At 74.1% G+C, this 57671-nt stretch carries 53 protein-coding genes and 1 riboswitch (2 of these 54 cut by a window edge); of the genes, 23 read left to right on the top strand and 30 right to left on the bottom strand.

All coding sequences use genetic code 11. The features are described from left to right. The 3 genes from O2W16_RS05235 to O2W16_RS05225 form a co-directional block, all read left to right on the top strand. Positions 1-146, top strand: partial view of a hypothetical protein gene (locus O2W16_RS05235; RefSeq protein ID WP_269157748.1) — the 3' end only. Its footprint begins 220 nt before the window's first position; 146 of the gene's 366 nt are visible here — the last part of the coding sequence; its start codon lies beyond the left edge, outside the window; it ends in the stop codon at positions 144-146. Then, positions 139-642 carry a hypothetical protein gene (locus tag O2W16_RS05230; protein ID WP_269157747.1) on the top strand — a complete coding sequence of 168 codons (504 nt, stop codon included), beginning with the start codon at positions 139-141 and terminating at the stop codon, positions 640-642. The genes O2W16_RS05235 and O2W16_RS05230 overlap by 8 nt, the downstream gene beginning before the upstream one ends. Before the next feature lie 75 nt (positions 643-717). Next, entirely contained in the window at positions 718-3060 is a 2343-nt protein-coding gene (locus tag O2W16_RS05225; protein ID WP_269157746.1) for a SpoIIE family protein phosphatase, read from the top strand. Between the two features lie 13 nt (positions 3061-3073). On the opposite strand, the gene O2W16_RS05220 is transcribed toward O2W16_RS05225, so the two are convergent. From O2W16_RS05220 to O2W16_RS05200, 5 genes are all read right to left on the bottom strand, one after another. After that, complete coding sequence (locus O2W16_RS05220; RefSeq protein WP_269157745.1) at positions 3074-3598, bottom strand: flavin reductase family protein; 525 nt, start codon at positions 3596-3598, stop codon at positions 3074-3076. Between the two features lie 57 nt (positions 3599-3655). Continuing rightward, positions 3656-4594 (bottom strand): hydroxymethylglutaryl-CoA lyase, encoded by a 939-nt coding sequence (locus O2W16_RS05215; protein WP_269157744.1) that lies wholly within the window; start codon positions 4592-4594, stop codon positions 3656-3658. A 74-nt stretch (positions 4595-4668) separates the two neighbouring features. Next, positions 4669-6909: an MMPL family transporter gene (locus tag O2W16_RS05210; protein WP_269157743.1), complete on the bottom strand. Its 2241-nt coding sequence runs from the start codon at positions 6907-6909 to the stop codon at positions 4669-4671. A gap of 23 nt (positions 6910-6932) precedes the next feature. Further along, positions 6933-7559, bottom strand: coding sequence for a TetR/AcrR family transcriptional regulator (locus O2W16_RS05205; RefSeq protein ID WP_269157742.1), 627 nt, complete (start codon positions 7557-7559; stop codon positions 6933-6935). Positions 7560-7686: 127 nt separating this feature from the next. Next, positions 7687-9417: a glycerol-3-phosphate dehydrogenase/oxidase gene (locus O2W16_RS05200; RefSeq protein WP_269157741.1), complete on the bottom strand. Its 1731-nt coding sequence runs from the start codon at positions 9415-9417 to the stop codon at positions 7687-7689. Between the two features lie 157 nt (positions 9418-9574). Here O2W16_RS05200 and O2W16_RS05195 point away from each other — a divergent pair, with 157 nt between their 5' ends. From O2W16_RS05195 to O2W16_RS05175, 5 genes are all read left to right on the top strand, one after another. Beyond that, on the top strand, positions 9575-10270 hold the full coding sequence (locus O2W16_RS05195; protein ID WP_269157740.1) for an IclR family transcriptional regulator: 696 nt from the start codon (positions 9575-9577) through the stop codon (positions 10268-10270). After that, a complete protein-coding gene (gene glpK / locus O2W16_RS05190; protein ID WP_269157739.1) occupies positions 10263-11765 on the top strand; it encodes a glycerol kinase GlpK in 1503 nt (500 codons plus the stop codon). Before O2W16_RS05195 ends, glpK (O2W16_RS05190) begins: the two co-directional genes overlap by 8 nt. A gap of 160 nt (positions 11766-11925) precedes the next feature. Continuing rightward, positions 11926-12663, top strand: a complete 738-nt coding sequence (locus O2W16_RS05185; protein ID WP_269157738.1) for an MIP/aquaporin family protein — start codon at positions 11926-11928, stop codon at positions 12661-12663. Positions 12664-12725: 62 nt separating this feature from the next. Next, positions 12726-14243: a glycerol kinase GlpK gene (gene glpK / locus O2W16_RS05180; RefSeq protein ID WP_269157737.1), complete on the top strand. Its 1518-nt coding sequence runs from the start codon at positions 12726-12728 to the stop codon at positions 14241-14243. A gap of 172 nt (positions 14244-14415) precedes the next feature. Next, positions 14416-15279 carry a DUF559 domain-containing protein gene (locus O2W16_RS05175; RefSeq protein ID WP_269157736.1) on the top strand — a complete coding sequence of 288 codons (864 nt, stop codon included), beginning with the start codon at positions 14416-14418 and terminating at the stop codon, positions 15277-15279. Between the two features lie 38 nt (positions 15280-15317). On the opposite strand, the gene pgm is transcribed toward O2W16_RS05175, so the two are convergent. Continuing rightward, positions 15318-16952, bottom strand: a complete 1635-nt coding sequence (gene pgm, locus O2W16_RS05170; protein ID WP_269157735.1) for a phosphoglucomutase (alpha-D-glucose-1,6-bisphosphate-dependent) — start codon at positions 16950-16952, stop codon at positions 15318-15320. A 76-nt stretch (positions 16953-17028) separates the two neighbouring features. Here pgm and O2W16_RS05165 point away from each other — a divergent pair, with 76 nt between their 5' ends. Beyond that, complete coding sequence (locus O2W16_RS05165) at positions 17029-20289, top strand: DEAD/DEAH box helicase (RefSeq protein WP_269157734.1); 3261 nt, start codon at positions 17029-17031, stop codon at positions 20287-20289. Here the strand turns inward: O2W16_RS05165 and O2W16_RS05160 are convergent. The 3 genes from O2W16_RS05160 to O2W16_RS05150 all read right to left on the bottom strand — a co-directional run bounded on the left by O2W16_RS05160 (position 20282) and on the right by O2W16_RS05150 (position 22153). Beyond that, entirely contained in the window at positions 20282-20701 is a 420-nt protein-coding gene (locus tag O2W16_RS05160; protein WP_269157733.1) for a DUF4190 domain-containing protein, read from the bottom strand. The genes O2W16_RS05165 and O2W16_RS05160 overlap by 8 nt on opposite strands. A 143-nt stretch (positions 20702-20844) precedes the next feature. Then, positions 20845-21255: a VOC family protein gene (locus O2W16_RS05155; RefSeq protein WP_269157732.1), complete on the bottom strand. Its 411-nt coding sequence runs from the start codon at positions 21253-21255 to the stop codon at positions 20845-20847. 4 nt (positions 21256-21259) lie between these two features. Further along, positions 21260-22153: a helix-turn-helix domain-containing protein gene (locus O2W16_RS05150; RefSeq protein ID WP_269157731.1), complete on the bottom strand. Its 894-nt coding sequence runs from the start codon at positions 22151-22153 to the stop codon at positions 21260-21262. 79 nt (positions 22154-22232) lie between these two features. Between O2W16_RS05150 and O2W16_RS05145 the strand changes: the two genes are divergently transcribed. Further along, on the top strand, positions 22233-24029 hold the full coding sequence (locus O2W16_RS05145; RefSeq protein ID WP_269157730.1) for a SpoIIE family protein phosphatase: 1797 nt from the start codon (positions 22233-22235) through the stop codon (positions 24027-24029). Here O2W16_RS05145 and bluB read toward each other — a convergent pair. After that, positions 24026-25756 carry a 5,6-dimethylbenzimidazole synthase gene (bluB, locus tag O2W16_RS05140; protein ID WP_269157729.1) on the bottom strand — a complete coding sequence of 577 codons (1731 nt, stop codon included), beginning with the start codon at positions 25754-25756 and terminating at the stop codon, positions 24026-24028. The two genes, O2W16_RS05145 and bluB, sit on opposite strands and share 4 nt — an antisense overlap. Beyond that, positions 25753-26595: an alpha/beta fold hydrolase gene (locus O2W16_RS05135; RefSeq protein ID WP_269157728.1), complete on the bottom strand. Its 843-nt coding sequence runs from the start codon at positions 26593-26595 to the stop codon at positions 25753-25755. The genes bluB and O2W16_RS05135 overlap by 4 nt, the downstream gene beginning before the upstream one ends. A 90-nt stretch (positions 26596-26685) precedes the next feature. Here O2W16_RS05135 and O2W16_RS05130 point away from each other — a divergent pair, with 90 nt between their 5' ends. After that, the gene (locus O2W16_RS05130) at positions 26686-28500 is read left to right on the top strand and encodes a DEAD/DEAH box helicase family protein (RefSeq protein ID WP_269157727.1); all 1815 of its coding nucleotides are present in this window, start codon (positions 26686-26688) and stop codon (positions 28498-28500) included. 1 nt (position 28501) lies between these two features. On the opposite strand, the gene O2W16_RS05125 is transcribed toward O2W16_RS05130, so the two are convergent. Next, positions 28502-28942 carry a GNAT family N-acetyltransferase gene (locus tag O2W16_RS05125; RefSeq protein ID WP_269157726.1) on the bottom strand — a complete coding sequence of 147 codons (441 nt, stop codon included), beginning with the start codon at positions 28940-28942 and terminating at the stop codon, positions 28502-28504. Between the two features lie 20 nt (positions 28943-28962). Beyond that, positions 28963-30366: an HNH endonuclease signature motif containing protein gene (locus O2W16_RS05120; RefSeq protein WP_269157725.1), complete on the bottom strand. Its 1404-nt coding sequence runs from the start codon at positions 30364-30366 to the stop codon at positions 28963-28965. 85 nt (positions 30367-30451) lie between these two features. Then, positions 30452-30545: riboswitch (TPP riboswitch) on the top strand. On the opposite strand from O2W16_RS05120, the gene thiM reads away from it, so the two are divergent. The 3 genes from thiM (at position 30539) to thiD (ending at position 32810) form a co-directional block, all read left to right on the top strand. Beyond that, complete coding sequence (gene thiM, locus O2W16_RS05115) at positions 30539-31333, top strand: hydroxyethylthiazole kinase (RefSeq protein ID WP_269157724.1); 795 nt, start codon at positions 30539-30541, stop codon at positions 31331-31333. Its footprint overlaps the riboswitch before it by 7 nt. Beyond that, positions 31330-31995 carry a thiamine phosphate synthase gene (thiE, locus tag O2W16_RS05110; protein ID WP_269157723.1) on the top strand — a complete coding sequence of 222 codons (666 nt, stop codon included), beginning with the start codon at positions 31330-31332 and terminating at the stop codon, positions 31993-31995. The genes thiM and thiE overlap by 4 nt, the downstream gene beginning before the upstream one ends. Next, the gene (thiD, locus tag O2W16_RS05105) at positions 31992-32810 is read left to right on the top strand and encodes a bifunctional hydroxymethylpyrimidine kinase/phosphomethylpyrimidine kinase (protein ID WP_269157722.1); all 819 of its coding nucleotides are present in this window, start codon (positions 31992-31994) and stop codon (positions 32808-32810) included. Before thiE ends, thiD begins: the two co-directional genes overlap by 4 nt. Position 32811: 1 nt before the next feature. Here the strand turns inward: thiD and O2W16_RS05100 are convergent, their stop codons facing one another. Both O2W16_RS05100 and O2W16_RS05095 read right to left on the bottom strand, forming a co-directional pair. Then, positions 32812-33753, bottom strand: a complete 942-nt coding sequence (locus O2W16_RS05100) for a tetratricopeptide repeat protein (RefSeq protein ID WP_269157721.1) — start codon at positions 33751-33753, stop codon at positions 32812-32814. 61 nt (positions 33754-33814) lie between these two features. Next, complete coding sequence (locus O2W16_RS05095; RefSeq protein WP_269157720.1) at positions 33815-35149, bottom strand: DNA polymerase IV; 1335 nt, start codon at positions 35147-35149, stop codon at positions 33815-33817. Between the two features lie 31 nt (positions 35150-35180). On the opposite strand from O2W16_RS05095, the gene O2W16_RS05090 reads away from it, so the two are divergent. Genes O2W16_RS05090 through O2W16_RS05080 form a run of 3 tightly spaced genes read left to right on the top strand, consistent with a single transcriptional unit; the run spans position 35181 to position 36759 of the window. After that, positions 35181-35771 (top strand): class I SAM-dependent methyltransferase, encoded by a 591-nt coding sequence (locus O2W16_RS05090; RefSeq protein WP_269157719.1) that lies wholly within the window; start codon positions 35181-35183, stop codon positions 35769-35771. After that, positions 35768-36226 carry a cupin domain-containing protein gene (locus O2W16_RS05085; RefSeq protein ID WP_269157718.1) on the top strand — a complete coding sequence of 153 codons (459 nt, stop codon included), beginning with the start codon at positions 35768-35770 and terminating at the stop codon, positions 36224-36226. The genes O2W16_RS05090 and O2W16_RS05085 overlap by 4 nt, the downstream gene beginning before the upstream one ends. An 8-nt stretch (positions 36227-36234) precedes the next feature. Then, positions 36235-36759, top strand: coding sequence for a DUF488 domain-containing protein (locus O2W16_RS05080; RefSeq protein ID WP_269157717.1), 525 nt, complete (start codon positions 36235-36237; stop codon positions 36757-36759). Position 36760: 1 nt separating this feature from the next. Here O2W16_RS05080 and O2W16_RS05075 read toward each other — a convergent pair whose 3' ends face one another. Both O2W16_RS05075 and O2W16_RS05070 read right to left on the bottom strand, forming a co-directional pair. Further along, positions 36761-37639: a GmrSD restriction endonuclease domain-containing protein gene (locus O2W16_RS05075; RefSeq protein ID WP_269157716.1), complete on the bottom strand. Its 879-nt coding sequence runs from the start codon at positions 37637-37639 to the stop codon at positions 36761-36763. A 138-nt stretch (positions 37640-37777) separates the two neighbouring features. Then, positions 37778-38389, bottom strand: coding sequence for a hypothetical protein (locus O2W16_RS05070; protein WP_269157715.1), 612 nt, complete (start codon positions 38387-38389; stop codon positions 37778-37780). A 113-nt stretch (positions 38390-38502) separates the two neighbouring features. On the opposite strand from O2W16_RS05070, the gene O2W16_RS05065 reads away from it, so the two are divergent. Beyond that, positions 38503-39282, top strand: coding sequence for a hypothetical protein (locus O2W16_RS05065; protein ID WP_269157714.1), 780 nt, complete (start codon positions 38503-38505; stop codon positions 39280-39282). Between the two features lie 126 nt (positions 39283-39408). On the opposite strand, the gene O2W16_RS05060 is transcribed toward O2W16_RS05065, so the two are convergent. The 9 genes from O2W16_RS05060 to rpsF form a co-directional block, all read right to left on the bottom strand. Beyond that, the gene (locus O2W16_RS05060; protein ID WP_269157713.1) at positions 39409-40767 is read right to left on the bottom strand and encodes a hypothetical protein; all 1359 of its coding nucleotides are present in this window, start codon (positions 40765-40767) and stop codon (positions 39409-39411) included. Continuing rightward, positions 40764-41438, bottom strand: coding sequence for an ABC transporter ATP-binding protein (locus tag O2W16_RS05055; protein WP_269157712.1), 675 nt, complete (start codon positions 41436-41438; stop codon positions 40764-40766). Before O2W16_RS05055 ends, O2W16_RS05060 begins: the two co-directional genes overlap by 4 nt. After that, positions 41435-41983 (bottom strand): PadR family transcriptional regulator, encoded by a 549-nt coding sequence (locus O2W16_RS05050; RefSeq protein WP_269157711.1) that lies wholly within the window; start codon positions 41981-41983, stop codon positions 41435-41437. Before O2W16_RS05050 ends, O2W16_RS05055 begins: the two co-directional genes overlap by 4 nt. A 72-nt stretch (positions 41984-42055) precedes the next feature. Continuing rightward, positions 42056-42586, bottom strand: coding sequence for a GNAT family N-acetyltransferase (locus tag O2W16_RS05045; protein ID WP_269157710.1), 531 nt, complete (start codon positions 42584-42586; stop codon positions 42056-42058). 21 nt (positions 42587-42607) lie between these two features. After that, entirely contained in the window at positions 42608-43978 is a 1371-nt protein-coding gene (gene dnaB / locus O2W16_RS05040; RefSeq protein WP_036333037.1) for a replicative DNA helicase, read from the bottom strand. Positions 43979-44582: 604 nt separating this feature from the next. Further along, positions 44583-45029 (bottom strand): 50S ribosomal protein L9, encoded by a 447-nt coding sequence (gene rplI / locus O2W16_RS05035; protein ID WP_269157709.1) that lies wholly within the window; start codon positions 45027-45029, stop codon positions 44583-44585. Between the two features lie 11 nt (positions 45030-45040). Next, on the bottom strand, positions 45041-45277 hold the full coding sequence (gene rpsR / locus O2W16_RS05030; protein ID WP_036333041.1) for a 30S ribosomal protein S18: 237 nt from the start codon (positions 45275-45277) through the stop codon (positions 45041-45043). Between the two features lie 32 nt (positions 45278-45309). Beyond that, positions 45310-45816, bottom strand: coding sequence for a single-stranded DNA-binding protein (locus O2W16_RS05025; protein WP_269157708.1), 507 nt, complete (start codon positions 45814-45816; stop codon positions 45310-45312). Between the two features lie 2 nt (positions 45817-45818). Continuing rightward, positions 45819-46106, bottom strand: coding sequence for a 30S ribosomal protein S6 (rpsF, locus tag O2W16_RS05020; RefSeq protein WP_269157707.1), 288 nt, complete (start codon positions 46104-46106; stop codon positions 45819-45821). 172 nt (positions 46107-46278) lie between these two features. Here rpsF and O2W16_RS05015 point away from each other — a divergent pair, with 172 nt between their 5' ends. Beyond that, positions 46279-47094, top strand: coding sequence for a deoxyribonuclease IV (locus O2W16_RS05015; protein WP_269157706.1), 816 nt, complete (start codon positions 46279-46281; stop codon positions 47092-47094). Here O2W16_RS05015 and O2W16_RS05010 read toward each other — a convergent pair. After that, complete coding sequence (locus O2W16_RS05010) at positions 47049-48485, bottom strand: glycosyltransferase family 87 protein (protein WP_269157705.1); 1437 nt, start codon at positions 48483-48485, stop codon at positions 47049-47051. The two genes, O2W16_RS05015 and O2W16_RS05010, sit on opposite strands and share 46 nt — an antisense overlap. Before the next feature lie 115 nt (positions 48486-48600). After that, a complete protein-coding gene (locus tag O2W16_RS05005; RefSeq protein WP_269157704.1) occupies positions 48601-50865 on the bottom strand; it encodes a transglycosylase domain-containing protein in 2265 nt (754 codons plus the stop codon). Between the two features lie 584 nt (positions 50866-51449). On the opposite strand from O2W16_RS05005, the gene O2W16_RS05000 reads away from it, so the two are divergent. The 3 genes from O2W16_RS05000 (at position 51450) to O2W16_RS04990 (ending at position 54089) form a co-directional block, all read left to right on the top strand. Further along, positions 51450-52070 (top strand): PadR family transcriptional regulator, encoded by a 621-nt coding sequence (locus tag O2W16_RS05000; protein ID WP_269157703.1) that lies wholly within the window; start codon positions 51450-51452, stop codon positions 52068-52070. An 87-nt stretch (positions 52071-52157) separates the two neighbouring features. Then, positions 52158-53237 (top strand): inositol-3-phosphate synthase, encoded by a 1080-nt coding sequence (locus O2W16_RS04995; RefSeq protein WP_269157702.1) that lies wholly within the window; start codon positions 52158-52160, stop codon positions 53235-53237. An 87-nt stretch (positions 53238-53324) separates the two neighbouring features. Then, entirely contained in the window at positions 53325-54089 is a 765-nt protein-coding gene (locus tag O2W16_RS04990; RefSeq protein WP_269157701.1) for a hypothetical protein, read from the top strand. 132 nt (positions 54090-54221) lie between these two features. Here O2W16_RS04990 and O2W16_RS04985 read toward each other — a convergent pair whose 3' ends face one another. Then, the gene (locus O2W16_RS04985; protein ID WP_269157700.1) at positions 54222-54893 is read right to left on the bottom strand and encodes a YqgE/AlgH family protein; all 672 of its coding nucleotides are present in this window, start codon (positions 54891-54893) and stop codon (positions 54222-54224) included. An 87-nt stretch (positions 54894-54980) separates the two neighbouring features. On the opposite strand from O2W16_RS04985, the gene O2W16_RS04980 reads away from it, so the two are divergent. Next, entirely contained in the window at positions 54981-56303 is a 1323-nt protein-coding gene (locus O2W16_RS04980; protein WP_269157699.1) for an MFS transporter, read from the top strand. Here the strand turns inward: O2W16_RS04980 and O2W16_RS04975 are convergent. Next, a protein-coding gene (locus O2W16_RS04975) for a CCA tRNA nucleotidyltransferase (protein ID WP_269157698.1) crosses the window boundary here: on the bottom strand, positions 56300-57671 show its 3' portion. 143 nt of this gene lie beyond the right edge of the window; only the last 1372 of its 1515 coding nucleotides appear in the window; the start codon falls outside the window, past its right edge; it ends in the stop codon at positions 56300-56302. The genes O2W16_RS04980 and O2W16_RS04975 overlap by 4 nt on opposite strands.

The following is a 57671-nucleotide window of genomic DNA, read 5'->3' as shown; positions in this document are numbered from 1 at the left end:
GCGTCGTGCTGCTGCCGATCGCCGGGCTGCTCTGGGCCCGTTCCGATCCCACCCGCTGGGCGGGGACGGTGCTCGGGGTCGCCGCGCTGGCCGTCGCCGTGATGCTCTGGCGGCTGCTGGACCTGTGGGAGGTCACCGGTGGCTGACGACGGTCGGGCGCCCGACGGCGGCGGCGCGCTGGGCCGGCCGGCCGCGGAGGGGACGTCCGCCGACCCGGGCACGATCCGCGGCCCGGGGCGGGTGCTGGTCGCGCTCTACGGGGTGTTCGCCCTCGCCGCAGGCGCCCGGGCGGCGGTCCAGCTGTCGACGCAGTTCGACGAGGCGCCGCTGGCCTACCTGCTGTCGGCCGTGGCCGCGGTGGTCTACGTCATCGCCACGGTCGGGCTGGCCCGCGGTGGTCGCGGTGGCCGCCACACCGCCGTGGTCGCCTGCTCGATCGAACTGGCCGGCGTGCTGGTGGTGGGCACGCTCTCCCTGCTGGACCCGGCGGCGTTCCCGGACGCCACCGTGTGGTCGGGCTACGGGCAGGGCTACGGCTACGTCCCGCTGCTGCTCCCGGTGCTCGGTCTGCTGTGGCTTCGCCACCAGTCCCGGGTCGCCGACGCGCGTCCACCGACCGGCGGGACCGCCCACGCCGGGTGACCCGCACGGGTGACACCGGCCTGGCCGACGACACTCCGTGGTGCGCAACCGATGCGCATCTCCTAAAATCACTCGGTGCCGTCAGACAGACGACCCGGGGGCCCGGGCACCCGTCAGGTGCCACCCGAGGCCGCCGCAGCGTTGACCGAGGTCCTCCCGGCCTCGTCCGACCAGGACGAGCAGAGCCGCCAGCAGGCATCGGTCGTCGGGGCCGCCGAGGCGATCGTCGCGGGCACCGACACCCACCGCGGCGCCCAGGCGGCGCTGCCCGGTGTCCTCTCCGACGTCCCGGTCGCCGTGCTGGTCATCGACCAGGCCGCTGGCACGGTGATCTACGCCAACTCCGCGGCGATCGAGCTGGCCGGGAACGTGCGCCTGCCGGTCGGCGTCGACACCTGGGGGGCCTCGGCCGGCCTCACCGACCTGTCCGGTGCACCACTGGCGCGGTCTGCCGGACCGCTGTCCGATGTCGCTGCCGGCCGGCTGGTCGCCGGCGAGGCCGTCCGGCTCAACCCCCGGCGCAGTTCGGACGAACGGCGGGCCGCCGACGAGGAGCTCGACGGCGACCAGGTGCTGTGGGTGAGCGGCTTCCCGCTGTCCCGGGACGACAGCGAACAGCGGATGTCGCTGGTGGTCTTCCTGCAGCTCGACGGGCCCACCGATGCGGCCGACCCCGAGGCCCAGCTGCAGGCGCTGCGCGAGCGCGCCGTCGTCGCCACCGACATCGCCTTCACCATCACCGACCCCCGGCAGGAGGACGACCCGCTGGTGTGGGTCAACCCCTCCTTCACCCGGATCAGCGGCTACACCTACGAGGAGAGCGTCGGGCGCAACTGCCGCTTCCTGCAGGGCCCGGCGACGGAGGAGAAGGCCATCGCCGACCTGCGCCAGGCGCTGCGCGACGAGCAGCCGGTCACCACCACGCTGCTGAACTACCGCAAGGACGGCACGGCCTTCTGGAACCAGCTGTCGATCAGCCCGGTGTTCGACGGCGAGGGCGAGCTGGTCAGCTTCGTCGGCGTGCAGACCGACGTGACCGAACGGGTGCGGGTCGAGGACGACCGCAAGGCCGCGTTCGCCGCCGAGCAGGCCGCCCGCCGCGACGCCGAAGAGGCCCACGCTGCCGCCGACGCCGCCCGGGTCGAGGCCGAGCGGGCACAGAGCCGGCTGGCGCTGATGGCCGAGGCCACCAGCACCCTCAGCGCGACCCTGGACATGGACGACCTGCTCGACCGGCTGGCCTCGCTGTGCGTGCCGCTGCTGGCCGACTGGGTCTTCCTCACGCTGGTCGACGAGCACGGCGCGGTCACCGGTACCTCCTCCGCCCACCGGCGAGGGCTGACTGAGGAGCTGCGCCGCTTCGCCGCGCTGCGCATCGCCGACCTGCCCGACGCCGCCCCCATCCGGCGGGTCCTCCGATCCAGCGAACCGGTCCTCGTCCCGGAGATCACCGACGAGATCCTGCTGGCGGCCGCCCCCGACCCCGCGCTGCGCGAGGTGATGGCCGAGCTGGGCACCTCCTCGCAGCTCACCGTGCCGCTGGTCGCCCGCCGTCGCACGCTCGGCGCACTCACCCTGGTCGCCGAGACCCAGGCGCGGCGGTTCGGCGCCGACGACGTCGACCTGGCCCGGGACCTCTCCCGCCGGGCCGCCATGGCGATGGACAACGTTCGGCTGTACCAGCAGGAGCACACCGTCGCCGAGACCCTGCAGCGGTCCCTGCTGCCGGAGCTGCCGGAGATCCCCGGCGTCGAGGCCGCGGCGCACTACCTCAGCGCGTCGAGCGCCGCCGACGTCGGCGGTGACTTCTACGACCTGCTGCACCTGCCCGACGGCAGCGTGGGGCTGGCCGTGGGCGACGTCGTCGGGCACGACGTCGCCGCGGCCGCCGCGATGGGGCACCTGCGCGGTCTGCTGCGGGCCTGCGCCTGGGACGCCGGCGAGGGCGACCCGGGGGAGATCCTCGGCCGGGTCGACCGGCTGGTGCAGGGCCTGCACGTGGCCCGGATGGCGACGATGATCTACGGCCGGGTCGAGCGGCCCAGCGCCGAGGGCGAGCCCTGGCGGCTGCAGCTGGCCAACGCCGGGCACCCGCCCCTGATGCTGCGCCACGTCGACGGCACGGTCGAGATGCTCGACGGGATCACGGGGATGCTCATCGGCGTCGACGTGCTGCACCGGCGGCAGTCCCGCGCGGTGAGCATCCCGCCCGGGGCGACGCTGGTGGCTTACACCGACGGGCTGATCGAGCGACCTGGCGAGGACCTGGACCAGGGGATCGCCGCACTGGTGCAGCGGCTGCGCGACGCGCCGGTCGACGACGACCCGGCCGCGCTGTGCCTGCACGCCGTCGGCGCGGACCCGGACCGCCGGGACGACGTCGCCGTGCTCGCCCTGCGCTTCGGCCAGCGGGTCTGAGGGCTCCTCGGGTTCAGCGCTCCTCGGGGTCCAGCCGGGCCTGCTGGAGACCGTAGGCGCCGCGGTGGAACAGCAGCGGCGTGCGAGAGGCGTCGGCGCCGAGGTCCAGCACCCGGGCGACGACGATGGTGTGGTCACCCCCGTCGTACTCGGCCCACAGCTCGCTGTCGATCCAGGCGACGACGTCGGCGAGCACGGGAGCGCCGTGCGGGCTCGGTGCCCACTGCACCCCGGCGTACTTGTCGGTGCCGGAGCGGGCGAACTGCCGGGACAGGCCGCTCTGCTCGTCGGCGAGGACGTTGACGCAGAAGCTGCCGGCCTCGCGGAGCAGCGGCCAGGTGCGCGAGGTGCGGGCCGGGGCGAAGGCGACCAGCGGCGGGTCCAGGGACAGCGAGCTGAACGACTGGCAGGTGAAGCCCACCGGGCCGTCGGTGGTCATCGCCGTCACCACGGTGACGCCGGAGACGAAGTGCCCGAGCACGTCCCGCATCACCGAGGGGTCGACCACTGCCGGGGGGACGTCCGCGCCTGGGTTCACACCGTCGATCCCATCACGCGCGACCCGGTGGGGCACCGTGCGACCGGTCACCCATGGTCAGGCCGGCAGGACCGCGCCGCGGGGCTCGTTGCGGCCCCCGGCCCGGAACAGCGAGCTGGGCAGCTCGTGGCCGACGGCCCGCTCGGTGACCGCGGCCGCGGCCAGGACGGCGTCCAGGTCGATGCCGGTCGCCACGTCGGCGTCGGCCAGCCAGTAGACGAGCTCCTCGGTGGCGATGTTGCCGCTGGCGCCAGGGGCGAACGGGCACCCACCCAGGCCGCCGACCGAGGCATCGAGCTGGGTGATGCCGGCCTGCAGGGCCGCCAGGGCGTTGGCCTGGCCGGTGCCGCGGGTGTCGTGGAAGTGCACGCCCAGCGGCACCCCCGGGCAGGCCCGGCGGACCTCGTCGAGCAGCCGGACGACGCGGGCCGGGGTGGTCGTGCCGATCGTGTCGCCCAGGCAGAGCTGGTCGGCGCCGGCGGTGACCGCGGCCCGGGTGACGTCCACGGTGCGGGCCACCGGCGTCCGCCCGTCGAACGGGCAGTCCCAGGCGGTGGCGACGATGACCTCCAGGGAGCCGCCGGCGCCGTGGGCCAGCTCGGCGATCTCCCCGACCGCGGCGACCGCCTCGGCGGTGGAGCGGCCGGCGTTGGCGCGGCTGTGCGAGTCGGCGGCGGAGACGACGTACTCCAGGTGCGCGATCCCCGCGTCGACCGCGCGGACGGCGCCCCGCGGGTTGGCCACCAGGGCGGAGAAGTGCACGCCGTCGAAACGATGCAGCTCGGCGGCGACCTGGTCGGCGTCGGCCAGGGCGGGCACCGCCTTCGGCGAGACGAAGGAGGTGACCTCGATCCGCCGGACACCGGTGGCCACCAGGGCCTCGAGCATGGCCAGCTTGCCGGCCAGGGGGACCGGATCTTCCAGCTGGAGCCCGTCCCGCATCCCGACCTCGCGGACGTCGACCGCCGTCGGCAGCACCAGATCGAACTCGTTCACGTCAGGCCTCCTCGCCGTCGGCCCCATCCTGCCCCCGGGTCCCGGTTCCACGTGGAACCGGGACCCGGGTCCGTTCAGCTGCCCACCGGCTCGGGGGTGCGCTCGACCTCGACGGTCCGGCCGAGCTTGGCACCCTCGACGTCCAGGTCGGGGAGCAGCCGGTCCAGCCAGCGCGGCAGCCACCAGGCCGAGCGACCCAGCAGGGCCAGCACCGCGGGCACCAGCGTCATCCGGACGACGAAGGCGTCCACCAGGACGCCGACCGCCAGGCCGAAGGCGATCGCCTTGACGGTCACGTCCTCGATGGTCACGAAGCTGCCGAACACCGAGAACATGATCAGCGCCGCCGCGACGACCACCCGGGACGCGTGCCGCATGCCGGCGACCACCGCCTCCCGCGGAGCGGCCCCGTGCACGAACTCCTCCCGCATCCGGGAGACGAGGAAGACCTCGTAGTCCATGGCCAGGCCGAAGAGCACCGCCATCAGCAGGATCGGCATGAAGCTGATCACCGGGCCGGTGGCCGGCACGCCGAAGACGTCCATCAGCCAGCCCCACTGGAAGACCGCGACGACGGCACCGAACGAGGCGCCCACCGAGAGCAGGAAGCCCAGCGCGGCCTTGATCGGCACCAGGATCGAGCGGAACACCAGCAGCAGGAGGACCAGCGCCAGGCCGACGACGACCAGGGTGAACGGCAGCAGGGCACCGCCCAGCCGGTCGGAGACGTCGATGGCGACGGCGGTCTGCCCGGTGACCGTCACGTCCCCGCTGGTGTCGGCCTCCAGGTCGTCCGCGAGGTCGCGCAGGTCGGCCACGAGCGCGGTCGTCGCCTCGTCCTGCGGACCGCTCTCCGGCACCACCTGGACGATCGCGGCGGTGCCGTCGGCCAGCACCTGGGGGAGCGCGTAGGCGACGTCGTCCAGCCCGCCGGTGAACTCCCCGGGCTGGTCGGTCGGCGTGCCACCGATCGCCGCCGCGGCCTGGCCGGCCGTCTGCTCGGCGGTCGCCGGGTCCAGTCCGTCGAGGAAGACGATGAGCGGGCCGTTGGCGCCCGGGCCGAAGTACTCGCTGACCGCGTCGTAGGCCTGCCGGGTGGTGCTGTCCTCGGGGGCGGTGCTGGCGTCGGGCAGGGCCAGCCGCAGCTGCAGCGCCGGGATCGCGATCACCAGCAGGCCGACGACCGTGACCAGGACGGTGAGCACCGGACGGCGGGTGACGAAGGCGGCCCACCGGGCGCCGCCGGTGCGCGCCGGTGCCCCGGCGTGCTCGGCGAGGGCGTGCTCGCGCCGGGCGGCGCGGGAACCGGGCTTGGGCACCAGCCGGGCGCCGGCGAAGCCCAGCAGCGCGGGCAGCAGGGTGAGCGCGACCAGGACGGCGACCAGCACCGTCCCCGCGGCGCCCAGGCCCATCACGGTCAGGAACGGGATGCCGACGACGGCGAGCCCGGACAGCGCGATGATCACGGTCAGACCGGCGAACACGACCGCGGAACCGGCGGTGCCGGCGGCCCGCCCGGCGGACTCCTCGGGGTCCATGCCGGCGGCCAGCTGGCTGCGGTGCCGGGACAGGATGAACAGCGTGTAGTCGATGCCGACCGCCAGGCCGATCATCAGCGCCAGCGTCGGGGCGGTCGAGGACAGCGTGATGATCCCGGACGTCGCCAGCAGCCCGGTGAGCCCGATGCCCACCCCGACCAGCGCGGTCAGCAGGTTCATCCCGGCTGCGAGCAGTGACCCGAAGGTGATCACGAGCACCAGGACGGCGACAGCGACACCGATGAGCTCCAGCGGGCCGACGGTCACCGCACCGGTGTTGAAGGCGGCCCCGCCGACCTCGACCTGCAGGCCCGCGTCCGTGGCGGCGGTGGCGGCCGCCTGCAGGTCCTCGAGCGCGTTCTCCCCGAGCTCGGGCGGCGGCACCGAGTACTGCACCGGGGCCAGGGCCGCGCGGCCGTCCGGGCTGATCGACTGGGTGGCGAAGGGGTCCTGCACGGCGGCGACCTGGTCGACCTGGCCGGCGGCGGCCACGGTCTCCGCGATCGCGGCGGCGTACTCGGGGTCGGCGACCGTGGCGCCCTCGGGCGCGACGAAGACCAGCTGTGCACCGGCCCCCGCCGCTGCGGGCGAGACGTCGTCGAGCCGGTCCAGCGCGGCCTGGGACTCCGAGCCGGGGATCGTGAACTCGTCGTCGAACTCCCCGCCGATGGTGAGGAAGAGCCCCACGACGAGCCCGAGGACCGCGAGCCAGGCCACGGAGAAGAGCCCGCGACGGCGATAGGCCGCGCGGCCGATCCGGTAGAGCAGGGTGGACATCGGTTCTCCTGGGTTCAGCCGGGTCAGGGGGTGGTCGGGGTGCTCGACACGGCACCGCGGACGAGGGAGAGCAGGGCGGTGCGGCGCAGGGGCTCGAGGTCGCCCTGCGCGGTGAGGGACATGACGGTGAGCCCGCTGAGCAACGCGGTGGCCGCCCCGATGAGGTCGGCCGCCGGCAGGGTGAAGACCAGCCCCGCCTCCGCGGCCATCCGGTCGACCAGGTCGGCGAGCCGGCTGCCGACCTGCTCGTCGTGCCGGCGCAGCACCTCGGCGGCCTCGGGGTTCCGGGCGGCGTGCAGCGTGTACTCGGTGACCACCAGCGCCCAGGTGCGGTCGCAGCGGAAGGCGCCCAGCACCCGGTCGACCGCGGCGGCGAGCGGGTCCGGCTCATCGGCCAGGCCGGTGAGGAGCTCGGCGACCCGGGCGAGGTCCCGCTCGACCTCGCGGGTCATCAGCGCCTCGAACAGCTCGTCCTTGGACGTGAAGCTGGAGTAGAAGGCACCGCGGGTCAACCCACCGCGGCTGCAGATGTCCTCGACGCTGGCCGCGGCGAAGCCCTGCTCGGCGAAGGTCTGCAGGGCGGCGTCCAGCAGCCGCTCGACGGTTGCTTCACGACGGCGCTTGGGCCGTTGCAGGTCGACGTCGCTCACGATGCAGAACTGTATTGGATACACCGATGCATCGGGAGGCGAGATGGGTCACTCTCCCGGCGCCGGACGCGACGAGGCCGCCGCCTCCCCGCAGGGAGACGGCGGCCTCGTACAGCCGCCTGCCGGGTCAGCCGAGGGCGCGGCCCACGGCGACGGCGCGGGTGTCCGGGGCGGCGATCCGGGCGGCGTCGGCCTCCTGGTCGTCGGTCGCCTCCTGTGACCGCCGCTCGGCCTCCACCCGGGCCGTGTAGCTCTGCACCTCGCTGGCGATCCGCTCCTCGTCCCAGCCGAGCACGCCGGCGACCGCCCGGGCGACCGGCTCGGCGGACTCCACCCCGCGGTGCGGGGTCTCGATGGAGATCCGGGTGCGCCGGGCCAGCAGGTCGTCCAGGTGCAGCGCGGCCTCGTGCGCGGCCGACCACACCATCTCGACCATCAGGTACTCCTCGGCACCGGGCACCGGGTCCAGCAGCTCGGGTGCGTCGGCGGCCAGGTCGAGCACCTCGGGGGTCAGCGAGCCGAACCGGTTGAGCAGGTGCTCGGCGCGGAAGCGCGGGATGCCCCAGCGGTCGGAGAGCCCGTCGAGGGAGTTGACCATCGCCGCGTAGCCCTCGGCGCCGACCAGCGGGATGTTCTCCGTGACGCTCGGCGGGACCCGGCGGGTGACGTCCTCGGCCACGGCGTCCACGGCGTCGGCGGCCATCGGCCGGTACGTCGTGTACTTGCCGCCGGCGACGGAGATCACGCCGGGCATCGGCCGGGCGACGGCGTGCTCCCGGGACAGCTGGCTCGTCGACTCGCTCTCCCCGGACAGCAGCGGGCGCAGCCCGGCGTAGACCCCGGTGATGTCGTCGTGCGTCAGCGGGACGGACAGCACCTCGTTGACGTGGGTGAGGATGTAGTCGATGTCGGCCCGGCTGGCGGCCGGGTGCGCCTTGTCCAGCTCCCAGTCGGTGTCCGTCGTGCCGATGATCCAGTGACTGCCCCACGGGATGACGAACAGCACCGACTTCTCGGTGCGCAAGATCAGCCCGGCCTCGCCGTTGATCCGGTCGCGGGGGACGACGATGTGCACGCCCTTGCTGGCCCGCACGTGGAACCGGCCGCGGCCGCCGACCAGCGTCTGGATGTCGTCGGTCCAGACCCCGGTGGCGTTGACGACCACCTCGCTGCGGACGTCGACCTCGTTCCCGGTCTCCACGTCGCGGACGCGCGCCCCGACCACCCGGCCGCCGGCGTGCTCGAAGGAGACCACCTCGGCCGAGTTGAGCACGGTCGCCCCGTAGGCCGCGGCGGTGCGGGCCACGGTCAGGGTGTGCCGGGCGTCGTCGGCCTGGGCGTCGTAGTAGCGGACGGCGCCGACGAACGCGTCGGGCTTGAGCGCGGGGAACATCCGGCGGGCGCCGGTCCGGGTCAGGTGCTTCTGCCCGGGCATCGGCTCGGACAGCGCGCCGAGTCGGGCCAGCCCGTCGTAGAGCGCGAGCCCGGCGGTGACGTAGGGCCGCTCCCAGCCGCGGTGGGTGAGCGGGTAGAGGAACGGCACCGGCTTGACCAGGTGCGGGGCGATCCGGTTGACCGACAGGTCGCGCTCGTGCAGCGCCTCCCGGACCAGCCCGAAGTCGAACTGCTCCAGGTAGCGCAGCCCGCCGTGGAAGAGCTTGGAGGAGCGCGAGGAGGTGCCGCTGGCGAAGTCGCGGGCCTCGACCAGCGCCGTCCGGAGCCCGCGGGTGGCGGCGTCCAGCGCGACACCGGCGCCGGTCACCCCGCCGCCGATCACCAGGACCTCGAAGTCGCCGGCCGCGAGGTCGGCCCAGGCCTGGGCGCGCTGCTCGGGACCGAGTGGGCGGACTGCCGTCATCGTGAACTCCTCGGTACGGGCCATCGCCGACGACGGCGCACGGTGCCACGGTAGGTCGGCGGCGGGAAGGCCGTCGACGCCCGCTGTCTGACATGGTCGGACAACCCAGGTGTGCTGGGTCACCATCGGGGCCCGCGATGGCCTAGCGTCGGGCGTCGTGCCGGGCACCGTGCAGTCCATCGAGCGGGCAGCGGCGATCCTGCGTGTGGTGGCCGGCTCCGGCGGCAGACTCGGGGTCACCGACATCGCCGCGGCGGTCGGGCTGGCCAAGACGACCGCGCACAGCCTCCTCCGCACCCTGCTGAGCGTCGGCTTCGTGGAGCAGGACCCGGCCACCGGCCGCTACGCCCTGGGCCCCGGACTGCTCCGGCTCGGCACGCCGCTCGACGTGAACGAGCTGCGGGCCCGCTCCTCGAACTGGGCCGACGCCCTGGCCGCCCGCAGCGGGCACGCGGTACGCCTGGCGACCCTCGCCGGCACGGAGGTCGTCGTTGTCCACCACGTCTTCCGCCCCGACGACTCCGCGCAGGTCCTGGAGGTCGGCACCACCCTGCCCGCGCGGAGCACCGCGCTCGGCAAGGTGCTGCTGGCGTACGCGCCCGCACCCCCGGCCGAGCTGGCCGAGGTCCGCACGCAGGGCTGGGCGGCCGAGCGGGGTGAGCACGAGCAGGGGATGGGTGCGATCGCCGCACCGGTCCGGTCCGCGGGTGGCCTGGTGGTCGCTGCGCTCGGCGTCAGCGGGCCGCTGACCTCGCTGTTCGACGGCCGCGGCGCGCCCCGCAGCCTGCTGCTGGCCATGGTCACCGACGCCGCGCACGCGGTCTCCCGCGAGCTGGGGCACAGCAGTGCCTGACCGGTACGTGCTCGCCGTCGACCAGGGGACGACGTCGACGCGGTCGCTGGTCTTCGACCGGGGCGGCCGGATGGTCGCCGTCCGCCAGCGCGAGCACCACCAGTACTTCCCCCGCCCCGGCTGGGTCGAGCACGACCCGATGGAGATCTGGGCGAACACCCAGCGGACCGCCGCGCAGGTGCTCGGCGACGTGCCGGACGCCGGGGACGTCGTGGCCCTGGGCATCGCCAACCAGCGGGAGACCACCGTGGTCTGGGACCGGGTCACCGGCCGGCCGGTCACCCGGGCGCTGGTCTGGCAGGACACCCGCACCGCCGACCTGGTGACCGAACTGGCCGCCCGACCCGACGCCGGCCTGGTCGCCGAGCGCAGCGGGATGGCGATCGCCGGCTACTTCTCCGGCCCACGGCTGCGCTGGATCCTCGACCACGTGCCGCGCGCCCGCGAGCGCGCCGAACGCGGTGAGCTGCTGTTCGGCACGATGGAGACCTGGCTGATCTGGAACCTCACCGGCGGGCCGGACGGCGGCGTCCACGTCACCGACGTGACCAACGCCAGCCGCACCCTGCTGATGGACGTGCGCAGCTGCCGATGGGACCCCGACCTGCTGGCCTTCTTCGACATCCCGGCGGAGATGCTGCCGGAGATCCGGCCCTCGGTCGGCATCCTGGGGCAGGCGACCGCGCTCAACCGGTCCCTGCCCATCGCCGGGGCGCTGGGCGACCAGCAGGCGGCGCTCTTCGGTCAGGCCTGCTTCGCGCCCGGGGAGGCCAAGTGCACCTACGGCACGGGCAGCTTCCTGCTGCAGAACACCGGCACCGAACTGGTGCGCACCCGGTCCGGGTCGATCAGCACGGTGGCCTACCAGCTGGCCGGGGAGGCGCCGCGCTATGCACTGGAGGGGTCGGTCGCCGTCGCCGGGGCGCTGGTGCAGTGGCTGCGGGACGGGCTCGGCCTGATCGGCTCGGCCGCAGAGGTGGAGACCCTGGCGCGCACGGTCGCCGACAACGGCGGCTGCTACGTCGTCCCGGCGTTCTCCGGCCTGCTGGCCCCGCACTGGCGGGGCGAGGCCCGCGGCCTGGTCGCCGGGCTGACCTCCTACGTCACCAAGGGGCACCTGGCCCGGGCGGTGCTGGAGGCCACCGGCTGGCAGACCCGCGACGTGGTGCAGGCGATGGCGGCCGACTCCGGCCTCTCACTGCCGGCCCTGCGGGTGGACGGCGGGATGACCACCAACAACCTGCTCATGCAGTTCGTGGCAGATGCGCTGGACACCCCGGTGGTGCGGCCGATGGTGGGGGAGACGGTGTCCCTGGGCGCGGCCTACGCGGCCGGCCTCGCCGTCGGGGTGTGGTCGGACATCGAGGCGCTGCGCCGGAACTGGCACCGGTCCGCGCAGTGGACGCCCAGCCCCGAGCGGGCCCAGGCACTGACCGCGGAGTACCGGTGCTGGGAGCGCGCGGTGGAGCTCAGCATCGCCTGGGGAGCGCCCTGATCTGACCAGTACGACCATGTCGGACTCCGACTGTTGTCCAGCTCACATCCAGGCTCCTACGGTCCTCGCACGACGGGACGTGTGGTGATCGCCACCACAGGCCCGTCACCGATCCGCCCGGTCCGCGATGCCGCGGGCCCGTCGTGAGGAGCGCCTACTCGTGGACACCGTCGGTCTGTGGACCGTCTTCGGCAGTGAAGTACTCGGCACCGGGATCCTGCTGCTGCTCGGCGTCGGCGTGGTCGCCAACGTCGTGCTGCCCAAGACCAACGGCAACGGCAGCGGCTGGATCGTCATCATCTTCGGCTGGGGGCTCGCCGTCTTCGCCGGCGTCTTCGCCGGGGCGACCTCGGGGGCACACATCAACCCGGCCGTCACCGTCGGCCTGCTCGTCAGCGGGACCGACACGTACGCCCCCGGCGTCGAGGTCAGCGTCGCGAGCACGTTCGTCTACTTCGCCGGGCAGTTGGTCGGCGCCTTCCTCGGCGCCGTGGTGGCCTACCTGGCCTACTACGGCCACTACAACGACCCGGACGCCGCCGGCACCCAGCTGGGCACCTTCGCGACCGGGCCGGCCATCGGCACGGTCAAGGACAACGTGGTGACCGAGATCGTCGGCACGTTCGTCCTCGTCTACATCATCCTGCGGTTCGGCGACACCCCCAGCCAGCTCGGCCCGCTGGCCGTCGCCCTGCTCGTCGTCGGCATCGGCGCCTCGCTCGGTGGCCCGACCGGGTACGCGATCAACCCGGCCCGTGACCTGGGGCCGCGCATCGCCCACGCCGTCCTGCCGATCCGTGGCAAGACCAACAGCAACTGGGGCTACGCCTGGGTGCCGATCGTCGGCCCGCTCATCGGCGCCGTCCTCGCCGGCCTGCTCTCCCACGTCAACGTCTGACCCGACCCCTTCCGGGGGCCAAAGTCGCGATTTTGGCCCCTCCTTCTGTAGGAGGAACTCGCATGGCCCAGTACGTAGCCGCCATCGACCAGGGCACCACCAGCACCCGGTGCATGATCTTCGACCACGACGGCGCCGTCGTGTCCGTCGGCCAGAAGGAGCACGAGCAGATCTTCCCGCGCGCCGGGTGGGTCGAGCACGACGCGATGGAGATCTGGCGGAACACCCGCGAGGTGGTCGGCCAGGCGCTGGCCCGCAGCGACGCCGGCACCTCCGACATCGTCGCCGTCGGGATCACCAACCAGCGGGAGACCGCGGTGGTCTGGGACCGCGCGACCGGGGAACCGGTCTACAACGCGATCGTCTGGCAGGACACCCGCACGGGCAAGATCTGCGAGGAGCTCGGCGCCCTCGGTGGCGGCGCCGACCGGTACAAGGACAAGGTGGGCCTGCCGCTGGCCACCTACTTCGCCGGCCCCAAGGTCCGCTGGATCCTGGACAACGTCGACGGCGCCCGGGAGAAGGCCGAGCGCGGCGAGCTGCTCATGGGCACCATCGACTCCTGGCTGATCTGGAACATGACCGGCGGGGCCGACGGCGGGCTGCACCTCACCGACGTCTCCAACGCCTCCCGCACCATGCTGATGGACTACCGGAAGCTCGCCTGGGACGCCGACATCGCCGAGGAGATGGGCATCCCGATGTCCATGCTCCCGGAGATCCGCTCCAACTCCGAGGAGTACGGCAAGGGCCGCAAGGCCGGCTTCCTGGCCGGGGTGCCGATCGCCGGCTCGCTCGGTGACCAGCAGGCGGCGACGTTCGGCCAGGTCTGCTTCACCAAGGGCATGGCCAAGAACACCTACGGCACCGGCAACTTCATGCTGCTCAACACCGGCGAGGAGGCCGTCCCGTCGGAGAACGGGCTGCTCACCACGCTGTGCTACCAGCTCGGGGACGCCAAGCCGGTGTACGCCCTGGAGGGGTCGATCGCGGTCACCGGCTCGCTGGTGCAGTGGGTCAGGGATAACCTGGGGATGATCAAGACCGCCCCGGAGATCGAGGACCTGGCCCGCTCGGTCGACGACAACGGCGGCTCCTACTTCGTCCCGGCGTTCTCCGGGCTGTTCGCCCCGCACTGGCGCTCTGACGCCCGCGGCGCCGTCGTCGGGCTGACCCGGTTCGTCAACAAGGGGCACCTGGCCCGCGCCGTCCTGGAGGCGACCGCATACCAGACCCGCGAGGTGCTGGACGCGATGAACGCCGACTCCGGGGTCGACCTCACCGAGCTCCGGGTGGACGGCGGGATGGTCGGCAACGAGCTGCTCATGCAGTTCCAGGCCGACCTGCTCGGCGTCCCGGTGATCCGGCCGAAGATCCCCGAGACGACGGCGCTGGGCGCGGCCTACGCCGCCGGGCTCGCCGTCGGCTTCTGGTCCGACCTGGACGAGCTCACCGCCAAGTGGGCCGAGGACAAGCGCTGGGACCCGCAGATGCCCACCGACGAGCGGGAGCGCTACTACCGCAACTGGCAGAAGGCGGTCACGAAGTCGCTCGACTGGGTGGACGAGGACGTCAGCTGACGCCTTCTCGTCGGCACTGCAGGCCCGTCGGAGTCCGCTCCGGCGGGCCTGCCGTGCGTCCGGGCCCCGACGTCGACCTCCCCCACCACCAAAATGGCCATTTTGGTGGTGGGGTCGAGGAGCCTGTGGACGGCGACAGCGAGGACGACCTCCCACCCGGCACTCTCTGCCGGTGCCCCGCGACCGTCACCTCACCGGCGTCTTCATCGGCAGCCACGCCATCGCCGAGGGCCGGCTGACCCGCGAGCGACTGCGCTCCCTCGGGTACCGGCGGCTGGTCCAGGGCGTCTACGCAGATCCCGCGCTGGACGTCGACCACCGACTCCGCGCGTGCGGAGTCGCGCTGCTCCTCCCCGCGGGCACCGCCATCGGCGGGCACTCCGCAGCTGCGTGGCACGGTGCACCATTCGCCGGCGTGCACGAGCCGGTGACCGTCGTCCGGCCGGCCGAGGTTGAGTGGAAGGGCCCACGGCAGGTGCGGGTGCACCGCACCGACCTGGCCACGACGGACGCCGAGCTGGTGGACCACGTCCCCGTTACGACCGCGCTCCGGACTGCATGGGACGTCGCTGCACTGGAGCCACTCAGCACAGCCGTGGCCGCCCTGGACGCGATGGTCCGGGCCGAGTCGGTCCGCCTTCCCCAACTCGAGCACTTGGCTGAGCGTGGGACCGGACGTTGGGGCGTGACGAAGGTCCGCCGGGCCTTCGGTCTCGTCGACCCGCGGGCGGAGTCCGCACCGGAGTCGAAGGTCCGGGTGGCCTTGGTGCTCGCCGGACTCGCGCCCGTGCCGCAGTTCCACGTGCAACACCGCGGCGAGTTCCTGGCCAAGGTCGACTTCGCCTGGCCGGAGGCGAAGCTCATCGTGGAGTACGAGGGTGCCCACCACTTCGACGCGGAGAAGATCGTGTCGGACGACCAGCGCTACGCCGTCCTGGTCGCGGCAGGCTGGCGGGTCATCCGGCTGAGCGCTCCGGACCTGCACGACCTGGACTCCGTCGTCCGCCGCGTCCGCGACGCCCTGGCCGGCCGCTGACCACCAAAATGGCCATTTTGGTGGTCAGCAAGGGGGGGTCAGGGGGTGAGGGCGGCGGAGACGACGGCCTTGGCCTCCTCCTGGACCTGGGCGAGGTGGTCGGGGCCCTTGAAGGACTCCGCGTAGACCTTGTAGACGTCCTCGGTGCCCGAGGGGCGGGCGGCGAACCAGGCGTTCTCCGTGGTGACCTTCAGCCCGCCGATCGCTGCACCGTTCCCGGGCGCCGTCGTCAGCTTCGCGGTGATCGGCTCGCCGGCCAGCTCGGTGGCGGTGACGGCGTCCGGGGAGAGCTTGCCGAGTGCAGCCTTCTCCTCCCGGGTCGCCGCGGCGTCGACCCGGGCGTACGCCGACTCGCCGAACCGTTGCGTCAGTGACGCATGCAGCCCCGAGGGCGAGCTTCCCGTGACGGCTTGAATCTCCGAGGCCAGAAGGGCGAGCAGGATGCCGTCCTTGTCCGTCGTCCACACCCCGCCGTCACGACGGAGGAACGACGCCCCGGCCGACTCCTCGCCGCCGAAGCCGACCGACCCGTCGAGCAGGCCGGGCACGAACCACTTGAACCCGACCGGCACCTCGACCAGCCGCCGGCCGAGGTCGGCGACCACGCGGTCGATCAGGGACGAGGACACCAGCGTCTTGCCCACCGCCGTTCCGGCGCCCCAGCCATCGCGGTGGCTGAAGAGGTAGGAGATCGCCACGGCGAGGAAGTGGTTGGGGTTCATCAGCCCCCCGTCGGGGGTGACGATGCCGTGCCGGTCGGCGTCGGCGTCGTTGCCGGTGGCGATCTGGAACTGGTCCTTCGCGCCGATCAGCGAGGCCATCGCCGAGGGGGAGGAGCAGTCCATCCGGATCTTGCCGTCCCAGTCCAGCGTCATGAACCGCCACGCCGGGTCGACCAGCGGGTTGACGACGGTGAGGTCCAGTCCGTGCCGCTCGGCGATGGCGCCCCAGTAGTCGACGCTCGCCCCGCCGAGCGGGTCGGCACCGATCCGCACCCCAGCGCTGCGCACCGCCTCCAGGTCCAGCACCTGCGGCAGGTCGTCGACGTAGGTGCCGAGGAAGTCGTAGGACTGCGCCGCGGCCCGGGCCCGGGCGATCGGGGTCCGCCGCACCCCGTCGAGACCGGCGGCGAGCAGCTCGTTGGCCCGCTTGGCGATCCAGCCGGTGGCGTCGGTGTCGGCCGGGCCGCCCGAGGGAGGGTTGTACTTGAAGCCGCCGTCCCGGGGCGGGTTGTGCGACGGGGTGACGACGATGCCGTCGGCCAACCCGGAGGTCTTCCCCTGGTTGGCCCGCAGGATCGCGTGGCTGACCGCCGGGGTGGGCGTGTACCGGTCGGCGGCGTCCACGAGCACGGTGACGTCGTTGGCGGCCAGCACCTCCAGGGCGCTCACCCAGGCCGGCTCGGACAGCCCGTGGGTGTCCCGGCCGACGAAGAGCGGGCCGTCGTACCCCTGCTGCGCGCGGTACTCGCAGATCGCCTGGGTGGTGGCCAGGATGTGCGGCTCGTTGAACGCGCCGTCCAGCGAGGAGCCCCGGTGCCCCGAGGTGCCGAACGTGACCTGCTGGGCGACGTCGTGCGGATCCGGCTCGACTGTGTAGTACGCGGTCACCAGGTGCGGGACGTCGACCAGGTCGGAGGGCTGGGCCGGCTGGCCGGCGCGGTCGGAGCTCATGCGTTGATCTTCGCGCCGAGCGCCCGGTCACCGCGACCTGGGCCACCCTGTCGGTGCCCCGCCGTAGCCTGGCCGGGTGTTCGGTGACTGGCGGGAGATGGTCACCGACGCGGCGTTGGTCGACGCCGTCGGGGCCGACGTGCTCGACCGCGCCCGCCGCTACGTCGCCCGCGGCGTCCTCGACGTCCGGTTGGCCGACGACGCACGCCGGCTGACCGGGCTGGTCCAGGGCGGCGCGCCCGAGCCCTACCGGACGACGGTGGTGCGGACCGACGGCGGCCGGGTGGGCTGGGCCGGTGCGTGCACGTGCCCGGTGGGCGACGACTGCAAGCACGCGGTCGCCGTCCTGCTGTCGCTGCGGTCGAGCCTCCGGGCGTCCCCGGTGGCGGGCGGGTGGGAGCAGGAGCTCGAGGAGCTGGTGGCCGCGGCCGCCGACCGGAGGCCGCGCACGGCGGTGCCGATCGGGCTGCAGTTCGAGCTGGTCGAGCAGGCCCCCGGCCAGGGGCGGAGCTCGGTCGGCGCACCGGGCACCCGGCAGCGGCTGGTGCGGCTGCGGCCGGTGGTCCCGGGCAAGCGGGGGCAGTGGGTGCGCACCGGGATCTCCTGGCGGCAACTGCAGTACGACAACAGCCGGGCCGGCTGGGACCCGGCGCACGTCGCGGCGATGCGCGCGCTGCACGCCACGCACCAGGCCGCGCGGAACCAGTTCTACTCGTACGCCCCGGTCGACGTGTATCTGCACGAGTTCGGCCCCGGGCTGTGGCGGCTGCTGGCCGAGGCGGTGGCCGACGGCGTCCCGCTGGTGACCGCCGACCGGTCCCCCCGGCCGGTGGTGCTGGCCGAGGGTGAGGCCGACGTCGCCGTCGACCTGCGCGACAGCGGCGACCGCACCGAGCTGTCCGCCGTCCTGCGGGTCGAGGGACGGGCCGTCCCACCGGCGGCGCTCTCCTTCCTCGGCATGCCCCCGCACGGGGTCACCGTCGACGGCCCGGCCCGGGACGAGGCACCCGACGGTGCGCCCGGCTTGGTGCTCGCCCGGCTGGACTCCCCGGTGCCCCCGGTGCTGGCCGGGCTGGTAGCGCGGGGCGGGGTGATCGGCATCCCGGCCGGCGACGTCGACCGGTTCCGCCGCGACTTCTACCCGGGGCTGCGGCAGGCGGTGCCGGTGATCTCCGCCGACGGCTCGGTGGAGATCACCGACGTCCCGCCCCCGAGGCTGGCCGCCGAGGTGCGCTACCCCGGTGACGCGACGGTGACGGTGGCCTGGTCGGTGCGGTACGGCGACCGGTCCTACACCCCGGGCACGGAGGCCGGCCCGGCCGACGGCCGCGACCTGGTCGCCGAGCAGCTGCTGGTCGAGGCGCTGCCCGGCCCCGTCGGTGGGGTCGCCGAACTGTGGACGCCGGAGCGCCGGCTGGCCGCGCACGTCGAGTTGGCCGGCATGGAGGCGCTGGAGTTCACCACCGAGGTGCTCCCGGCGCTGCGTGCCGACCCCGGCGTCGACCTGACCGTGGTCGGCACGCCGACGTCCTACCGGCAGACCACCTCGGCGCCGCAGATCAGCTTCGCCGCGCGGGACAGCCGGGAGTCCGACTGGTTCGACCTCGGGATCACCGTGACGATGGACGGCCAGCACGTGCCGTTCGCGACGCTCTTCTCGGCGCTCGCCGCCGGGCGCACCCGGCTGGCGCTGATCAGCGGCACCTGGTTCTCCCTGCAGCGCCCGGAGTTCGAGCAGCTGCGGCTGCTGATCGAGGAGGCCCGGGAGCTGCGGGACCTGCCCGGGGACGAGGTGCAGGTCAGCCGCTTCTCCGCCGGGCTCTGGGAGCAGCTGCTGGGGCTCGGGGTGGTCACCGAGCAGAGCGATCGCTGGACCCGCGAGGTGCGGGGGCTGATCGACGCGGAGACCGCGGAGCCGCCGCCCGCGCCGGCCGGCCTGGTCGCGGAGCTGCGGCCCTACCAGCGCGAGGGCTACGGCTGGCTGTCGTTCCTCTGGGACCACCGGCTCGGCGGGGTGCTCGCCGACGACATGGGCCTGGGCAAGACGCTGCAGACCCTCGCGCTGCTGTGCCGGGCGCACGAGGCCGGCGAGCTGGACGCGGCACCGGTGCTGGTGGTGGCGCCGACCAGCGTGGTCTCCACCTGGACCCGGGAGGCGGCCCGGTTCGCCCCCGGGCTGCGGGTGGTGGCCGTGGACGAGACCGAGCGGAAGGCCGGCACCACGCTGAGCGGCCGGGTGGCCGGCGCGCACGTCGTCGTCACCTCGTACGCGCTGTTCCGGATCGACGCCGACTCCTGGACGTCGCTGCCGTGGCGCGGGCTGGTGCTGGACGAGGCGCAGTTCGTGAAGAACCACCAGGCCCGCACCTACCAGTGCGCGCGGATGCTGCCGGCGCCGGTGAAGCTGGCGCTGACCGGGACGCCGCTGGAGAACAGCGTGATGGACATCTGGGCGCTGATGTCCATCGTCGCGCCCGGGCTCTTCCCCGACCCGGAGCGGTTCACCGAGTTCTACCGGATCCCGATCGAGCGGGACGGTGACGCGGAGAAGCTGGCCGTGCTGCGGCGGCGGATCCGCCCGCTGATGCGCCGCCGGACCAAGGAGATGGTGGCCGCCGAGCTGCCGCCCAAGCAGGAGCAGGTGCTCGAGGTCGTGCTGAACCCGCGGCACGAGAAGCTCTACCAGACCCACCTGCAGCGCGAGCGGAGCAAGGTGCTCGGCCTGGTCGAGGACATGTCGAAGAACCGGATGACGATCTTCCGGTCGCTCACGCTGCTGCGGCAGCTGAGCCTGGACCCGGCGCTGATCGACCCGGCGTACGCCGACGTCCGCTCCAGCAAGGCCGACGCGTTCCTGGACCAGCTGCGCGAGGTCGTCGCCGAGGGGCACCGGGTGCTGGTCTTCAGCCAGTTCACCCGCTTCCTGGGCTCGATCCGTGACCGGCTGACCGCCGAGGGCATCGACTGGGTCTACCTGGACGGCCGGACCCGGGACCGGGACGCACGGATCGAGGAGTTCCGCACCGGCAGCGCCCCGGTGTTCCTGATCAGCCTCAAGGCCGGCGGGTTCGGGCTCACGCTCACCGAGGCCGACTACGTCTTCGTGCTCGACCCCTGGTGGAACCCGGCCAGCGAGGCGCAGGCGGTCGACCGGGCGCACCGGATCGGGCAGGACAAGACGGTGATGGTCTACCGGCTGGTGGCCGTCGGCACGATCGAGGAGAAGGTGATGGAGCTCAAGGCGCGCAAGCAGGCCCTGTTCTCCCGCGTCGTCGGCGACGGCGCACTCGCCTCAGGGGCGCTCACCGCCGACGACGTCCGCGGCCTGTTCAGCTGAGGCCGGCCGAGACGGCCAGCACCAGGGGGATGGCGAGGACGCCGATGCCGACCCAGCCGAGGACGATCCCCGCGGTCGCCATGCCGTCACCGCCCTCACCGCGTTCACGGATCTGCTTCTTCGCCACGTAGCCGAAGACCAGGGCGAGGATGCTGCCGATCCAGTACAGCCAGACGATGCCGAGCACCATGGAGGCGATCGCGAGCCCGTTGGTGCGCTGCGGCGGCGGGTAGCCGTAGCCGTACGGGGGCGGGCCGTACGGCGCCCCCGGCGGGCCGTAGGGGGGCCCCGGAGGCGGACCAGGCGGACCGTGGAACTGGCCGTACTGCGGCGGATGCGGCCCTGGGCTGCCGTAGGACGGGTTCACGTTGCCCTGCTGCCCCGGGTGCTGGGCGCCGTCGTCCTGGCTCATCTGCTCGTCCCCCGTGATCGCCGCGTGTGCGGAGCCGCCCTGACGGGCCGGACGCCCTCGACCCTAGGAGCCGATCGTCGCGGCGGACAGCACCGACCCTCCCGACGGATGAGCCCGGTGCCCGCGCGGAGAGCGGGCGGGTCTCATCCCCGGCGAGGTTCGCCCCGGTAGCTCCCGACGCTCCACAGGTTGCCCTCCGGGTCGCGGACGGCGAACTCGCGCCCGCCGTGGTCGGTGTCCTGCAGTGGCCGGAAGACCTCGGCGCCGGCTGCGACCGCGCGATGGAACAGCACGTCGACGTCGTCGCTCACCAGGTAGCAGCCCGTACTCCCCGGGGCGACCGTCCAGCCACCGTCGTCGCGCACCGAGCCGAGCATGACCCCGCCGCCGGGCGGCCAGTTCAGCTGGGCGTGCTGCACGACGTCGCCCTCGCCGTACACGGCGGTCTCCTCGAAGCCGAGGGCGTCGACCAGGAAGCGGATGACCGCCCGGGCGTCCCGGGCCCGGAAGGCGGGCCAGACGGTGGGCGGGGGAGCGGTGGTGGTGTCGGTCATGGGCTCAGGGTGTCGACACCGGCGTCCGGCCGTCTTGGACGATTCCGAACTCCGCGGCCAGCCACCGGGTCGGCGGGAGGCCGCTGAACGCCCGCCACTCGCGGGTCAGGTGCGCCTGGTCGGCGTAGCCGGTGGCGACGGCGAGCGCGGCCAGGTCGGGCGGGCCACCGCCGGCCACCCGGGCGGCCAGCGCCCGCCGAGCCCGGTCGAACCGGACGACGCGGGCCGCCTCCTTCGGGGTCAGCCCGGTCTCGGCGCGGAACCGGGTGAGCAGGTGCCGCTCGGACCACCCGACCCGCCCGGCCACGTCGGCGACCCGCAGCCGCCCACCGGAGGCGAGGGTCAGCCGCCACGCCTCCACGACCTCGGGCGCCGGCACGCTGTCCGCCTGCAGCCGGCGGAGGAGGACGTGCTCCAGGGCGGCGAACCGGCCCGCCCAGTCCGGTGCGGACCGCACCCGGTCGATCAACTCGGCGCCGTCGGTGCCGAGCACGTCGGCGACCGGGCAGTCGAGGGAGGCCAGCGCGCCCGCCGGCAGGCCGAGCAGTGCCCGCGCACCCAAGGGGCTGAGCGCCAGCTGGACGCCGGCCTGCCACCCGGTCTGGGTGATCAGCGCCGGGCGGGTGTGCAGCCCACCCAGCAGTGCGTCGTAGCGGCCCGGCGCCTGCTGGGGATCGGGGTGCGCGGCGAGCACCAGCGGCTCGTCCAGGGTGACCACGAAGGTGAGGGACGGCGAGGGCAGCCCGCGGTGCACCCCGGACGCGGACCCGCCGTACCGGTAGCCCACCGCACTCGCGATGAACGGGCGCAGCGCCGGGTGCGGGCGGGCGGGCACCCACTCGTCGGACACCGGACCAGGATGGCCGTCCCGCACCGGCTCGTCATCCTCCTCACGCACGGTCCCCGACCGTCGACCGCGTCGTGTTCACTGCTGGTGTGCACCCTCCGATCCCGGCAGCCGCTCCGCGTCCTGCCCGGTGACCGGTCAGGAGATCATCGGTTCCCCCACCCGGGTGGCCGCCGTGCACGCCACCGACCTGCTCGACGGCGCTGCCGAGGAGTCCTTCGACCGGCTGACCGCCCTCGCCCGGCGGCTGACCGGGGCGCCGCTGGCCCTCCTCACCGTCGTCGACGACGAGCGCGCCTACTGGCTGAGCCACCAGGGCACGGGCCCCGACAGCCCGGGTCAGACCACCGTCGAGGAGTCCTTCTGCCAGCACGTGCTGGACGGGAGCCCGATGGTGCTGGTCGACGTGACCGCCGACGAGCGGACCCGGGACCTCACCTCGATCGGGGGCGTGGGCGTCCGCGCCTGGGCCGGCTTCCCGGTGTACACCCCGGACGGGCAGGTGCTGGGCAGCTTCTGCGTGGTCGACACCGACGTCCACGAGTGGACCGCGGGCGACGTCGAGCTGTTGGAGGACCTCGCGGCCATCGCCTCGCGCGAGGTCGCGCTCCGGGTGTCCACCGCCCAGGCCGAGCTGGCCCGCGCGGAGGCACGGGCAGAGGCCGACCGGGCTGCGCTGCTGTCCCGCATCGGCGACCTGCTCACCTCCGGTCTGGAGCCCGCGGACGTCTGGCAGGCGATCGCCCGGCTGGCCGTCCCGGCACTGGGCGACCTCGCCTACGTCTGCATCGTGGAGCGCGACGGCAGCCTCTCCCCGGTCGCCGTCCGCCACTCCGACCCCGCGCAGCTCGCCGTCCTGGAGGAGTGGGTCCACGGCGCCGGCCGACGGGTCGGGGAGGCGTCGGGCCCGGGCCGCGTGGCCGCCACCGGCCGGGTCGAGCTCATCGACGCGCCCTTCGGCGCGCCGCTCACCCCCGCCCAGCAGGACGCCGCCGCCCGGCTGGGGGTGCGCAGCGCCCTGGTCGCGCCGCTGACCAGCCGCGGTGCGGTGATCGCGGTGCTCGTCGTGGCCCGGACCGGTGCGGCGGCGTACTACACCGAGGTCGAGCAGGAACTGGTCACCGCGATGGCCGATCGCGCCGCACTGGTGGTGGAGAACGCCCTCGCCTACGCGTGGCAGCGATCGGTGTCCGAGACCATGCAGCGGGCGCTGCTGCCACCGGTGCTGCCCCAGCCGGAGAACCTGCAGCTGGCTGCCCGGTACCAGCCGGCCGGGGACGCCCAGCTGGTCGGCGGGGACTGGTACGACGCCTACCTGGACGCGCGAGGAGCCACCAGCCTCATCATCGGCGACGTCGCCGGCCACGACATCGAGGCGGCGGCCACGATGGGCCAGCTGCGCACGATGCTGCGGATGGCCGGTCATGACGGCACCACGGCCGCCGGCGCCGTGCTGACCGCCGTGGACGCCGCCTGCGACACCCTCGGGCACGGGGTGTTCGCCACCGTCCTCGTCGCCCAGATCGCGCGCGACCCGGGCGCCGACCGGACCGTCCGCTGGTCCTCGGCGGGGCACCCACCGCCGCTGCTGCTGCACGCCGACGGCCGCGTCGACGTCCTCACCGACCCGGTCGGGCTGCCGCTGGGCGTGCTGCCCGAACAGCCGCGCCCCGAGCACCGCTGCGCGCTGCCGGCGGGCTCCACCCTGCTGCTCTACACCGACGGCCTCATCGAGAACGGCGCCGGCCCAGCCGGTGCCCGGGACCTCGACCAGGGCCTCGGGCGCCTGGTCGAGGTGGTCTCGGACGCCGCCGGCCTAGGACTGGACGCGCTGTGCGACCGCGTGGTCCAGACGCTGCTGCCCGCCGCCGGTGCCGACGACGACGTCGCCCTCATCGCGATCCGGGTGGACGCCGCACCGCGCTAGGAGTCGACCCGGGCGGTCTCCCGGCGCAGCCGCAGCCCCTGCAGCAGCAGCCCGGCGGCGAGCACCGCGCCCACCCCCTCGCCGGCGCGCAGCCGCAGGTCCAGCAACGGCTCGCACCCGAGGGCCTGCAGGACGGCGTCGCAGCCGCGTTCCCGGCTGCGCTGCCCGGCCACCAGCGCCGACTGCGCCGCCGGCTCCAGCAGGACAGCGACCAGCGCGGCGACCGCGGTGGCGAAGCCGTCCAGGACGACGACCGCCCCGGCCTCCGCCGCCCCCAGCACCACCCCGGCGAGCACGGCCAGCTCCGGGCCGCCCAGCTCGGCGAGCGCAGTCTGCGGGTCCAGGTCGGTGCCCGCCCGGGCCAGCGCCGCCGCGACGACGTCCCGCTTGCGCTCCACCATGACCGCGTCCGCTCCGGACCCGAGCCCGGCGACCTCGGCTGGTTCCACGTGCAACAGTGCGGCGGCCAGGGCGGCGGCGACCGTGGTGTTGCCGATGCCGACCTCCCCGAGGGCGACCAGCCCGGCCCGACCGTGTTCGGCGCCCAGCGCCCGACCGGCCGCGAGCAGCGCCGCGGTGTCCGCCGCCGTCATCGCCGGCCCGCTCACCAGGTCCCCCCGGGCACCGACCGGCCGGGCCGCGACCGCACCGGGCACGGCGGAACCCGCGACCCCGGCGTCCACCACGACCAGGCCGAGCCCCGCCGACCGGGCGGCGGTGGCGCCCAGGGCGACCCCGGCGACCGCAGCGGTGGTGACGTCCCGGGTGGTCGAGCCCGGGTAGGCCGAGACGTGGTGCGCGGTGACCGGGTGGTCGGCGGCGGCGAGCAGGAGCACGCCCCCGGTGAGGTCGCCCCGGCCCAGCGCCACCGCCCGGGCGACCGCGCCGTCCAGCACGCCGAGCGACCCCGGCGGGGTGAGCAGCCGGTCGGCGCCGTCCCGGGCCCCGACGACCTGCTCCGGCGCCGGGCTGCGCAGCCGGGACGGCGGCGGCGCGGGCGCGGCCTCCTCGGCCGGCCACCGGTCGGCCAGGACCACGTCGGACAGCGGCTGCCGGCGCGACCAGGCGGCCCGCTCCAGGCCGGGGGCCGGCGGGCGCTCGTCGGGCCAGCCCAGGCACAGCCAGCCGAGGGTGACCACGCCCTCGGGCAGGCCCAGCAGCTCGGCCAGCTCCTCGGGCCGGAACAGCGTCACCCAGCCCAGGCCCAGCCCCTCCGCGCGGGCGGCCAGCCACAGGTTCTGGATCGCGGTGGCGCAGCTCCACAGATCGGCGTCGGGGAAGGTCGCCCGGCCCAGCACCCCGGCCGCCGGCGTCCGCCGGTCGCAGCAGACCACGACCCCCAGCGGTGCCTCCCGGACGCCGGCCAGCTGCAGGTCCAGCAGCCGGGCGGCGGCGTCCGGGTTCAGCTGGGCGGCCTGGCGCAGCCGCTCCCGGTCGGTGAGGACGGCCGCGGTGTCCCGGATGCCGGCGTCCCGGACGACGACGAACCGCCACGGCTGGCTGTGCCCCACCGACGGCGCCTGGTGCGCGGCGGTCAGCACCCGGGTGAGCGCCTCGTCGGGCACCGGGTCCGGCCGGTACCGCCGGACGTCGCGGCGGGCCTCGACCGTCCGGTACAGCCCGGCCCGGTCGGCCTCCGGCAGCGCCCAGCCGGCGGGGTCTGCCGCACGCTGCGACGCCGCGGTGCCGTCGCCGATCAGCGGCACCGGCCGGGGCCAGGTGGTCATCCCTCGACCTGCGCCAGGAACCTGCGCACGGTCTCCAGGAACACCTCGGGCTGCTCGGAGTGCACCCAGTGCCCGGCGTTCTTCACCCGCACCAGCCGGGTCGTCGGGAACAGCTCGTCCATCCGCGGCCGGTCGTCGTCGAGCACGTAGGTGGAGTTCGCCCCGGCGATCCAGAGCACCGGGCCCTCGTAGCTGGCCCCCGGCGGCGGGTCGGGGAACCGGCGCAGCTCGCCCAGGTCGCGGGCCAGGGTCTCCAGGTTCAGCCGCCAGCGCCAGCCGTCGCCCTCCCCGACGCCGTCCCGGACCAGGCTCTGCAGCAGGAACGACCGCACCATCGTGCTGGGGACGGCGGCGCGCAGCGCCTGGTCGGCGTCCTCCCGGGTCTCCAGCCGGTCGAGGTCCATGCCCTGCATGGCGGTGATGAACGCGGCGAACGGGGAGGCCTCCTCGTCGGGGTCCTCGGTCCGGCCGCCGGACTCGGGGTAGTCGGTCGGGGCGATGTCGACGACGACGAGGGCGCGCAGCAGCTCGGGCCGGCGCAGCGCCAGCTGCATCGCCACCTTGCCGCCCATCGAGTGCCCGACCAGCGTCACCGGCTCACCCAGCTGGGCCAGCTCGGCGGCGACGAACTCGGCCATGTCGACGTAGTCGACCCGGTCGGTCCACGGCGAGTGCCCGTGGTTGGGCAGGTCGAGCAGGGTGACCCGGTGCCCGTCGGCGGCCAGCGCCTTGGCGATCGTCGTCCAGTTGCGGCCCTGGCCGAACAGGCCGTGCACGAAGACCACGCGGGGCCCGGAGTCGCCGAGCGTGCGGGCCGACAGGCGGATGTCCTCGGTCATGCGCTGATCGCAGCACATGTCGCTGCGCCTGGCTGTCGGTGGGCGCCCGTAGCGTCGGGCGGACCGGTCGTCGACCCCCAGGAGAACCCCGTGCCCGGACGCCGACGGCGCCCCACCAGCTCGACCCGCAGCAGCACGACGACCACCCGGACGGCAGCGCCGCGGAAGGCGGCCGCCCGGAAGGCGACCCCCCAGAAGGCGGCACCCCGGAAGGCTGCGCTGAAGGCGGGCGCCGAGCTGCCGGTCGCCGGGCCGGGGGAGCGGGTCTGGGTGCTCGCCGTCCCGTTCCGGGCGCCGGCGCCGGGGGCGAGCTGGCACGCCGGCCTGTCCGCGCACGTGTACGTGGGGGCCACGCTGCCCGCGGCGCTGGCGCCCTACGACCCGCCGCCGTACAGCCTGGAGCGGTTCCTCGAGGACGAGCTGAACGCCGAGCCCCGCCCGGTGCCGGCGGGCCGCCCGATGTCCCCGCGCCCGGAGCAGGTCAGCGGGGCAGCGGTCATCGCCGCGCACGAGGCGGCCGGCGGTCGGATGTTCCTGCTCGGCGACGACCCGGGCGTGGGCAAGACCGGCACCGCGATCCTGGCCGTCGCGCAGATCGCCGCCCGGCGTGCCGACCACCCCCGGCCGGTCCGCACGGTGCTGGTCGTCGCCGACCGGCCGGCCGCCATCACGGTGCCGCACTGGGCCCGCTCGATCGCGGCCTTCGGAGGCACGGCAGCTGAGGGTCAGGGCTTGCGCTGGTGCGTGACCACCTGGGACCGGCTGGGCAAGGTGGCCGGCCTGACCAAGGCGACCGGCACGCGGTTCGACGTCGTGATCGCCGACGAGGCCCACATGGTGCGGCACACCACCACCCAGCGGTGGAAGCACTGGAAGTCGGTCTCCGGCGCCGGCCGGGTCAAGGACGCGCCCTACGTGCTGCTGGCCACCGCGACCCCGGCGCACACCCCGCTGGAGCTGCCCTACCTGGCGCCGCACTTCGCCGCCGTCCACGGGGAACCGCTGAAGGAGTGGGCCGACCTGCCCAGCCGCCTCGCCGCGCACGGGTTCCACGTGGAACGTGCCCGCTACGGCTGGAGCTGGACCGAGGACGCGGAGGAGCGCCGGGCCGACCTGACCCGGCTGCGCAGCTGGCTGGCCGACACCGACCCGCCGGCCACGCTGCACCGCCCCGCCCCGTGGGGACCGGTGTCGGTCACCGGCACCCCGGTCGAGCTGACCCCCGCCGAGCGGGCGCAGTACGGGGCCGAGTGGTCGGAGTTCCGCGCGGAGATGCAGCTGGCCCGCCGGAAGCGGGAGACCGCGCGCGGCCGGGCCGCACTGCTGCGGTTCCGGCAGAAGGCCGGGCTGATCCGGGCGGCGGCGACGGTCGACTGGGTCAGGGCCCAGGTGGAGGCCGACCGGCAGGTCGCCGTGTCGGTGGAGTTCGTCGAGACCGCAGCCGACCCGATCCGGGAGGCCCTGCTGGACGGCGGCGTCGCCGTCGCCTCGATCTACGGCCGGGACCGCTTCGACGTGGAGGCCGAGCGGCTGCGCTTCCAGACGGGGGAGGCGCCGGTGTGCGTGTTCACCGTGACCGCCTCGATCAGCCTGCACGCCGGTGAGGTGCTGCCCGGCGGGCGCACCGCGTCGACCACGCCCCGGGTCGGGTTGTTCCACCAGCCACGGTTCTCCGGGATCGCCGCCCGGCAGGTCACCGGCCGCACGCACCGCGACCACCAGGTCTCCCCGTGGCGGGTCGCGTTCGCGCAGGACACCGTGGAGGAGGACGTGGCCCGGGTGATGGTCGAGCGGTTGGCCGTCACCGGTTCGACCGCCGGCGGCGACACCGCCGGGCTGCAGCAGATCGCCGAGCTGCTCGACGCCGACTGGCTGCCCGCGACCTCGCTGACCGGCGCCGACTAGGTCAGGTCAGCCGCATCGGCAGGTGCGGGATGCCGTCCTCGACGTAGTCCGGCCCGGAGCGGCGGAACCCGAACCGTTCGTACCAGGACTCCAGGTACGCCTGGGCGCCGATGTCGATGGTGCGGCCCTCACACAGCTCGATGCCCCGGGCGATGAGCTGGGCCGACAGCCCTCGACCCCGGGCGCCCTCCGCGGTGGCGACCCGGCCGATGGCCCGGTCCTCCCCGTTGGTCAGCACCCGGATGGTGGACAGCACGGTGCCGTCATCGGCCTCGTGCCAGAGGTGCACGGTGGTCGGCTCGGCGTCCCGGCCGTCCAGCTCCGGGTACGGGCAGGCCTGCTCCACGACGAAGACGTCGACCCGGAGCCGCAGGATCCCGTAGAGCTCGGCCGGGGTCAGCTCGGCGAAGGCGGCCTCACGCAGCGCGGGAGCATCGGTCACCGGTGCATCGTCGCAAGCCGTCAGGACGCCGCCCGCCGCAGGTGATCTCGGTGGGCCAGCAGCGCCCAGACCACGTGCCCGAGGTCCATCCGTTCCCCGCCGGCCGGCCAGGCGTCCGGGAGTGCGGCCCCCGGCCGCGACGCCTCCGGGACCAGGGTCAACAGGCGTCGCGACGACCCGGTCTCCTCGCTGGGGAGGCCGACGGTGAAGGCGGGGTCGGCCGGGCCCCAGACCCGCTGCCCGGCCCGGTCGTGCGCCACCAACTCCCGGCCGCGACGGTCGAGTTCGAGGCCCTCGTCGTGCACCAGTCCGTGGTCGACGTCGCAGAGCAGCACCATCGCCGACACGTCGGTGCGGCCACCCAGCCGCCACGGGGTGAGGTGGTGGGCGTGCAGCCGCTCGATCCGGGTCTCGGTGCAGCCCGGCCGGGCACAGCCACCGTCCCGGCTCAGGAGCGCCCGCCGTTGCGCTGCGCTCGCCAGCCGCCGACGCCGGCCGAGCGCCAGCGGCTGGCCGTTCCGCTCGACGATCACCGTCAGCGCCGCCTCGCACGCCATCCGCCGCGCCTGGGCCGGTGACAGCGGCGGGCCGCCTTCCAGGTGTGCCCGCCCAGCGGCCGCATCGTCGGCAAGGACGTCGGCGTCCACGTGCACCACCACCTCCCGGCGCGGCGGGTCGCCCGCGCGTCGTCCGGTGTCGGCAGCGACCTCGGCCAGCTGGGCCAGCGCCCGGCAGCGCCGCGCGCTCATCCGTTCCCGCGGGAACGTCTCGGGGTCCGCCGGGCAGTCGGCGGCGGCAGTGACCGCCCGGGTCGCAGCGGCGCGTTCCCGGCGGGCGTCGCGCTCGGCCAGCGACTCGACCGACGCCAGCAGCGCCGCACCGGCCTCGCCGTCCATCCGGACCTGCAGCACGAGCATCCCGTCGCCGTCCCAGTGCCACTGGAAGGACCGCTTCTCCGCGACCAGCCCCTCGTCGACGGCGTCCGACCGGCGCCAGGCGCGCACCACCCGCTCCACCTGGGACGCCGTCGCGTGCCGCGCGAGTTCCACCAGTTCCACTTCCGTGCCGGCATCGGCGACCCGGGTGATCGCCCGCACCTTCGAGTACGACAGCCGGCCCGCCGCGAACGCCTCCGCCGTCACCGGCAGCGAGCCCAGCGCCCGGGCCACCCGCACGTGCTCCCGCGCGGCACCCGGGCTCATCCCGCACTGCCAGGCCAGCCAGTGCGCACAGCTCTTCACGCCGGCCTCACCCCAGCCCTCTCGGGCGTCGAACTCCGCGACCAGTCGCAGCCAGGCAGCGGTCGCCGCTGCCAGCCGCACCGCCCCCGACCGGATCTCCCGGGCGAGCTCCTCGACCGACCACTGCCCCGTCCCGTCGACGTCGAGCTCCGACACCTCACGCACCGCCACGACTGCACCCATGACCCGACGCTACGACCTGGGTACGACAGAAGCCGCAGCTCAGCGGCCCGGCGACGGTGCCGCGGGAACGTCGGTGTTAGCGTCGAAGGCTGACACGGGGTGTCCCACCGGGGACTGAGAGCACACCCGTCGAACCTGCTCCAGTTGGTACTGGCGAAGGGATGTCACTGCGATGGACGTCATCGACCTGCGCACCGCCCGGACGGCGCTGCGAGACTCCGCACCCCTGGTGCACTGCCTGACCAACACGGTCGTGCAGACGATCACCGCCAACGCGCTGCTGGCGATCGGCGCGGCCCCGGCGATGGTCGACGACCCGGCCGAGGCCGGCGAGTTCGCCGCCGTCGCCTCCGCGGTGCTGGTCAACGTGGGCACGGTGCAGCAGCGCACCGCCGAGGCGATGCGGCTCGCCGCCCGCACCGCCGCCGACGTCGGCACCCCGTGGGTGCTGGACCCGGTGGCCGTCGGCGGGCTCACCTTCCGCACCGAGCTGGCCGCCGACCTGGTCGGCCTGCGCCCCACCGTCGTCCGCGGGAACGCCTCGGAGGTGCTCGCCCTGGCCGGCGCCGGCAAGGGCGGCCGCGGCGTGGAGAGCACCGACTCCCCGGAGGCCGCGCTCGAGGCAGCCCGGGAGCTGGCCCGGCGGACCGGCGGCGTCGTGGCCGTCAGCGGCCCGGTCGACGTCGTCACCGACGGGGACCGGGTCGTCCGGGTGGGGGGCGGGTCCCCGCTGCTCACCCGAACCACCGGTGCCGGCTGCGCGCTGGGCGGCATCGTCGCCGCCTACGTCGCGACCACCGGTGACCCGCTGACCGCCGTCGTCGCCGGCCACGCGCACGTGGCGCTGGCCGCGGAGGCCGCCGCCGGCCTCGCCGCCGGGCCGGGCACGTTCGCCGCACTGTGGCTGGACGCGCTCGACGCGGTCGACGGCGACGCGCTCACCCGCGCCGACGTCCGCACCTCATGAGGGCCGGCTTCGACCCGCGGCTCTACCTGGTCACCGACACGCTGCTCTGCGCGCCCCGGTCGGTGCCCGAGGTGGTCGCCGCGGCCGTCTCCGGTGGCGTGACCGCCGTCCAGGTGCGGGACAAGACCGCCGGGCGCCGTGACCTCCTCGCCCTCACCCGCGCGGTGCAGGACGCGCTCCGGCCGACCCCGGACGTGCGGCTGATCGTGAACGACGCCGTCGACGTCGCCCTGCTCACCGGGGCCGACGGCGTGCACGTGGGCCAGGACGACCTGCCGCCCGCCGACGTCCGCCGGCTGCTGGGCCCGGACGCCCTGATCGGCGTCTCCGTCGGCAGCGCCGCCGAACTGGACGCCGTCCTCGCCCTCCCCGCCGGCACCGCCGACCTGGTCGGCCTCAGCCCGATCTGGTCGACCCCCACCAAGCCCGACGCCGGCGCCGCCCTGGAGCTCGACGGCGCCCGCGCGCTGGCCGCCCGCGCCCGCGCCGGGGGCCTGCTGTCGGTGGCCATCGGCGGCATCTCCGCCGTCACGGCGGCCGCCGTGGCCGGCACCGGGGTCGACGGCATCTGCGTGGTCTCCGACATCTGCGCCGCCACCGACCCGGCGGCCGCCGCCCGGACCCTGCGCACCGCGATGGCCGGGGAGCTGGTGGCCCGATGACCGCCGCCGTGGCCCTCACCGTGGCCGGCAGCGACCCCAGCGGCGGCGCCGGCATCCAGGCCGACCTCAAGACCTTCAGCGCCCTGGGCGTCTACGGCACCGCGGTGCTCACCGCGCTGACCGCGCAGAACACCCGCGGCGTCACCGGCGTGCACCAGGTGCCGGCCGGCTTCGTCGGCGACCAGCTGGCCACCCTGCTGGACGACGTGACCGTGCACGCCACCAAGCTCGGCATGCTGGGCACCGCCGACGTCGTGCGGACGGTCGCCGCGGCGCTGGCCGACCGCCCGGGCGGCCCCGTGGTCTGCGACCCGGTGATGGTGGCGACCAGCGGCGACCGGCTGATCTCGGAGGAGGCGGTCGACGCCGTCCGCACCGACCTGCTGCCGGTGACCGACCTGCTCACCCCGAACGTGCCCGAGGCCGCGGCCCTGCTCGACGTGCCGCCCGCGACGACCGTCGAGGAGCTGGCCCCACAGGCCCACGCGCTGCTGGAGCTGGGGCCGGCGGCGGTGCTGCTCAAGGGCGGGCACCTGGGCGGGGAGGAGAGCGTCGACGTCCTCGCGACCGCCGGCGGGGTGCTGGAGACCCGGCGGCCCCGGGTGCGGACGTCGTCCACCCACGGCACCGGGTGCACGCTGTCCTCGGCGCTCGCCGCGCTGGCCGCCCGCGAACGGCACGCCCGCAACGAGCTGGACTGGGCGCCGCTGGTCGACGAGGCCCGCGACTACCTGCAGGCCGCTCTCGAGGCCGGGGAGTCGCTCGGGGTCGGCTCGGGGCACGGGCCGGTGCACCACTTCGCGGGGCGCTGGTAGGTCAGCCCTCCTCGGCGAGGACCTCGCGCAGCAACCGGGCCGCCAGCTCGTCCCCGCCGGCGGCGGCGATGGAGAAGTGCTCGACGGCGGTGTCGACGTCACCGGTCTCCAGCAGCAGCACCCCCAGGTCGTGGTGGGCGTGCAGGTCACCGCCCTCGACACCGGCCCGGTAGGCGGCCTCCGCGGCGACGGCGTCGTCGAGCTCGTCGCGGTAGAGGTTGCCCAGCGGCAGCCAGCTCGCGAGCTCGCCGCGGGCCGCGCCCCGCTCCAGCACCACCCGGGCCTCCTCGACCCGCCCGGTGCTGCGCAGCAGGTCGGCCAGGCCGGTGCGGGTGTGCGGGTGGTGGTCGGCGCCGGCCCGCAGCTCGGGCTCCAGCGCCAGGTCGCGGCTCTCCTGCCAGCGCCAGCAGGCCAGGGTGGCGCGGGCCACCGGGTTGCCGGCGTCCGCGGCGACCTGCGCCCAGTGCCAGGCCGCCAGCTGCCGGCCGGAGGACCGCAGCAGGTACGCCAGCTCCAGCGCCGCCGGGTGCGCACCGCGCTCGGCGGCCACGCGGAACGTCCGCTCGGCCTCGGGGGCCCGGTCCTGGCCCTGCAGCGCCTCGCTCAGCGCGGCCCAGCCACCGGCGTCCCCGCGGTCCACGGCGGTCCGGGCGGCGGCCTCCGCCTCCGACCAGCAGCCCAGCCGCAGCAGCGCCCGCGCCAGGTCCAGCCAGGCGTCGTCCTGCCCGGCGTCGGCCGCCCGGCGGTGCGCCACCGCGGCCTCCGCCCAGCGCCCGAGGACGCCCAGGCAGGCGCCCAGGTGGCGCAGCGCCGCCGGGTCGCCGTGCGCCGCCGCCGTCCCGAGGAGCTCGACCGCCCGCTCGTGGTCGCCCATGTCGGCGAGCGCGCACCCCCGGTCGACGAGGACGTCGACGTCGGGGGTGTTCTCCGGGTCCAGGGGCACGTCGGCAGTCTGTCGTGACCACCGGCCCGGGCGCATGCCCCGAAGGGGCGGGGCCACCCGTTCAGGGGGTCCAGTCGGGCGGATCGGCCGGTTGCAGGTCCGGGTCGTCGGCGGCGAGGGTGCGCACCGGACCGGGCGTCGTGCGCGGGCCCTCGAACCGGACGGTCACCCGGTTGAGCCCGCTGCCCCAGACCCAGCCCGAGCCCAGCTCCGGGTGGACGACGTCCTGCCCGGGGTACCAGACGACGACAGCGGGCCCCGGCGCCGGATCGGCCGGCGGCTCGGCGGGCTCCACCACCTCGACGGGCTGGACCACCTCCGAGGGCTCAGCGAACAGGTCGCCCTGGGCGTAGGGCGACAGCCCCGAGACGCCGACGCCGAGCAGCCGCAGGCCACCGCTGCGGTCGACGGCGCCGAGCAGCCGGTGGGCGATCTCGGCGATCTGCCGCGGGTCGTCGACGGCGTGGGCCAGGGTCTGGGAGCGGGTGAGGGTGCTGAAGTCGTAGCGGCGGACCTTCAGCGTCACGGTGCGCCCGGAGGTGCCCGAGCGCTGCAGTCGGCTGCCCACCCGGGTCGCCAGCGCCTCGATCTCGGCGGCGAGCCGGGCCGGGTCGGTCAGGTCGCGGGCGAAGGTCTCCTCGGCGCTGACCGACTTGGCCTCCCGGTCGGTGACCACCGGCCGGTCGTCGTCGGCCCGGGCCAGCCGGTAGAGCCCGGCGCCGTGCGCCTGGCCGACCAGGCTGGTCAGGTCGACCAGCGACAGCCGGTGCAGGTCACCGATGGTCTTCACCCCGATCTGGGCCAGCCGCTCTGCGGTCGCCGGCCCGACGCCGCCCAGCGCGCGCACCGGCAGCGGGTGCAGGACGGCGAGCTCCTGCCCGGGCGGGACGACGGTCAGCCCGTCCGGCTTGTCCAGCTCCGAGCCGATCTTCGCCACCGCCTTGGAGGTGCCGATCCCGACCGACCCGGTGACCCCGCCGGTGGCGACCGCGATCCGGGCCTTGAGCTCGGCCGCCAGCGCGGTCACCCCGGGGACCGACAGGTCGTGGGCGCCGGCGGCCAGGTCGACGTAGGCCTCGTCGATGGAGACCGGCTCGACCAGCGGGGAGAGCTCGCGCAGCAGCGCCATCACCACCTCCGACGTCCGCTTGTAGGCGGCGAAGCGGGTGCCCAGGAACGCCGTGCCCGCCGGGCACAGGCGCCGCGCCTCGATGGTGGACATGGCGCTGCGGGCACCGAACGCCCGGGCCTCGTAGGAGGCGGTGGAGACGACGCCGCGGCCGCCGGTGCCACCGACGACGACCGGCCGGCCGCGCAGCGAGGGCTTGTCCCGCTGCTCGACGGCGGCGAAGAAGGCGTCCAGGTCCAGGTGCAGGATGCTGGGCTCCCGACGCACGCCCTCCATGATGCCGCGAGAGGATGGCCGCATGGTCGAGCAGAGCAGTTGGAGCCGGATGTCCCAGGAGGACCCGGCGCACTCCACCGCCTACGTCGAGCGCTTCCGCCGGCTGGCCGCCGAGGGGATGGACCTGGCGGGGGAGGCCCGGCTGGTCGACGCGCTGCTGCCCCGGGGCGCCCGGGTGCTGGACGCCGGCTGCGGTCCCGGCCGGGTCGGCGCCGTCCTGTTCGACGCCGGGCACGAGGTCGTCGGGGTGGACGCCGACCCGGTGCTGGTCGCCGCCGCCGAGGCCGACCACCCGGGGCCCCGCTGGATCGTCGGCGACCTGGCCGAGCTCGACCTGCCGGACCGGTTCGACGGCATCGTCTGCGCCGGCAACGTGATGGCCTTCCTGGCGCCGAGCACCCGTGGCGAGGTGCTCCGCCGGTTCCGCACCCACCTGCGCCCGGACGGCCGGGCGGCGATCGGCTTCGGGGCGGGGCGCGGGTACCCCTTCGAGGAGTTCCTGGCCGACGCCGAGGGCGCCGGGCTGACCCCGGACGTGCTGCTGTCCACCTGGGACCTGCGGCCCTACTCGCCGGACGCCGACTTCCTGGTCGCCGTCCTGCGCCCGGCATGACCCTGCTGCCGGACCCGGCGACCTTCTCCAGGCGTGACGACCAGCGCGCGGCGGGCCGGACCCGGTTCGTCGCCACCGGCGCGCAGACCCGCGGCGACTTCGGGCTGTTCGAGGTGACCATGGCCCCGGGCGGCAGCGGCCCCGGGCCACACCTGCACCGCACGTTCAGCGAGTCGTTCCACGTGCTGGAGGGATCACTGGCGGTGCTGGCGAACGGCGAGTGGACGACGGCGCACGCCGGTGACCTGGTCCACGTGCCCCGGTCCGGGGTGCACGGCTTCCGGTCGGTGGGCCCGGACGTCGGAGCCCGCTTCCTCATCCTGTTCACCCCGGGCATCCCGCGGGAGGAGTACTTCACCGGCCTGCTGGAGCTGCACGCCGGCGGTCGCACGCCGACGACGGAGGAGATCGACGCGTTCGCACTCCGTCACGACCAGCTCAACCTCCGGGACTGAGTCCTGCGGTGCCGCTGCTGACCGTCGGCCACGGGCCCGAGGACCGGGCCCGCCTGCTGACCCGCTTCGCCGACGCCGGCGTGGCCGAGCTCGTCGACGTCCGCCGGTTCCCCGGCAGCCGGGTCAACCCCGACGTCCGGCGCGAGGCGCTCACGGAGTGGCTCCCGGCGGCGGGGGTCACCTACCGTTGGGAGGAGCGGCTGGGCGGCCGGCGCCGGCTGCCCGCGGGGGAGCCGGTCGCCGACGGCTGGTGGACGGTGGCCCAGTTCGCCGCGTACGCCGCGCACACCCGCACCGCCGAGTTCGCCGCGGCCCTGGACGAGGTGCTGGCCGCCGCGGCCGACCGCACGGTGGCGGTGATGTGCAGCGAGAGCGTGTGGTGGCGCTGCCACCGGCGGCTGATCGCCGACGTCGTCGTGCTGGCCCGCGGACTCCCGGTGGACCACCTGATGCCCGACGGTCGGCTGACCCGGCACCGGCCCGCCGAGGGCGCCGTCCTCGGTGCCGACGGGGCGGTGCACTGGCCAGGCTGAGTCACTCGCAGGCGGTGCCGTCCCCGTCGCCGTCCATCGCGTCGGACCACCCCGGGTCACCGCGGTGCAGGGGTGCGGCGCCGGCGGCCCGGGCCGCGTCGCAGTTGGCGAAGGGCGCGGTGGCGGGGTCGGCCGGCGGTGGGGCGACCGTCTCCGGGGCCGGCGCGGACGACGTCGGGACCGGTTCGCCGGGGCAGCTGTCCAGCACCCCGGCGATGGCGTCGCGCTCCGCCGGGGTGACCCACAGGCCGTGGTCGGCCTTCACCGCGACCTGCCGGGCGACGTAGGCGCAGCGGTGACCACGGTCGGAGGGCAGCCAGGTGGCGGCGTCGCCGTCGCCCTTCTGCCGATTGGCCGAGTAGTCGACGGCCAGCAGGTTGAGCGGGTCGTTGGCGAAGGCTGTACGGCGGGACTCGTCCCACGCGAAGGCGCCGGTCTGCCAGCCGTTGCTGAGGGCGACGACGTGGTCGATGTCGACGCTGCTGCCGTCGCCCTTCTGGAAGGCGATGGTCTGGCCGGTGTACGGGTCGACGAGGGTGCCGCTGACCACCACGCAGTCCTGGGTGCTGGGCCGGAACTGCTCTCCGGTGAGGTCGCGGGCCAGCACGTCGTTGCGGGTGTCGCAGCCGTTGCGGTCGACGTCGGCCCAGGTGGCGCCGAACTCGTCGCGGTCGTACCCGGTCTTCGGGGCGCGGCCCTTGACCGGCAGGGTGGCCAGGACGTCAGCGGCGAGCGGGCCTGCGGCCGGGGCGCCGGAGGTGGACTGCTGGGCGGCCTCGGAGACGGCGTCGGCGGCCGGGCTGGCCGGGTCGTCGGCCGGGGCGCAAGCGGCGGTGCCGAACACGGCGAGCGCGGCCAGTGCGGTGATGCGGTGTTTCACGTGGAGCCCCCGGGAGTCGGCCGGCCCCGACGGTAGGTTCCCCGCCACCTGGATCCGGGGACCTGCCGGGCGCGCCGGGCGACGTGTCGCCGCCCGGCGCGGAGGCCCGAGCCCGCTGGGTTCAGGCCGGCAGCGGGATCAGCCCCGGCCACCCCGGCCGTTGCCGTTGCCCTGGCCGTTGCTGGCTGCCTCGCCGGTGCTGGCGACCTCGGCGGACTCGACCACCTCGGCGCTGTCCGCCTCGGGGGCGGGCTCGGTGACGGGCTGCTCCTTGCCCGCCTTGTTGCGCGCTGCCGAGGAGACGGCCTGGCCGTGCTCCCGGCCGGTCGCGAAGCTGGAGTGGGCGACGGACGAGACGGCCTGCCCGTGGTTGGCCGGGGCCGGCACCTCGGGCGTCGTGGGCTCCTCGACGGGCACCTCGACGGGCACGTCGGTCGGCTCCCCGGTCGGCTCGGTGGTCGGGTCGGTGGTCGGGTCGGTCGGCTCCGGGACCTCCGTCGACTCGGGGACGTCGGTCGGCTCGGTGCTCGGGTCGGCCGTCGGCGCCGCGACGTCGGTGGGCTCGGTGACGACGGTCGGTTCCGTGGTGCCCACCTCGGTCACCGTCGGCTCGGCGGCGGCGGTGACCACCTGGGTGGTCACGGCAGCACCCCCGCCGGCCACGACGAGGGCGGTCGCGCCGGCGGCCACCTTCCCGGCCAGTGAGGCGGAGACGGCCTTGGCGAGCAGGCCGGAGAAGAGCGAGAACACAGGGGACCTCCAGGTCGTGGGTGGTGCGTTGCCTGGAGCATCGGCAGCCAGACCCCCCTAGTTGAGTCGCCCCGGTCTCGTATCACCGATCGAGTGAACGGCATGCTGGGCCGGTGACCACCGAGGAACCAGGCAGGGCGGGCGAGCTGACCTCGGCGAACCTGGTCGAGCTGCTGCGTGCGGCGGACACCGCCTGGACGACCGCTGCGGGGGTGACGCGGCACTGGCGTCGCCAGGACCTGGTGGTCCGCGCGTTCCATCGGCACTACGAGCAGCGGAGCGCGCAGTTCCCCGACGCGGTGACCTGGCTGGTGTCGACGTCGGACGAGGGCCCGGACGAGGCGGGAGGGGGCTCGCCGGGGCCGGCTGACGAGGTGTTCGAGACGGTGCTGGCCGTCGCTGCCGACCGGCCGCACCGGCGTCGGCGAGCCGAGCTGGTGTCCAGTCGTGGCGATGACCACCCCGCAGACCTGCTGGTGGTCGACCAGGACACGTTCTGGGCGCGGACCGGGACGGAGGTCTCCACCAACCACGGCAACGTGGACCACGGCCACGGTGGCGCCGACATCATCGACGCACTGTTGTGCCCCGGCTACGTGCCGGTGCTGTTCACGCTCGCCCCTCTCGGCCGGATGCAGCTGGCCGGCCGCGACTGCATCGAGCTGGGCGCCCGCCCCCGCACGGACGTGCCCGACGACGAGCGCTGGAACTGGCCCGGGTCACCGCTGGACATGATCACCGGCGGGGACGAGTTCCGGCTCGCCGTCGACGTCGGCACCGGGATCATCGTGCGGGCGAGCAAGTTCGTCGACGGGGAGCTCGCCGAGGTCACCGAGTGGCGGGAGCTGCGCCTGGATCCGGCGCTCCCCACGTCGCTGTTCGACCCGCTCTGACGTCAGTCCGCCGCCGGTGGGCTGAGGTGGCCCGGGCGTCCGCGCCCGCCCCTGTGCGGTGACGTCGCGCGTGGGCGTCCGCTGCGAGTTGCCGGGCGGCGATGACGCTGGCGGGTTCCTCGGCGGTCATGCGACGCGGAGGTTGGCCGGGTCGATGGCCTCGCGGGTGCGGTCGCCCAGCAGCCGCACGATGCCCGCGCTCGCCAGCAGGAGGAGGGCGACAGCGGCGGGGCCGACGACGACCAACGGCCACGCATCGGTGCTGGCAGCAGGTTCCCCGCCGGCCGTCAGGGCGCCGAAGCCGAGTCCTCCGACGAGCAGGCCGGAGACGAGCGGCGCGACCGTCGCCGCCCTCAGGCGCCGCCGTTGCAGGGCCTGCACCAGGGCCAGGTCGGCGCCGACGGCAGCCATGGCGGCCAGTCCTCGTCGGTTGGTGAGCAGGTCGTCGACAGCCGCCAGGGCGATCGTCGCAAGCCCGGCCAGGCCGGCCAGCCCGGCCGCGACGGCAGCCAGGACGATCCCGACGAGGTGACCGTCCGAGCCGAGGTCGGTGGCCTGGCGCACGGTGTTGCCCAGGACGACGGTGGCGACACCCGCGGTCAAACCGGCACCGAGCAGGACTCCGGCCGCTCGTCCCGCAGGTCCGGCGAGGGCGCGCAACCCGCCGGCGGCGAGGAGGTCCGTCGTCCCGCCGCGGCGGCTCATCCTCCTGGCCTTGGCCCGCGCCCAGGAGGCCCCGCTGGCGAGGGCGACCAGCAGCAGCGACGTCACGGCGACCGACATGAGGGCGACCTGCAGCTGCCGGTCACCCCGGCCCAACTGGGGGAGGACCACGATGCCGGCGAGCGCGACGATCGACAGCGCCAGCCACCACCAGCCGCTGAGCGGACGTCGGTGCCGCCGGGTGGCCGTGCGGGCGCCGGCGGCGGCGGCGAGTGCCGCGGACGCGGCCACCACGCACACCCAGGCAGTCAGGTCCGCGGGCGCCAGGGAGGGCAGCAGGCGGCTGGTGGCCGGCTGGACGGGTCCGAGGAGGAACCACAGCAGCAGGTAGACCGGCCCGGCGAGCAGTCCGCCGACCGCGCCGGCGACGGCGGCCTCGACCGTGCCCAGTCGACGCAGGTCGCCTGGCGTCGCACCGACCGTGCTGAGCGCGTGGTCGCGGCGCTGGCGCCGGGCGCTGCCGGAGGAGACGGCCTGCCAGGCCAGCACCAGCGCGGTGGCGGCGACCAGCAGCACCGCGGTGGCCACCCCGATCCGGGTCTCGGCGCTGGTCACGATGCCGGCGTACCGGGAGTCGTAGGTGACCGAGTAGCGCTCGGTGCTGCCCCTGGGTGGGAGCGCGAAGGCCGGCACGCGGAACAGGGCCACGGTGACCAGGACCAGTCCACCGGCGGCGGCGGTGCCCGCCGCGACCAGGGCTGCTCTGGTCCGGGACGCCCGCACGTGCGGGGCCGCCAGCAGCCAGAGGGTCGCCGGCTTCATGACAGGGCCACCTGGTGGGCGATGGTGCCGCGGCGCAGTCGGATCTCGCGGTCGGCGCGCGCGGCGACCGCGTTGTCGTGGCTGACCAGGACCACCGATCCGCCGGCCTGCACCGTGGTGTTCACCAGCAGGTCCAGCAGCGCCCGGCCACTGGTGGCGTCCAGGCTCGCGGTCGGTTCGTCAGCCAGCAGCAGCCGCGGACCGGCGACCAGCGCGCGGGCCCCGGCAGCCAGCTGGGCCTGCCCGCCGGACAGGTCCGCGGGCAACGTGTCCGGTGCGACGTCCAGTCCGACGCGTTCCAGCCAGCCGTCAGCCGCGGCCCGGGCATCGGCCGGCCGGTGGCCTCCCAGCAGCAAGGGCAGCGCGACGTTGTCGCGCACCGACAGGTCGGGGACCAGCTGCCCGAACTGCAGGACGAGGCCGATCTCACGGCGCCGGAACCGGGCGCGGGAGGCATCGTCCGCCCCGGCCAGGTCCGTGCCGGCGACCGTGATGCGGCCCGACTGGGCGCGCAGCACGCCGGCGGCGAGCATCAGCAGGGTCGACTTCCCGCATCCGCTGGGCCCGGTGACGGCGACGACCTCACCGGGCTCGACGGTCATCGACACGTCGCTGAGCGCCTGGGTCCGGCCGTAGGCGTGGCTGACACCGGACAGTTCCACCGTGCTCATGCGGGCTCCCTCTCATCGGGACGAACGGTCGGCTGGTCATCAGGGGACGGCAGGAGTTCGGTGGCCAGTTCCAGCCAACGCAGATCGGCGTCGAGGTGGGCGATGAGGTGCTCACGGACCAGCCGTTCGGCCGGCCCCGCACCGGGCGGGGTGGCCTGCAGATCACGGATGCGGCGCAGGTGAGCAGCCCGTTGGCGGGCGACGAACCCGGCGACGTCGATGCCGGTGTGCAGGACCGACACGGTCTTGCGGACGATCTCCTCGGCACCGGCACCGGTCGGCGCGGCAGGCTCGGCGAGCCAGGCGCGCAACCGCACCGCCCCGTCGGCGGTCAGCGCGTACACCGTCCGCTCGGGGCCCCCGTCCACGCGGGTCTCCACGACCTCGGCCAGTCCGTCGCGCTGCAACCGCGCCAACGTCGCGTACACCTGGCCATAGGGGAGTGGACGGGTGTCGGGGAACCAGGAGTCGTGCTCCTGCTTGATGTCGTACCCGTGCCGCGGGGCGCCCGCGAGCAGGGCCAGGTGCAGCTCGGTCAACGACATGTGCCGTGTCTACACCACCTGTACACACTTTGTGAATAGCGGCGCGCACGCCAGCTCATGGACCGCGGATCGCTAGTGCTGGAGTGCGATCCAGTACCGCCTGGTGCGCCCCCACTCGGTGTCCCGGACGTCCTCCAGGAGCCCGCCGAGCCGTTCGACGACGCGCGCCGACGCGGCGTTGGCGTCCGCGCAGGCGAGGAGGACCCGGTCGAGTCCCTCCGCCTTCGCCGTCGACAGGACTTCGCCCAGCGCCCAGGTCGCGAGACCACGCCGCCGAGCCGAGGGACGGATGCCGTACCCGACCTGGCCGCCCACCCGGAGCACGAAGTCGTTCAGGTCATGACGCAGTGCGACACCGCCGAGCACGGCGTCTCCCTCGACCAGCCACCAGTGGGTCGTGCGAACCCGCCCGGCAACCGGCGGGGAGGCCGCTTCCGACTCCGTCCGCAGACGTCGCACCCAGGCCGCGAACCCGTCCGCGGTCTCGACCTCGTCATCGGCGTGCAGACCGAACCCGTCCTCGTGCACGCCGGGCCCCCAGTCGTCGCGCGCCTCCAGCCACGCGGTGTGCAGCGTGGTCGTCGGCTCGATCAGGCGGGGCACGTCATGTCACATCGACGAGGGTCAGTTCGCCATGTCGACGAAGCGGCTGTAGTGGCCCTGGAAGGCGACGGTGACGTTCGCGGTGGGGCCGTTGCGGTGCTTGACCAGCATGATGTCGGCCTCGCCGGCCCGCGGGGACTCCTTCTCGTACATGTCCTCGCGGTGGATCATCATCACCATGTCGGCGTCCTGCTCGATCGAGCCGGACTCACGGAGGTCCGACAGCATCGGCTTCTTGTCCTGACGCTGCTCCGACCCGCGGTTCAGCTGGCTCATCGCGATGACCGGGAGCTCGAGCTCCTTCGCCAGCAGCTTCAGCGCACGGGAGAACTCCGAGACCTCCTGCTGGCGGCTCTCGACCTTCTTGCCCGAGGTCATCAGCTGCAGGTAGTCGATGACGATGAGCTTGAGGTCGTTGCGCTGCTTGAGCCGCCGCGCCTTCGCCCGGATCTCCATCATCGTCATGTTCGGTGAGTCGTCGATGTAGAGCGGCGCATCGGCGATCTCGCCCATCCGGCGGGCCAGCTTCGACCAGTCCTCGTCCGACAGCGTGCCGGCGCGCATGTGGTGCAGCGGGACCTTCGCCTCCGCCGACAGCAGACGCATGGTGATCTCGTGCTTGCTCATCTCGAGGGAGAAGATCGCCGCGGGCATGTGGTGCTTCACCGTGGCCGACCGCGCGATGTCCAGCCCCAGCGTGCTCTTGCCGACACCGGGGCGGGCGGCGATGACGACCATCTGGCCCGACTGCAGGCCGTTGGTGAGCTCGTCGAGGTCGCGGATCCCGGTCGGGACACCGCGCGCCGTGCCACCCCGGGAGGCGATCGCGTCGAGCTCGTCCATCGTCGGCTGCAGGACGTCGGCCAGGCGGGAGTAGTCCTCGCTCATCCGCTTCTCGGTGACGTCGTAGATCTCCTGCTGGGCGCGGTCGACGATGTCGTCGACGTCGCCCTTGCCACCGGCGGCGCCGTAGCCGAGCTGCACGACCCGGGTACCGGCCTCGACCAGCCGCCGCAGCACCGCCTGCTCGGCGACGATCGCCGCGTAGTACCCGGCGTTCGCCGCGGTGGGGGTGGAGGCGATGAGCGTGTGCAGGTAGACCGCGCCGCCCATCTTGGACAGCTGGTCGGTGCGGTTCAGCTCCGCGGCGACGGTGATCGCGTCGGCGGGCTCACCCCGCCCGTACAGGTCGAGGATGACGTCGAAGACGACCTGGTGCGCCGGGCGGTAGAAGTCGGGGCCGGCCAGGACCTCCACCACGTCGGCGATCGCGTCCTTGCTCATCAGCATGCCGCCGAGCACCGACTGTTCGGCAGCGACGTCCTGAGGGGGCTGCCGGTCGTACTCCGGAGCCGTGACCCTCGGCCTGCTGATGTCGTCGACGACCGCCACGCTGATGTCCTCCTCGTCCCGCGCCCACCCAGACCTGGAGGCCTGCCTGCGGCGCGCCCTGCTCTCACTGCCGTTCGAACTGCTGTTCGCACAACAGCTACCACCGAGCGCCGACAGTTCGCGCCCGGCGGTAGCTGGGGTGACGTTAGGAACCGGGGAGGGGGCGCGTCCAACACCGCTGTGCACGCCGATCTGCACAACTTGTGGACAAGTCGGTGGATGGAGGCGGTCACCGTGTGGAGACCGTGGTGGAACCGGGGACGTCGTGTCCCCGTCACCCCCTCGTCACCTGCACGGGGGCCTGTCCCGGGGTGTGGACGGAAGAAATCCGGCAACTTCCCGCAGAACTCGCGGTCCGGGCGTGTCGGCGGATCCCCGCAGGTCACACGCGTAACGGCCGGGCGACCTCCTTCGGTCGCCCCGGACGCCGGCGGTCGCCGAGGGCCCCAGGGCCGCCGGCGATGCCGTTCACCTGCCGTCCACGGTCGGGTCCGCTCCCGTGTCGACACGGGAGTGCCTCGACCGGGCCCCGGGAACGCCACGAGGGGCGCCGGACCGGAGTCCGACGCCCCTCGTGGGCAGTGCTGTGGAAAGGCGGCCTCGATCAGCCGGCGACGACGTCCAGGGTGACCGGGACGGAGACCTCCGGGTGGACCCGCACCGTGACGGTGTGGGTGCCGAGGCTCTTGATGCTGCTGGGCAGCTCGATCCGGCGACGGTCGAGCTCCGGGCCGCCAGCAGCGGTGACCGCAGCGGCGACGTCGGCGGTGGTGATGCGACCGAACAGGCGGCCGCCGTCACCCGAGCGGGCCGGCAACGTGACGGTCAGCTTCGAGAGCTGACCGGCGACCGTCTGGGCCTCCTCGAGCGAACGCACGTCGCGGGCAGCCCGCGCCCGGCGCAGGCTGTTGACCTGCTTCTCGGCACCACGGGTGGCCAGCATGGCCAGCCCGCGGGGCAGGAGGTAGTTGCGGGCGTACCCGCCCTTGACCTCGACGGTGTCGCCGGAGGAACCGAGGCCGGTGACCTCCTGCGTCAGGATCAGCTTCATGGTGCTCATGATCAGCGCGCCGTGGAGGTGTAGGGCAGCAGTGCCATCTCGCGGCTGTTCTTCACGGCCACGGCGACGTCACGCTGGTGCTGGCTGCAGTTGCCGCTGACGCGGCGGGCACGGATCTTGCCGCGGTCGGAGATGAACTTCCGCAGCAGGGTCGTGTCCTTGTAGTCGATGTAGGTCGCCTTGTCCTTGCAGAACTGGCAGACCTTCTTCTTGATCTTGCGGGGGGGAGGCTTGGGCACTGGGTTCTCCAGAGATCAGTACAGAGGGGGGATCAGAAAGGCGGTTCGTCGGACGACGCCGGCGGGGTGGACCAGGGGTCGCTCGCTCCGCCACCGGAGAAGCCACCACCACCGCCACCGCTGCCACCGCTGTTGCCGCCGCCGCCGCCGAACCCGCCGCCGCCACCCTCGCTGCGCGCAGCGCGGGTGACCTTGGCGGTGGCGTACCGCAGAGAGGGGCCGATCTCGTCGACCTCCAGCTCGATGACGGTGCGCTTCTCGCCTTCCTTCGTGTCGAAGGACCGCTGCTTGAGCCGGCCCGACACGATGACCCGCGAACCGCGGGTGAGCGACTCGGCGACGTTCTCCGCCGCCTGGCGCCAGACGTTGCACCGGAGGAACAGCGCCTCGCCGTCCTTCCACTCCTGCGACTGACGGTCGAAGGTGCGGGGGGTCGAGGCCACGGTGAAGTTGGCGACGGCGGCGCCGGACGGGGTGAACCGCAGCTCCGGGTCGGCCGTCAGGTTCCCGATGACGGTGATGACGGTCTCGCCGGCCATGGTCAGTGAGCCTCGGGGCGCATCAGCTTGGTGCGCAGGATGGACTCGTTGAGGTTCAGCTGACGGTCCAGCTCGGCGACGGCGGCCGGCTCGGCCTGGATGTCGACGATCGCGTAGATGCCCTCGGCGTTCTTGTCGATCTCGTAGGCCAGCCGACGGCGGCCCCAGATCTCCGTCTTGACGGTGCCACCGGAGTTGGTGACGACGGTCAGGAAACGATCCAGGCTGGGAGCGATGGTCCGCTCCTCGAGCTCAGGGTCGAGGATGATCATCAGTTCGTAGTTACGCACGGAGAACCCCACCTCCTCTGGTCTCAGCGGCCGCAGGGTGTCTGCAGCAGGAGGGTCGTACATGCGTCGCGCGCCCGGACCTGCAGGAGGCAGGAGAGGACGCGCACCGGCCAGGCTACCAGTGCACGCCACCCACCGTGTCCGCGCGGCGGGTGGGCCTACTCTGCTGCGGGTGGCTGAGCAGCTGATCGGCGTGCACGTCGGACCGGGTCTGACCGAGGAGAACGAGCTGGCCGACGGCGGCCCGCTGGCCCGCGCGGCCGAGCTGGACGCCGACGCGGTGCAGGTCTTCCTGGCCGACCCGCAGGGCTGGAAGGCGCCCAGGCCACGGCCGGACGCCGAGGCGCTGCTCGGCTCCGACGTCGCCGTCTTCGTGCACGCCCCCTACGTGCTCAACGTCGCCTCGACCAACAACCGGATCCGCATCCCCAGCCGCAAGCTGCTCGGCCAGCACGCCCAGGCGTCGGCCGCCGTCGGTGCGCGGGGCATGGTCGTGCACGGCGGGCACGTGCTGGCGAAGGACGACCCGGCGGCCGGGGCCGACAACTGGCGCAAGACCTTCGCCCGGCAGGCCGACGAGGGCGGCTTCGGCGTCCCGGTGCTGATCGAGAACACCGCGGGCGGGGACAACGCGATGGCCCGTGACCTCGACGCCGTCGCCCGGTTGTGGGAGGCGGTGGGGGAGTTCGGGGCGGGGTTCGTGCTGGACACCTGCCACGCCTGGGCCGCCGGCTGGGACCTGTCCCGGGTGGTGGACGACGTCCGGGCGATCACCGGCCGGATCGACCTGGTGCACCTGAACAACAGCCGCGACCCCGCCGGTTCCGGCCGCGACCGGCACGCACCGCTGACCGCCGGGGAGATCCCGCTGGAGCTGCTGGTCGGCGTGGCCCGCACCGCCGGCGCCCCCGTCGTCCTGGAGACCCCGGGTGACACCGCCGGTCACGCCGAGGAGATCGCCCTGCTGCGCGAGGCGCTCGCGGGCTGAGCCCGGCCCATCGGCCTGGGGAGCACCCACCGGTCGGGGGCACCGTCGAGGGGGCCGCCGGCGGGGTCGTCGGTGCCCGGCCAGCTGCGGCGCACCAGGTCCCGGTCCGGTGACCAGACCTCCCGCACGACCAGTGCCATCAGCACGAGGACGGCGACGTCCCGCACCACCACCGCGAGGTAGAACCACTCCACGCCGACGCCGTTGTCGTCGGCACCCAGGTAATACAGCATGGTCATCACCCAGACCAGCACCTCGGTGGCCTGCCAGAGCAACAGGGAACGCCAGCGCGGCCGGGCGAGCACCGCGAGCGGCAGCAGCCACAGCGAGAACTGCGGGCTCCACACCTTGTTCAGCAGCAGGAAGGCCGCGACCAGCAGGAACGCCAACTGGGGGAGTCGCGGGCGCAGCGGGGCGGCCAGGGCCAGCCAGGAGACCGCGGCGGCCGACAGCAGCAGCACCACCGCGACGGTCGCGTTGAGCACCGACGGCGTCTGCCCCTCGGCGAGCGGGCCGTCCAGGATCCGGTCGTCGGTCAGGTACAGGGCGATCGCCCAGATGCTCTCCGGGTTCGCCGGCCGGACGTCGCTGAAGGTGAAGAACCGGGCCCAGTTCTCCCGCGCGACGAGGGCCACCGGCAGGTTCACCGCCAGCCAGGCCAGCCCGGCGGCCACGGTCGCCGACAGCCAGGCCCGCAGCCGGCCGGCGCGCAGGCACAGCACGAACAGCACGCCCAGGACGATCACCGGGTAGAGCTTCGCCGAGACCCCCAGCCCGATCAGCACGCCGGCCAGCACCGGGTTCCGGCGCGCCCACGCCCACATCCCGAGGGTGGTCAGCGCGATGGCCAGCAGGTCCCAGTTGGTGAAGGCGTGCACCAGCAGCAGCGGTGACAGCGCGACCATCGCGGCGTCCCAGGGCCGGCGCCCGGCCAGGCCCAGGACGCCCCGGGTCACCAGCAGCGCCAGCAGCGCCAGCAGCAGACAGGTGACGACGTAGAAGCTCGCCACCGGCGCGGCGGAGATGCCCCCCGCGAGATCGTCCCAGGCGCGCGCGATCACCGCGGCGCCCTGGATCGACGCACCGATGAGCACCGGGTACTCGACGGCGGAGTCCAGGTAGGGCACCTGCCCGTCGCCCACCCCGTGGGTGAAGAACAGCGGGATGGGATCGCTGTAGCAGAAGTGGGTGTACTGCTTGCTGCCCGACCAGTCGCCACCGGCGCAGGGCGCCTGCTTGACCCAGGCCAGGCCGAGCACGACGACGGTGAACAGCAGGCACACCCGCAGCGGCGTCCAGAACCGGGCCCGCCCGGTGACGGCGTGCCGACCCCAGGGACCGCCCACCGCCTCGCTGGCCTGGATCGCCACCGGATCGGTCCAGGTCGGCACGATCCGGTCCGGCTCCGGCGGCGCAGACACCTCGGGCCCGCCCCCCAGCCGATCGGCTGGAACGGACGGGCCCGTCGGTGTCGCACTCACCGGGTCAGTCTGCCTGCTGCCCCGGTCAGCCGTTCGGCGTCGGGGCGGGCGGTGCCGTCGTCGTCGGTGCCGACGACGGAGGGACCGGCGGCGTCGAGGTGACCGGTGCCTCCTCCACCTCGGGCGCCTGGGTGGTCACCGGAGCCGGAGCGCTGCTCGGCGTCCGGCTGGGCGCCGGAGCCTGGCGGGTGACCGGCGCCGGTTGCGGTGCCGGTGCCTCGCTCCGGGTGGGGGCAGGGGCCTCCCGCGTCGGCTCCGGAACGCCCTTGTCCGGATCCCCCTTGATCAGCGACTTGGACGGGAGCGGCTCCTCGGGGGTGCCGGCGAGCACGGCGTCCATGAACTGCTGCCAGATCTCCCCCGGCAGCCCGGAGCCGTAGACGATGTTCCCCCGGGAGTTGACGATCGGCTCGATGCCCTTCGTCCCGACCCACACCGCGGTGGAGATCGACGGCGTGTAGCCGACCATCCAGGCGTCGGAGTTGTCGGTCCGGTTCGCGCCCTGGGTGCCGGTCTTCGCCGCCACCGGCCGGTCGCCGTCCAGCGACAGGTCGGAGCTCTCGGCCACGTCGGTCAGGGCGAAGGTGACGTCGTTGGCCACTTCCGCCGACAACGCCTGCGTCGACGCGGTCGTCCCGGTGCCCAGCACCGTGCCGGCGCTGTCGGCGACCGAGGCGACGAAGTGCGTCGCGTGCTGCACCCCGCCGGCGGCGAAGGTGGCGAAGCCGGCGGCCTGCTGGATCGGCCGGACCGGGTACTCCCCGATACCGATCGAGCCACCGGTGGTGTGGGTCTCCGGGATGCTGAGGCTTTCGAAGCCGGTCAGGTCCTCGGGCACCGTGGGGTCGTCCCGGTCCTGGTCCCAGATCTTCGGGATCCCGGCGACCTGCCGGGCCGTCTCGGCGACCACCTCCGGGCCGACCTCGTAGGCCAGGCCATAGAACGTGGTGTTCAGCGACCTGGTCATCGCCTCCTTCAGCGTGCAGTTGCCGCACTGCGCGTTGCCGGAGTTGACCACCGGCAGCCCGGGCCGGTCGGGGAACTCCTGCGGAGAGCTGCCGTCGCGGCGGGTGCCGACGCTGTAGCCGTTCTGCAGTGCGGCGGCCAGGGTGTACGGCTTGAACGACGAGCCCGGCGCCTTGAGCGCCTGGGCGTAGTCGGTGGTGTCGACCGCCGGGTCCTCGCTGCTGCTCAGGTCGTTGCCGTAGTAGGCCAGCACGCCGCCGGTCGTCGGGTCGACCGCGACCAGCGCCTCCCGGAGGTTCGCCGGCTCGCCGGCCATCACGTCGTTCACCGCGGCGACCGCGGCGTCCTGCTTGGCCTTGTCCACCGTCGTGGTGATCCGGAGACCGGCGGAGTAGATGTCGTCCCGGGTGTAGCTGAACGGCTGCTGCTCCAGCTCGGCGAGGACCTGGCGCACGATCAGCCCCTCCGGGCCGGCCGGGATGCCGGAGCTGCTGCCGGTGTTGGGCAGCACCGCCGGGTAGACGGCGGCCTCCCGCGCTGCGGCGTCCAGCCAGCCCTGCTCCACCATCGCGTCCAGCACCAGGCCCCAGCGGTCCTTCGCGCCCTCCGGGTTGGTCTCCGGGTCGTTCGCGCTGGGGTTGCGGATGAGCACGGCGAGCACCGCACCCTGCTCGGGGGTGAGCTCTGCGGCCGACACCCCGAAGTAGGTGTTCGCCGCCGCCTCGATGCCGTAGGCCCCGCGACCGAAGTAGATGGTGTTCAGGTAGTTCTCGAGGATCTGCTCCTTCGAGTACTCGTTGTCCAGCTTGACCGCGAGGAAGAGCTCCTTGAACTTGCGGCTGAACGTCTGGTCGGAGGTCAGGAAGGCGTTCTTCACGTACTGCTGGGTGATGGTGGAGCCACCCTGGGTCGAGCCGCCGGTCAGGTTGTTCCACGCCGCGCGCACGATGCCGGTGAAGGAGATGCCCGGGTCGGTGTAGAACGCCCGGTTCTCCGCGGCCAGCACGGCGTTCTGGGCCGGCTCCGAGATCTCCGCGAGGGAGACGTTCGTCCGGTTCTCGTTGCCCAGCCGGGCCATCTCGGTGACGCCGTCGGCGTAGTACACGACGGTCGTCTGGTCGGTCTGCACCGATTCCGGCGTGGGCACCTCGGTCGTGGCGTAGACCACGCCCACGAAGACGCCCAGCAGCACCAGCATGCTCAGGAACGCCCCGGCGAGCACCTTCAGCACGCGCCGACGCTTCTGCTTCGCACCCTTCTTCTTGCCACCACCGGGCGGCCGGCTGCTGCCACCGGGCCGCCGCCCACCGGTCGGGGGCTTCACCGGCGGACGACCACCGCCACTGCCCCCACCGGACCGGGCCGCCGGACGCCCACCACCGTCACGGGACGCCGTCGGCCGGGCCCGGGCAGCGGGTGGGCGGCGGGCGCCAGCAGCACCGCTGCTGCCGGAGCCGGCGCGGGCCCGGGCCGGCGGGGGACGGCGGACCGAGCCGGCACCGGGGGTGACGCGGGCGGTCTCGTCGTGGGGAGGCACGCGGTGGGCCCCTTCCTGCAGGTCGTGGGTGCTCAGCCGCCGGGGTGCAGGCGGTCCTGGGCGTCCAGGGTGACGTCTTCAGCTGTGTGTCGACTGGGAGCGCATCAGCGCTGCCCGGCGGGACGCCGCCCGGCGGCGGTCCTCGCGGGGTCCGCGTCGCGGCGACCCAGCGCGTCGTCCAGCACCGGCCGACGTCCGGGCACGGCCGCCAATGTACGCACTGAGCAGGGCTTCATGGCCGCTGCGGAGATCGACATGGGGCTGGTGAGGCGCCCGTGGCCGGGCTCTCCGACTTGCGGGCAGTGCAGCGGTCGGATGTATCGTGCCGATACATCGATCCGGTGAACGCCGGCAGACCTGGAGGTGGCGCCGTGCTCGAGTTCGCCATCCTGGGCCTGCTGCAGCAGTCGCCCATGCACGGCTACGAGCTGCGCAAGGAGCTGGCCGCCGTCCTCGGTGGGCTCCGTTCGATCTCCTACGGGTCGCTCTACCCCGCCCTCAAGCGGCTGCAGGCCGCCGGCCTGATCGCCAGCGACGACCCGACCCCGCGCTCCCTCCTCCCCGCCGACGCCCCGGCGCTCACCGGCCGGCGCGGCAAGGTCGTCTACGCGATCACCGCCGAGGGCAAGGAGCGCTTCGCCGACCTGGTCAGCCAGACCGGGCCCGAGGCCTACGACGACGAGGGCCGGTTCGGCGTCCACCTCGCCTTCTTCCGGCACACCGCCGCCGACGTGCGGCTGCGCATCCTGGAGGGCCGACGGCGCACCGTCGAGCGCCAGCGCGACCGGCTCATGGACTCGCTGCGCCGCACCCAGGAGAAGCTCGACCGCTACACCCTCGAGCTGCAGCGGCACGGCCTGGACTCGGTCGACCGTGAGGTCCGGTGGCTCACCGAGCTCATCGACAGCGAGCGCGACGACGCCCGCGCCGAGGCCGCCCGGGCGGGGCAACCACCCACCCAGCCGCCACCACCCAACGACGTCCCCACCTGAACCACCGCACCGCCAGCACCACAGCACGCACATCGGTCCACCGCACATCGTCCGGACCCGGTCGGGTCCGTCGGAGGGAGTCAGCTCATGGCATCGGTCAAGGTCGCCATCGTCGGCGTCGGCAACTGCGCCGCATCGCTCGTCCAGGGCGTCGAGTACTACCGCGACGCCGACGAGACCGCATCGGTCCCCGGCCTCATGCACGTCCGGTTCGGCGACTACCACGTCTCCGACATCGAGTTCGTCGCCGCGTTCGACGTCGACGCCAAGAAGGTCGGCCGCGACCTCTCCGAGGCGATCGTCGCCAGCGAGAACAACACCATCAAGATCGCTGACGTGCCGCCACTGGGCGTGACCGTGCAGCGCGGCACCACCCTCGACGGGCTGGGCAAGTACTACCGCGAGATCGTCGAGGAGTCCGACGAGAAGCCGGTCGACATGGCCGCCGCCCTCCGGGAGTCCGGCGCCGACGTCGTCGTCTGCTACCTCCCGGTCGGCTCCCAGCAGGCCGCGGAGCACTACGCCCAGGCCGCGATCGACGCCGGCGTCGCCTTCGTCAACGCGCTGCCGGTCTTCCTGGCCGGCACCAAGGAGTGGGCGGACAAGTTCACCGCCGCCGGGGTGCCGATCGTCGGTGACGACATCAAGAGCCAGGTCGGCGCCACCATCACCCACCGGGTGCTGGCCAAGCTGTTCGAGGACCGCGGCGTGCAGCTGGACCGCACCATGCAGCTCAACGTCGGCGGCAACATGGACTTCAAGAACATGCTCGAGCGCGAGCGCCTGGAGTCCAAGAAGATCTCCAAGACCCAGTCGGTCACCAGCCAGGTCGACCGGGACATGGGCAAGGGCAACGTGCACATCGGCCCGTCGGACCACGTGCCGTGGCTGTCGGACCGCAAGTGGGCCTACGTCCGCCTGGAGGGCCGCGCGTTCGGCGACGTCCCGCTGAACCTGGAGTACAAGCTCGAGGTCTGGGACTCCCCGAACTCGGCCGGCATCATCATCGACGCCGTCCGGGCCGCGAAGATCGCCAAGGACCGCGGCATCGGCGGGCCGATCCTGTCCGCGTCGTCGTACTTCATGAAGAGCCCGCCCGTGCAGTACAGCGACAGCGAGGCCCGGGACGCCGTCGAGGCCTTCATCCGCGGGGACGTCGAGCGCTGACAGCAGGAGCACTGGACAGCCCGCACCCCTCACCGGGTGCGGGCCGTTCCGCGTCCGGGGCCGACATCGGCTCCTAGTGTTGACGGCATGCCGCTGCGTCGCCCGCCCCTGCTCGTGCCCTCCCTGCTGGTGGTGCTGGCCCTGCTCGCCGGGTGCGGGGACGACGAGACCGCCGAGCGCGTCCCCGGCGACCCGGTGAGCTCCGCGGAGGCCGAGGTCCTCGGTCAGGTCCTCTACGCCGGCCGCGAGGAGGGTGGCGCCGACTTCGAGGCGACCGCCCCCTACGCCGAGGGCGCCGTCCTGACGCTCACCGGCGAGATCGACTTCACCGAGGGGACGGGCCGGGCGCAAGCCGTCACCAGCTACGCCGACGGGCGTCCTGAGGACACCCGCACCCTCTTCTTCACCGGCGAGGACCTGTGGCAGGGCGACGTGCCGGGGCTGGCCGAGGAGCTCGAGGAGGCCGGCCTGCCACCCGCCACGTACGTGCGCCGGCCGATCGCCACCACGCAGGCCGGCGGCACGGCCTCGCTGCTGGACGTGCTGGTCCAGATGGTGCCCAGGCTCGCGTCCACGACGGCGGACGACCCGGAGTCCTTCGCCGGCTACACCTGGGCGGGGAGCCGGTCGATCAACGGGGAGCTCGCCTCGGTCTTCCAGAACCCCACCGGGACGACGATCGCCGTGGCCGCCGACAGCGAGCTGCTGGTGCAGTACGCCACCACGCTGCAGGACGTGCCCGTCACCATCACCCTGGCCGACCACGGCGAGCGGGACATCACGCTCCCGGCCGACGGCGACACGGTGAGCCTCACGGAGCACCCGGAGATCGCCGGAGCCCTGGGCCTCTGACCGGCAGGAGCTGGAGACAGAGCAGGAGGGGGCGGCCTCTTCCCCAGGTCGCCCCCTCCTGCGGGCTCATTCCTACCAGGTCCTGGCCGCCACCGGGAGTCGACACGCGGGCATGTCGGTCAGGCGCCCGCGTCAGTTGGCGGAGGGATCCGCCGTGGCGGTGGAGAGCACGCCCAGCCGGCCCGACTGGCGGCGCAGCACCGATCGCCACAGCTCGGGCCCCGAGGCGCCGGTCAGCACGTCGCCCGGGATCCCGGCGACGCAGGCCCAGGCGCCCTCGGCGAGCTCACCGGCCAGCTGCCCGGCCGACCACCCGGCATAGCCGGCGAACACCCGCAGGCCGCCGATCTCGCCGTCCAGCTCTGCCGGGTCGCTGTCCAGGTCGACCAGGTGGACCGCCCCGGCGACCACACGGAGCCCGCTGTCGGCCGGCAGTGGCTCGCTGCCCCGGCGGGTGGCCAGGCACAGGGCGGTGTCGGCCTCGCAGGGGCCGCCCACGTGGAAGACGCCCGGCTCGACGGCCAGCTCGGACCACCCGGGCAGCACGTCACCGATCCGGACCTCGCTCGGCCGCCCGAGCACGACGCCGATGGTGCCGGTGTCGGAGTGGTCCAGGACGTAGACGACCGCACCGGCGAAGGTCGGGTCGGTCAGGGTCGGCATCGCGACCAGCAGGCAGCCCGGCCGGACGTCGTCCAGCGAGCCGATCGACAGCGCCGGGACGCCGGTACGCCTGCCCCGCCCCGCAGCCTTGCCGGCTGTGGGGCGACGCTCGGGGTCGGGTGGCGAGGGCACCGGGTTCATCGCCTCCAGTGTGCATCAGGGACGGGGCGGAGGGGTGGCTGATCCGTCCGCCTCCTGACCGCCCGCAGGCGACGTAGTGTGGCTGGGATGCAGCAGGCGCCCACGACCGTGCGTCACCTCCTGCTGCGTGGTGACTTCCGTCGGCTGCTGGCCACCCGGCTGTCCTCCCAGTTCGGTGACGGCGTCTTCCAGGCCGCCCTGGCCGGCACGGTGCTGTTCAACCCCCAGCAGGCCACCGACCCGATCGACGTGGCCGCCGGGTTCGCCGTCCTGCTGCTGCCGTACTCGCTGGTCGGTCCGTTCGCCGGGGTGTGGCTGGACCGCTGGAGCCGCCGGCAGGTGCTGCTGGTCGCCAACGTGGTGCGCGCCGTCCTCGTGGTCGTGGTCGCCGCGCTGATCCTCCTGGGGGTCCAGGGCCCCGGGTTCTACGTCGCCGGCCTGCTGGTGTTCTCGGTCAACCGCTTCGTCCTGTCCGCCCTCTCCGCCGGGCTGCCGCACACCACCGATGCACCGTCGCTGGTCTCGGCCAACGCGCTGTCCACGACGTCCGGCGCGGTGGCGGCCGTGCTCGGCGGCGGGGTGGCCATCGGCGCGACGGCGCTGACCGGGTCCGCGAGCGGCGGCTACGCCGGCCTGGCCCTGGCCTCGGCGGTGCCCTACCTGGTGGCCTCCGCCATCGTCGCCCGCTTCTCCCGCGACCACCTGGGCCCCGACCACCTGACCCTGGCCGCCACGGTCAGCGCCCGGGACGTGCTGCACGGGATGGTGGCCGGCGCCCGGCACATGCTGGCGCACCCCCCGGCGACGGCGATCCTGTCGGTGATGGCGGTGCACCGGCTGATGTACGGGCTGCTGACCCTCATGACGTTGCTGCTCTACCGCAACTCCTTCGCCGAGGACACCGGGCTCTTCCCGGGCGGGCTGGCCGGCCTGGGCCAGGTCCTGGCGGCCGGCGCGGCCGGCACCCTGCTGGCTGCCGCGGTGACCCCGTGGGCGGTGCGCCGGTGGGGCAAGGCGGCCTGGGTGTGCGGCCTGCTGGTGCTCGGCGGCACCGGCCAGTTGGCGCTGGGTGGGGTGTTCCGGCCGGCGGCGATCGTGGCCGCCGTCCTCGTGCTGGGGTTCGTCGCCCAGGGCATCAAGATCTGTGTCGACACCACGCTGCAGGAGGCGGTGGACGACGACTTCCGCGGCCGGGTCTTCTCCGTCTACGACACCCTCTTCAACGTCACCTTCGTGGTGGCCCTGCTGGCCGGTGCGTTCCTGATGCCGGCCTCGGGGGTCAGCTGGGCGCTGCTGATCGGGGTCGCCGCCGGCTACCTGCTCACCGCCGTGGCGTTCAGCCGCTGGGCGCGGGCCGAGGCCCGCCGCACCGACGACGCCCCGCTGGCCCTGCGGGTGTCGCTGACCTAGCCGCGGGCCCGCCACCAGGCGAGCAGCTCGGCCTCGGCCTCCTCCGGCTCCAGCGGACCCCGCTCCAGCCGCAGGTCCTTGAGGAAGCGCCACGCCTCGCCGACCTCGCGCCCCGGCGGGATGTCCAGCAGCTCCATGATCCGGTTGCCGTCCAGGTCCGGCCGCACCCGGGCCAGGTCCTCCAGTTTCGACAGCTCGGTGATCCGCTGTTCCAGCGAGTCGTAGGTCGCCGACAGTGCGGCCGCCCGCCGCCGGTTGCGGGTGGTGCAGTCGGACCGGACCAGCTTGTGCAGCCGCGGCAGCAGGTCACCGGCATCGGTGACGTACCGGCGGACGGCGGAGTCGGTCCACTCCCCGCTGCCGTACCCGTGGAAGCGCAGGTGCAGGAAGGTCAGCCGGGACACCGCCTCGACGACGTCCTTCGGGTACTTCAGCGCGAGCAGCCGCTTGCGCACCAGCTTGGCGCCGACCACCTCGTGGTGGTGGAAGGAGACCCGGCCGCGCGGCTCGTGCCGGCGGGTGGCCGGCTTGCCGATGTCGTGCAGCAGCGCCGCCAGCCGCAGCACCAGGTCGGGGGACTCGACGTCCTCCCCGGCCTGCGCCGCGGCCTTCTCCAGCGCGATCGCCTGGTCCAGCACGGTCAGCGAGTGGACGTAGACGTCCTTGTGCTGGTGGTGCTCGTCGATCTCCATCCGCAGCGCGGCGAGCTCGGGCAGGACGACGTCGGCCAGCCCGGTGGAGACGAACAGGTCCAGCGCCGGGCCGGGAGCGTCGTTCAGCAGCGTGCGGGAGAACTCGTGCTGCACCCGTTCGGCGGTGATCCGGCCGAGCTCGGGGGCGAGGGCGGTCATCGCCTCGACCACCTCGTCGTCCGGGGTCAGCTCCAGCTGGGCGACGAAGCGGACCGCGCGCAGCATCCGCAGCGGGTCGTCGGCGAAGGAGTCGACCGCCCGGCCGGGGGTGCGCAGCCGCCGGGCCAGCAGGTCGCCCAGCCCGCCGAAGGGGTCGGTGACCGTGCGGTCCGGCCCCAGCGAGACCGCCATCGCGTTGACGGTGAAGTCGCGGCGGGCCAGGTCGTCGGTGAGCGAGGTGCCCCAGGCGACCTCCGGGTTGCGGGACTCCCGGTCGTAGCGGTCGGCCCGGAACGTGGTGATCTCCACCCGCTCACCGCGCACCTCGGCGCCGACGGTGCCGAAGGCGATCCCGGTGTTCCACGTGGAACTGGCCCAGCCCCGCAGCACCTCCAGGGTCTGCTCCGGCCGCGCATCGGTGGTCAGGTCCAGGTCGCCGGTGGGCAGGAGCCGTCCGGTCCCGGCCGCCAGGAGGGCGTCGCGCACCGAACCGCCCACGAGGTGCACCTCGTGACCG

The sequence above is a fragment of the Modestobacter sp. VKM Ac-2984 genome, from assembly GCF_026967985.1.
Taxonomy (GTDB): Bacteria; Actinomycetota; Actinomycetes; order Mycobacteriales; family Geodermatophilaceae; genus Modestobacter.
The sequence above is the reverse complement of the archived record's forward strand: the minus strand, read 5'-3'. Positions and strand labels throughout refer to the sequence as shown.

Bases quoted from the DNA above. Each gene is read 5' to 3' on its own strand.
- O2W16_RS05210 (WP_269157743.1), bottom strand. From the start codon at position 6,909: ATGTCCACCCTGCTCTACCGGATCGGCCGCGCGGCCTATCGCCGTCGC.
- O2W16_RS05200 (WP_269157741.1), bottom strand. From the start codon at position 9,417: ATGACGGCAGTCCGCCCACTCGGTCCCGAGCAGCGCGCCCAGGCCTGG.
- glpK (WP_269157737.1), top strand. From the start codon at position 12,726: ATGGCCCAGTACGTAGCCGCCATCGACCAGGGCACCACCAGCACCCGG.
- pgm (WP_269157735.1), bottom strand. From the start codon at position 16,952: ATGAGCTCCGACCGCGCCGGCCAGCCGGCCCAGCCCTCCGACCTGGTC.
- O2W16_RS05160 (WP_269157733.1), bottom strand. From the start codon at position 20,701: ATGAGCCAGGACGACGGCGCCCAGCACCCGGGGCAGCAGGGCAACGTG.
- O2W16_RS05155 (WP_269157732.1), bottom strand. From the start codon at position 21,255: ATGACCGACACCACCACCGCTCCCCCGCCCACCGTCTGGCCCGCCTTC.
- bluB (WP_269157729.1), bottom strand. From the start codon at position 25,756: ATGACCACCTGGCCCCGGCCGGTGCCGCTGATCGGCGACGGCACCGCG.
- O2W16_RS05135 (WP_269157728.1), bottom strand. From the start codon at position 26,595: ATGACCGAGGACATCCGCCTGTCGGCCCGCACGCTCGGCGACTCCGGG.
- O2W16_RS05120 (WP_269157725.1), bottom strand. From the start codon at position 30,366: ATGGGTGCAGTCGTGGCGGTGCGTGAGGTGTCGGAGCTCGACGTCGAC.
- thiM (WP_269157724.1), top strand. From the start codon at position 30,539: ATGGACGTCATCGACCTGCGCACCGCCCGGACGGCGCTGCGAGACTCC.
- thiE (WP_269157723.1), top strand. From the start codon at position 31,330: ATGAGGGCCGGCTTCGACCCGCGGCTCTACCTGGTCACCGACACGCTG.
- thiD (WP_269157722.1), top strand. From the start codon at position 31,992: ATGACCGCCGCCGTGGCCCTCACCGTGGCCGGCAGCGACCCCAGCGGC.
- O2W16_RS05090 (WP_269157719.1), top strand. From the start codon at position 35,181: ATGGTCGAGCAGAGCAGTTGGAGCCGGATGTCCCAGGAGGACCCGGCG.
- O2W16_RS05085 (WP_269157718.1), top strand. From the start codon at position 35,768: ATGACCCTGCTGCCGGACCCGGCGACCTTCTCCAGGCGTGACGACCAG.
- O2W16_RS05060 (WP_269157713.1), bottom strand. From the start codon at position 40,767: ATGAAGCCGGCGACCCTCTGGCTGCTGGCGGCCCCGCACGTGCGGGCG.
- O2W16_RS05055 (WP_269157712.1), bottom strand. From the start codon at position 41,438: ATGAGCACGGTGGAACTGTCCGGTGTCAGCCACGCCTACGGCCGGACC.
- O2W16_RS05050 (WP_269157711.1), bottom strand. From the start codon at position 41,983: ATGTCGTTGACCGAGCTGCACCTGGCCCTGCTCGCGGGCGCCCCGCGG.
- rplI (WP_269157709.1), bottom strand. From the start codon at position 45,029: ATGAAGCTGATCCTGACGCAGGAGGTCACCGGCCTCGGTTCCTCCGGC.
- O2W16_RS05025 (WP_269157708.1), bottom strand. From the start codon at position 45,816: ATGGCCGGCGAGACCGTCATCACCGTCATCGGGAACCTGACGGCCGAC.
- O2W16_RS04995 (WP_269157702.1), top strand. From the start codon at position 52,158: ATGGCATCGGTCAAGGTCGCCATCGTCGGCGTCGGCAACTGCGCCGCA.
- O2W16_RS04990 (WP_269157701.1), top strand. From the start codon at position 53,325: ATGCCGCTGCGTCGCCCGCCCCTGCTCGTGCCCTCCCTGCTGGTGGTG.
- O2W16_RS04985 (WP_269157700.1), bottom strand. From the start codon at position 54,893: ATGAACCCGGTGCCCTCGCCACCCGACCCCGAGCGTCGCCCCACAGCC.
- O2W16_RS04980 (WP_269157699.1), top strand. From the start codon at position 54,981: ATGCAGCAGGCGCCCACGACCGTGCGTCACCTCCTGCTGCGTGGTGAC.